We start from the raw sequence: 57,671 nt of genomic DNA, 5'->3' as shown, positions 1-57,671 counted from the left end.
ATTCGTCACGGCCGGTCGCAGACCGCCCCTGATCCTGCTCGTCCCAGCCTGCGTGGCCGCCTTGTTCGCCCTGCTGCCACTCGGCTACCTCGCCGTCCGCGCCCTGGAACGCGGCCCCGCGTTCGCCTGGGACGTCGTCGCCGACCAACGCACCGTGGACCTCCTCGGACGCAGCCTCGGCCTGACCGCCGTGGTGGTGACCGCCTGTCTGGTCCTGGGTGTCTCACTGGCCTGGCTCACCGTCCGCACGCGACTGCCCGGCGGCCGCGCATGGTCGGTGCTGGCCACGCTGCCGCTCGCCGTGCCCAGCTATGTCGCCGCCTTCGCCTGGCTGTCGGCCGAACCGGACCTGGCCGGTTTCGGCGGCGCCGCCCTCGCGCTCACGCTGGTCAGCTTCCCGTACGTGTATCTGCCGGCAGCCGCGGCCCTGCGAGGCATCGACCCGGCGCAGGAGGAGGCCGCGCGCTCCCTCGGCCACGGCCCGCTCGGCACGTTCCTCCGCGTCACCCTGCCGCAGCTGCGACCGGCCGCGGCGGGCGGAGCCCTCCTCGTCGCGCTGTACGTGCTCTCCGACTTCGGCGCGGTCTCCCTGATGCGGTACGACACCTTCACCCGCGCCATCCACACCTCCTACCGCGCCTCGTTCGACCGCACTCCGGCCGCCGCGCTCAGCGTCGTCCTCGTGGCGATGACGATCGCGCTGGTCGCTGCCGAAGCCCGCACGCGGGGCCGGGCCGGCCACGCCAGGACCGGAACGGGCACCGCCCGCCCGGCCGTTCCGGTCGCCCTCGGCCGGTGGCGGCCCTTCGCCCTGCTGTGGTGCGGCACGGTGACGGCCGTCGCCGTCGCCTTCCCGCTGGGCACCCTCGGGTACTGGCTGGCCGTCGGCAGCTCGGCCACCTGGGACCTGGGCGGGCTCGCTCAGACCGCGTGGGCCACGTTCGGGGTCGCGGCGGCGGGGGCGGGTCTCACCACGTTCCTCGCCCTGCCGGTCGGGGTGATCGCCGCCCGGCACCGGGGGCGCGGCGCAGGGCTGCTGGAACAGGCGGCCTACGCCGGCCACGCGCTGCCCGGCATCACGGTCGCCCTCGCGCTGGTCTTCTTCGCCGTGCGCTACGCCTACCCGCTCTACCAGCAACTCCCGCTGCTGGTCGGCGCGTACGCGGTCCTGTTCCTGCCGGTCGCGGTGGCCGCCACCCGGGCGGCCGTTCTCCAGGCGCCGCCCGTCCTGGAGGACGTGGCCCGCTCACTGGGACGACGGCCGTGGCAGGTGCTGCGCGAGGTCACCGTGCCACTGGCCGCACCCGGCGTGGCCGCCGGCGCCGCGCTCACCTTCGTGGTCTGCATGAAGGAACTCCCCGCGACCCTCCTGCTGCGCCCCACCGGCATGGACACCCTCGCCACCCGGCTGTGGACGGAGACCGGCGCGGGATCCTTCGCGGCCGCCGCCCCCTATGCTGCCGCGCTGATCCTGCTGGCCGCCGTCCCCTCGTACCTCCTAGGCAGGCACCGGACATGAACGAACTGCACGTCGAAGGGCTCACCAAGTCCTACGGAGCCGGGGAGCCGGTCCTGCGCGGGCTCGCACTCACCGTCCGCGCAGGCGCGTTGGCCGCCGTCCTGGGCCCCTCCGGCTGCGGCAAGACCACCCTGCTGCGGATCGTCGCCGGATTCCTGGACGCCGACGCGGGCACCGTCCGCCTCGGCGACCGCACCCTCGTCGGCCCGGGCGTCCACCTGCCGCCGGAGCGCCGCCGCATCGGCATCGTGCCCCAGGAGGGCGCCCTCTTCCCGCACCTGAACGTCGCCCGCAACGTCGCCTTCGGGCTGACCGGCACCGACCGGGCCGAACGACGACGCCGCACCGAGGAGATGCTGGACCTGGTCGGCCTCGCCGGACACGGCGACCGCATGCCGCACGAACTCTCCGGCGGCCAGCAACAACGCGTCGCCCTCGCCCGCGCGCTCGCCCCTCGCCCCCAACTCGTGCTCCTGGACGAGCCGTTCAACGCCCTGGACAGTGCGCTGCGGACGGGAGTGCGGTCGGACGTACGGGCCGCGTTGCGGGCGACCGGCGCCACGGCGGTCCTCGTCACCCACGACCAGCAGGAGGCCCTGTCCACCGCGGACCTCGTCGCCGTCGTACGGGACGGCCGGGTCGCCCAGTGCGACACCCCGCAGAATCTCTACGGCCGTCCCGCGGACCCCTGGATCGCCGACTTCGTCGGCGACGCCGTCCTGCTCCGCGGCGCCGTCGACGACGACGGCATGGCCGTGACGGCCCTGGGCGCCGTGCCACTCGCCGACCCTCCTGCCGGCCTGCGCGCCGGCACGGTCCTGCTCCGGCCGGAACAGCTCCTCCTGACCGACGTGGACTCCGAGGGCACGGTCAGGGGCACGGTGACCGACGTCTCGTACTACGGCCACGACGCCATGGTCACCGTGACCGTCGAAGGCCACGACACCCCCGTCGGCATCCGGGTCGCGGGCCCCCTGACCGTTCGCCCGGGGGAGAAGACGGGTATCCGCGTCGTGGGCGAAGGCGGCCTTCACCGTAACGACGGTTCACCGGAGCCCTCGCACCCGCGGGGCTGAAACCGGTCTGTGCTCGGGCCACACGCTCGTCCCGGGCTCGGGACCGCGAAGCTACGCGACCGCATTGCTGGTTAGAGTGGCAAGCAGGGACTGGCGCGGGGGCGCGGCAGCGCGGTGGCGGCGGGAGACATGGGACTGCGACACGAACCACCGCCGCGCAAGCCCGCGGTGCTGCCCCCGGCGCTGCGCGCGTCGCTCGGGATCGTCGCGGCCCTCGCCGCGCCGGTCGTCGTCGTGCTCGGGGTCCTGGTCGCCGGGCACAGCGAGCCCGGCAGGGTGGACAGGTGGGTCGTCCGGCCGACGGCGGACAGTGTGGGGCCGCCCTGGCGGTACGTCGCTCTGGGCACGGACTTCCTGGGGGAGCCCGTGGGAGCGGCGGCTGTGGTCCTGGCCGTCGTGGCGGGGTGCCTGCTGGTGCGGTGGCCTCGCGCGGCGGTGCTCGTCGTGGGCGGCGCCGGTATGAGCGTGGGGGCGGCCACGTCGCTCAAGCCTCTGGTGGGGCGCACCATCCACGGCGACGGCAACCTGTCCTACCCGAGCGGGCACACCGCCTTCCTCACCGCGTTCGCCGTCGTGGTGGCGCTGTTGGCGGCCGGTCGGTTTCGTCTCGGCAGGACGGCCGGCACGCTGCTCGTGCTCGCCGCGGCGCTGGTCGCCGGGGCCGCCATGGGCTGGGCGCAGGTCGCCCTGGGCGCGCACTACCCGACCGACGTCCTGGGCGGCTGGTGCACCGCGCTGGCGGTGGTACCGGCGACCGCATGGCTGGTCGATCAGGTGGCCGACACCCGTCGGCTGTGGCCTCGCTGACGTCACGTCACGTCACGTCATGCCAGGCGGCGGAATACCGGCTTCACCGGGCGTCCGCCCAGCCACGGAGTGGGGTCGGCGGCGTCCAGGGCCTTGCGGTACACCGCACACGCCTGCGCCACAACGTCGACGGTGTGGTCAATGTCGGCGTCGCTGAGCGCGCTGCTCACCACGAACGACGGGGCGAGCACCCCGCCCGCGAGGAGCCGGTGCAGGAACAGGGTGCGGTACCGCTGCGACGGCTGCCCGTTCTCGTCGAGGGTGGCGAAGACCAGGTTGCTGGCCCGGCCCCGGACCACTATGTGGTCGCCGACGCCCATGCCGGCCGCGGCGGCGCGGACCCCGGCGGCCAGCCGCTCGCCGAGGGTGTGCAGCCGCGCGGTGATGGCCTCCTCGGAGTAAGTGGCCTGCACGGCCATCGCGGCTGCCAGGGAGTGCGTTTCCGCGCCGTGCGTGGTGGACAGCAGGAACACCCGCTCGCCGGAGTGCCGCAGGCCGCCGAGTTCCATCAGGTCGCGGCGCCCGGCCAGCGCGGAGACGGCGAAGCCGTTGCCCAGCGCCTTGCCGAACGTGGACAGGTCGGGGACGACGCCGTACAGGCCCTGGGCGCCCGCCTCGGACCAGCGGAAGCCGGTGATCATCTCGTCGAAGATCAGCACGCAGCCGTGCCGGTCGGCCAGCTCGCGCAGGCCGGCGAGGTACCCGGGCGGCGGCTCGGAGTGGGTGGCGGGTTCGAGGATCAGGCAGGCGATCTCGTCCTGGTGGCGGGTGAGCAGTTCCTCCGTGGCGGCCAGGTCTCCGTAGGGGAACGACACGGTGAGGTCGGTGGTCGACGCCGGGATGCCGGCGGACATCGGCGTGGTGCCGATGAACCAGTCGTCGACGGAGAAGAACGGATGGTCGGCGCAGAGGGCCACTCGGGGGCGCCCGGTGGCGGCGCGGGCGAGGCGTACGGCAGCGGTGGTGGCGTCGGAGCCGTTCTTCGCGAACTTCACCATCTCGGCGGTCGGCACCGTGGCCAGGAAGCGTTCCGCGGCCTCGGCCTCGACGATGGACGGGCGGACGAAGTTGGAGCCGCGGTCGAGTTCCCGCCGCACCGCCTCGATCACGCGGGGGTGGGCGTGGCCGAGGCTGACCGAGCGCAGGCCGGAGCCGTACTCGATGTAGCGGTTGCCGTCGATGTCCCACACGTGGGCACCGTGGCCGTGGCTGATGACCGGGGCCAGGTGCTCGGGGTACTGGTCGTCGCCCTTGGCGTAGGTGTGGGCGCCCCCGGGGATCATGGCGTGCAGCCGCTCGTTCGCCCTGCGCGACCGGGGCAGGGCGAACTCCTCGGTCTCCGCGGTGTGTTCGGTGTCCACGTGGACCTCAGCTTTCCAGTTGCTTCAGGACCTCGGCGAGGCTCGGCGCCTGCCGGTCCCGCTGGGACATCGATGTGACCGGCAGCGGCCAGGGGATGGCGAGCTCCGGGTCGTCGTGGGCGATCGTCACGTCCTCGGCCGGATCGTGCGGGCGGTCGATCCGGTACGAGGTGTCGGCGGTTTCGGTCAGCGCCTGGAAGCCGTGCGCGCACCCCGCCGGGATGTAGAGGGTCGTCTGGGTGTCGCCGGACAGTTCGAAGAAGGCCCGGCCCAGGTAGGTCGGCGAGTCCGTCCGCAGGTCCACGACGACGTCGAAGACCTTGCCGTACGAGCACCGCACCAGCTTGGCCTCGCCGGCGCCGGAGCGCAGGTGCAGGCCGCGCAGCACGCCCCGGACCGAGCGGGACAGGCTGTCCTGGACGAAGGCGCCCGGGTCGAGGCCGACGGAGCGGACCACGTCGGCGTCGAAGGTGCGGCAGAAGAAGCCGCGCTCGTCGGCGTACGGCGTCGGCTCGAACAGGTACGCGCCGGCGATCTGCGGGACTTCGGTCGCCTTCATCGAGCCTCCCGATACATGGGGGTGTGGGTGTGGTCGGCCGCCGGGAACAGGGCCGTGGTCAGGGCGGTGAACTGGTCGGCGAGTTGCCGGGTGGCGACCTGGCTCCGCTCGGTGAGGGTTCGTCGCAGCTCGGCCGATCGCTTCTCCAGCGCCCGGAACTGGTCGAGCAGCCGGTCGGCGTCGACCTCGCGCGCCGGGTGGCAGAACGTGTCCAGCCCCATCCGGGCCATGAGCGCGTCGCTCTTCGCCGCGTAGCTGAGGGCGAGCGTCGGTGTGCCGGCCTTCAGGGCGCAGACCAGGTTGTGGTACCGGGTCGCCACCACGGCGTCGGCAGCCGCCGTCTCCGCCATCAGGTCGGCCAGCGAGGCCGCCTCGGCAGCGGTGACCAGCGGCGAGTCCACCGCGTCGAGGATCGCCGCGACCACCGGCGCGTCGCACACGTCACCGGTGAGCAGCCGGACCGGCCTGCCGTCCTCCACCAGTGCGCGGACGAAGCGCGTCACCCCGTCGAGGTAGCGCCGGTGGATCTCCTCGGCCCGGGCGCGATCGTCGTTGCCGCCGTGGAACGCCATGACGCCGACGCAGACCCGGCCCGGTGAGTCCGGGGGGTCGGAGGGCGCGTTCGTCCGCGGCGTCGGCAGGGCGAACGCGAGGTCCGGGTAGACCTCGTCGCGCGCGGTGTCCACGCCCATCGTCCGCATCGCGTCGCGGGACTGGTCGTCCCGGTACGAGCGGTACGCGGCCAGCCGCGCCGACCAGCGCACCAGGGCCCGGGTCGGCCGGTCGCCGATCGGGGCGGCGCCGACGCCGACCAGGGCGACCCGGGTGCGCAGCAGCCGGCCGGACGCGCAGAGCAGGAACAGCGAGTACGGAAAGCCCCACGGCCGCAGCGGCAGCGTGGCCTCCAGGACGCCCATGCCCGGCACGATCACCGCGTCGTGCCGGCGTACCCAGGCGGCGGTGCGGAAGGCGTCGACGAGTTTGCCCAGGCCCTTCGCCGCGATCGCGCCGGCACGCGAGGCGGTCCGGTACTCCCCGCGGTACCAGTGCAGCCGCGTCGCGGGGATGCCGTACCGGGCCGTGACGACCTCGGGGCCGCCGCAGAGGGCGTCCACGACCGCCTCCGGGTGCTCGGCGCGGAGGTGTCCGAGCACGGCTTCGAGCGACCCGTCGTTGCCGAGGTTGCCGGAGCCCAGCAGGCCGAACACCCCGATGCGGGCGGGGGTCACGCCTGCCTCCCCTCACGGCCGGCGACGAGGGCGTCGACGGAGACCGTGAGCCGGCCCGGGTCGACCGGGGCGCGGTCCTCGACCCGCTCCCCGGCTCCCGGCCGGACCCGGCTGGTCAGCCACGCGGCCAGGTGGCGGTAGCAGGCGCGCCGGTCCGCCGGGGACAACGGCGCCCGCCGGATCGCCGAGGCGAAGCCCAGGACGTACTCGGCGAGCAGCCGGGGCGTCGGGTGCAGCGGGCCGGCCCGGCGCGGGTCCAGGTTGACGCACCGGGAGCGCTTGGACGGGTTCGCCCGCTCGGCGCGGGTGGGGTGGTCGCGGCGGAAGTACAGCAGTTCCGGCACCTGGTGGAAGGGCCCGTGCAGGGTGATCTCGGCGACGAACGTGCGGTCCGCGTGGTGGTAGCTGTCGTGCGGTTTCACGCGGCGCAGCACGTCGGCCCGCATCACCCCGTAGAAGTCGTCGCCGCCGGGCTCGAACAGCAGGCTGCGGAAGCGCTCCGGCGCGTGCGGCGAGTCGGTGGCGAGCCCGTACTCGTAGGGGACCTTCACCTGGCCGTCGCCGTCGATGACCGCCTGGCCGGAGTGCGCCAGGATCACGTCCGGCCGCTCGTCCAGGGCCTCCACACAGCGCCGCAGCAGGTCCCGGGCGTACAGGTCGTCGTGCGAGGCCCACTTGAACAGCTCGCCGCGGCACTCGGTGAACACGTAGTTGTGGTTCGGCGCGGCGCCGATGTTCCGCGAGAGGCGGATGTACCGGATACGGGAGTCCTGCGCGGCGTACGTGCGGCAGGTGTCCTCAGTGCCGTCGGTCGAGGCGTTGTCGGAGATGACCAGTTCGAAGTCCTCGTAGGTCTGGCCGAGCAGGGCGTCGAGCGCCTCGGCGAGGTACTCCTCGCCGTTGTAGACGGGCAGGCCGATGCTCAGCCGGGGTCGGGCGGTCATGGCGTCCTCACTTCACGGGAAAGGTCTTGGTGGCGCTCGCGCAGGGCGGAGCGCAGGTGCAGCCACCACACGGCCGAGCTGCAGACGGTCGCGGCGGCGACGCCCCAGGCCGAGCCGACCGTGCCGGCCAGGGCCGCCCCGCCGAGCCCGCCGATGACGTAACAGGCGGAGGCGAACAGCTGGCTGCGCAGGCTGCGCCGGGCCGCGCCGAGCGCGCGCAGCCCGGCCGCCGCGCCGGTGCCGAGGCCGGCGCCCGCGACGCCGAGCGTGGCCGGCACGATGAGCTCCGCGGCAGAGCTCCAGACGTCGCCGAGCACGAGCTCGCCGAGCCGGTCCGGCATCAGCAGCAGTGCCGTGCCCCACAGCAGTGCGGCGGCGGCCTGCCCGCCGCCGAGCAGGAGGCAGAACCTGGCCAGCCGGTGCGGGGCCCGCCGCAGCACCCGTGCCGCCTCCGCGACGGTGACCAGCGAAAGCCCCATCAGCACGGCGAGGAACGGGCCGAGCAGCAGCTCCGCGCCCCGGACCGCACCCACCGCGCCGACGCCGACGATCGCGCCGAGCCCGTACGCCCGCAGCTGACTCGCGCCGCTGACGCCGACGTTCTCGACCAGGTACCGGTAGCTGAGATCGCGCTGCTCGCGAAGCCACGCGCGCGCTCCGGCCGGCCGCGGCCGGATGCCGGCCTGGAAGCAGCCGTACACCGCGGCCACCGCGGCGGAGGCGCCCCAGGCGAGCACGAAAGCGGCCACGCTGCCGACGCGGGCGGCCACCACCATGGCCGGGACGAGCGCGACGCCCCACACGACGTCGTTGACGAACGCCTTCCGCCCGGTGCCGGCGGCGAAGAACGCGTACCGCCAGGCGTCCTGCAGCAGGAGCCCCGGCAGCATGACGCCGAGGCAGGTGAACGCGGACCCCACGCTGCCGCCGAGAGCCGGCCCGGCCACCACACACGCCGCGCCGATGGCGGCACCGACACCGAGGGCGGTACCCGACGACCGGGCCACCGCCCCGCGCCAGGAGGCGTCCGGCACGCCGCTGAAGCGCACCACGAGCGGGTCGGTGGCCAGCCCGCGGGAGACGCTGAGCACCACGCCGTAGGTCACCCAGGCCAGGCTGAACACGCCGAACGCGGCCAGCCCGAGCGAGCGTGCCACGTAGACGCCCACCGCGAAGTTGGTCACGCTGGAGGCCGCCTGGTCGGCCAGTCCCCAGGACAGCCGGCCGACGAGGGCCCGCCGGGCGGACCCGGCCGGTGTCGTCGTCTCCCCGCCGGTGGTCATCGGCGTCATGCCTTGATCAGTCCGGCGCCGCGCAGGGCGTCGGCCGCGGCGGCGACGGTGTCGAACGGCAGCCCGGACCGCTCGGCGACGTCCAGCAGACTGTGCTCGCCGTCGGAGAGGTTGAGCACCCAGAGCATGGCCATCTGGGCCTGCTTGGTGTCGCTGCGGCCGCCGAGCGCGTCGTACAGCCCACGGCGGCCCAGCTGCGGTTCGCCGTAGGGGCTGAGGTTGAGGTACCTCCGGTTGCGGTCGAGGACGGCGAACGCCTCACGGCAGACGGCGAGGGTGTCCGCCATCGCCTCCGGGGAGACGAAGTCCAGGTTGTCCGCCGAGGTGTGGTACTCGGGGTAGCCGGCGTACGGGGTCCGGGTGAGCGAGCCCACGCCCAGATCGAATCCGGGTGAGCAGAACTGCCGCTCGTCGTAGCCGTACGGAGTGAACTCGGTGATGTGGTGCGGGCGTTCGGAGGCGGCCAGCACGTGCCGCAGCACACGGTCGATCTCGGCGTCGCCGCGCCTGCTCCGCTTGTACGTCAGCCGGCCCGGGTCGCCGGCGCAGGCCAGCACCAGCCCGTGCTTGACCCGTTCCACCCGCTCCGCGTTGCGGGCGAGCCAGGTGATCGCCCCGATGGTGCCGGGCGCGAAGAGGAACCGGTAGGTGTAGTACGGGGTCCGCTCCGCCAGCTCCCGGGCCAGGAACGTCGCCACCGCGATGCCGGCCAGGTTGTCGTTGGCCAGCGACGGGTGGCAGACGTGGCAGGAGACGATCACCTCGTCGGGGACCTGCCCCGGGACCACGTGCTCGGCGTAGGTGAGGTGGCCGTCGGCGAGGGTGGAGTCGATGCGCACCTCGTACGCGCCGTCGGGCATCGCGTCCAGGGTCTCCTGGGCCAGGCAGAACCCCCACTCCGGCTTGTAGTAGCTGGTGCGGTACGGCACCCAGCTCGGGTGCTCCGGCAGGGTGTGCAGGTGTTCCCGCAGCTCGGCCAGCGGCAGGGTCGCCGACACCGGCACGCTGTAGCCGAGGACGTGGAGGCTGGACGCGGCGAAGTCCACGACCCGGTGGCCGGCGGTGTCGGCGATGTACGCGTCGCGGATGTTCCACTCCTGCGGCACGGTCCAGTCGAGCACCTGGGTCCCGGTCGGCACCTCGTGGACTTGCAGCGGGATGTGCTCCCCGACGATGTCCAGGGTGGCGCGCACACCGTCGCCGGTGATGCTCCGGCACAGCGGGTACAGCCGCTCCACCAGCGCGTACATCTCCTCGCCGTTCTCGGTCACGGGCGCCACCGCAGGGTGTCGTCGACGGCGCCGGCGTCGGATGCGGCGCGCAGCACGGCGAGGCGGGTGAAGCGCCGGTCGAAGTCCTCGCGGGTCAGCCCGTGTGTCCGGTAGGTGTCGGCGAGTTCGAGCGCGCCCCGCTTCACCGTCCACTCGCAGTCGAAGCCGGGTATCGCCGCGCGGAACCGGGAGAAGTCCACCCGGTACGACCGCGGATCGGCCCCGGTCTCCCCGGTGATCACCACCTTCGAGCCGGGTACCGCCTCGGCGACCTGCCCGGCGATCTCGGCGACCGTGACGTTGTTGGCCTCGCTGCCGATGTTGAACGCCCGGTCGTGCACGGCTTCCCGCGGCGCCGTCAGCGCGGCCGTGAAGGCCCGGGCGATGTCGGCGGCGTGCACCAGCGGGCGCCACGGGGTGCCGTCGGAGAGCACCAGCACCTCGCCGGACAGGAGCGCGTGGCCCACCAGGTTGTTGAGCACGATGTCGGCGCGCAGCCGGGGCGAGTAGCCGAAGGCGGTGGCGTTGCGCATGAACACGGGGGTGAAGTCGCCGTCGGCCAGCGCGTGCAGGTCGTCCTCCACCCGCACCTTGGACTCCGCGTACGGCGTCACCGGGCGCAGCGGGGCGTCCTCGCCCACCAGGTCCTCGCCGCCGGCGGCGCCGTAGACCGAGCAGGTCGACGCGTACAGGAAGCGCCGCACTCCGGCGTCACGGGCCAGCCGGGCCAGCCGCACGGACGCGTGGTGGTTGATGTCGTAGGTGAGCTCCGGCGCCAGCGATCCCAGCGGGTCGTTGGAGAGGGCGGCCAGGTGGATCACGGCGTCGACGCCGGCCACGTGTTCCGCTGTGACGTCCCGCAGGTCGACCCGGTGCCCCCGCGGGTCGGCGGGCGTCGGGCCGAGGACGCAGTCGGCGAACAGGCCGGCGTCGAGGCCGACGACTTCGTGTCCGGCGGCCGTGAGGACCGGGGCCATCACGGTGCCCAGGTAGCCCTGGTGTCCGGTGAGCAGTACGCGCAAGGTTCAATCCCCCAGATCGAGAACGAGTTTGGTGACGGCGAACGCCTCGGCGTAGCGCTCGTGGCATTCGATGCCGCGGATCCGGGCGAGGCCCAGGAAGGCCTCCCGGTCGTACCAGGGCCGGTGGCGCTGCGAGGGGTAGTGCTCCTGCAGCAGCCGCACCTTCTGTTCGGCGATCTCCGGCGACAGCGGCTGGTAGGCCGCCGGACGGCCGAGATCGCCGTCCCACTTGACGATCTCGTAGCCGAGCACGAGGTGGTCGCGGAACGCGGTCGGGATCAGCCGCGCCAGGCCGCGGTGGTCCTGGTGCGCGTCGTCGGTGCGGGGGGCCAGCACGAGGTCCGGCTCCGTCTGCGCGCGCAGTTCCTCGACCGCTGCCTTGGCCTCCTCCCAGTGCGCCGGAAGCCGGCCGTCCGGCAGCTTGTGCACGGTCAGCCGCAGGTCGGCGCCCGGGCAGAAGGCGGCGAGCGCGGCCTGTTCCTCCTGCTCGCGTTCGCTGCCGCCGCCGGAGAGCACCAGCGCGTCGACGCGGACACCCGGCCGCGCCCGGCACAGCGTCAGCAGCGTGCCGCCGGCGCCGATGGCGATGTCGTCGCAGTGCGCGCCCACCGCGACGATCCGGTCCAGGGGTCCGGCCCCGAGCCGGATCACGCGCTCACCGCCGCGCTGTCCTTTTCCCACACGGCCCACGGGCGGTCGCCCCGGGCGTAGGCCTCGTCGAGCGCGGCCCGTTCCTTCACGGTGTCGGTCGGCTTCCAGAAGCCGCGGTGCTGGTGCGCCACCAGCCGGCCGCGCTTGGCCAGTTGGGCGCAGCCGTCGGCGACCAGGTCCCCGCCCTCCGGTATGTGGTCGAAGACCTCCTGGCGGAGCACGAAGTAGCCGCCGTTCTCCCACAGCGGCAGTTCGCTCACCGCGGTGATGCCCCCCACCAGGCCGTCCTCGCCCAGCTCCACGCAGTGGAACGACGACTGCGGCGGCACCACCATCATCGACGCACCCGCGTCGCGCCGGGCGAACCGGTCGATCATCTCCGGCAGCGGGGCGTCGGTGAGCACGTCGGCGTAGTTGGCGAGGAACATCTCGTCGCCGTCCAGGTGGTGCCGCACCCGGCGCAGCCGCTCCCCGATCGGCGACTCGATGCCGGTCTGCGCGAAGGTGATCGTCCAGTCCGAGATGTCGGTGGACAGCAGCTCGGTCCGCCCGCCGCGCAGTACGAAGTCGTTGGACGTCGTCTCCTCGTAGTTGAGGAAGAAGTCCTTGATGTGGTGCGCCCCGTACCCGAGGCACAGGATGAACTCGGTGTGCCCGAAGTGCGCGTAGTAGCGCATGACATGCCAGATCAGCGGCCTGGGGCCGACCATCGCCATCGGCTTGGGCACGTCGTCGGAGGCGCCATTGCGCATCCGCATCCCGTAACCGCCGCAGAACAGAACGACCTTCATGCCTTGACCTCGACAATGCTCAGTTCCGGTATGGGAAACACCAGCCGGCCGCCCCACTCGTGCACGAAGGACAGCTGCTCGACCAGTTCGGCCCGCAGGTTCCACGGCAGGACGAGGACGTAGTCCGGCCTGTCGGCGGCGATCTGATCGGGCGGCAGGACCGGGATGCGGGTTCCCGGGGTGAACCTGCCGTGCTTGTAGGGGTTGCGGTCGACCGTGTACGGGAGCAGGTCGGGCCTGATGCCGCAGTGGTTGAGCAGGGTGTTGCCCTTGCCCGGGGCGCCGTAGCCGACGACCGTCTCGCCGCGCTCGGCCGCCTCGATGAGGAACTTGAGCAGGTCGCGGCGCACCTTGGCCACCCGGGCGGAGAACTCGGTGTACCCGGACAGCTCCTGCAACCCGGCGGCCTTCTCCCGGGCCAGCACGTCGGCCACCCGCTGCGTAGGCTCGCCCGCCGCCTCGGCCGGCCGGGCCCACAGCCGGACGGAGCCGCCGTGCGTGGGCAGCAACTCGACGTCCACGAGCGCGAGTCCGCCGCTCGCCAGGGCCCGGGTCGCGGACGCGACGGTGTAGTACTGGAAGTGTTCGTGGTAGATCGTGTCGTACTGGTTCTCCTCGATCAGGGTCAGCAGGTGCTGCACCTCGATGGAGACCCAGCCGTCGTCGGCGACCATGGCGCGCAGTCCCTGGGTGAAGCCGACCACGTCGGGGATGTGCGCGTACACGTTGTTGGCCACGACCAGGTCCGCCGGGCCGTGCTCGGCGCGGACGGCGGAGCCGGTGTCCGGGCTCAGGAACTCCGTGAGCGTGGGCACGCCCGCCTCGCGCGCCGCGGCCCCGACGTTGACCGACGGCTCGATGCCGAGGCAGCGGATCCCCCGGTCCACCACGTGCTTCAGCAGATATCCGTCGTTGCTCGCGACCTCGACCACGAAGGCGTCGGAGCCGTCGGTGCCGAGTCCCACCCGCTGTACGGCGTCGGCGACGAACGTGCGCGCGTGCTCCACCCACGAGGTCGAGTACGAGGAGAAGTACGCGTACTCCTTGAACGTCTCCTCCGGCGTGATCAGCGGCGGGATCTGCGCCAGCCAGCAGTCGGTGCACACCCGCAGGTGCAGCGGGTACGCGGGCTCCGGCCGGTCCAGTTGGTCCGCGGCGAGAAAGCTCTCGCACGGTGGTGTCGCGCCCAGGTCGACGACGCTCGCCAGCGCCGCCGAGCCGCAGAGTCGGCATCGTGTCATCTACTGCCCCCCATTGATTCCGTCCCCCATTGATTCCGACCCGCGATCGCGGTGCGGTACTCCTCGATCAGGCGCTCCAGCCCGACGGACGGGCTGAAGTCCTGCTCGTAGCGGCGCCGGGCCGCCTCGCCCATCTCCCGGTTGCGGGCCGCCCCGGCCGTGATCCGGCCCATGCACGACGCGAGCGAGGCGGGCTCGCCCGGCCGGTGCAGCAGCCCGGTCACGCCGTCCTCGACGAGTTCGACGAAGGCGCCGTGACCGGCGGCGACGACCGGGACCCCGGCCGCCATCGCCTCCACGACCACCAGGCCGAACGCCTCCAGCCACGTCGAGGGGGCCACCACGGCGACCGACCGCGCGACGGCCTTCCGGCACTCCGCCGGGTCCAGCAGGCCGACGTAACGCACGTCGTCCCGGCCCGCCGCCCAGGTGGTCACCTCCCGCTCCAGCGGCCCCGTGCCGGCGATCACCAGCGGCACCCCCACACCCCCGCCCGCGGCGATCTCGTCCCACGCGGCCATGAGCAGCCGCACGCCCTTGGCCTCCGCGAGCCGGCCGAGGTAGAGCAGATGCTCACCGGCGTCCGCTCGACGGGTGTCCGGCTCGGGCACGAAGTTGTGCTTCACCGCCAGCCGCTCGGCCGGCATACCGGCCCGCACCAGAACGTCGCGCTGCGCCGCGGAGATGCAGAGGAACCGCTCCACGCCGGACCACCACCGCCGCCGGTTGACCGACAGGCTGACCGCGAGCGGCACCGTCGCCAGCCGCGAGTTCCGGTAGCAGCCGTGCCGGACGGCGGGCAGCGGCGTCGCCCCGACGCACTCGGTGCACGGCCGGCCCTCCCGCTGGAGCGTGCCGGGCGGGCAGACCTGGGTGTAGTTGTGCAGCGTGGCGACGGCGGGCACGCCGGCGTCGGCGCAGGCGGCCAGCACCGCGGGCGACAGGAGCGGGAAGACGTTGTGGACGTGCACCACGTCCGGCCGCTCGGAGCGCAGCCGGGCGGCGAGTTCCGCGCGGACCGCCGGGTTCCACGGCACCAGCAGCGGCAGCGCGGCCTTGCCCAGCAGGGACCGGGCGGCGATGTCGTCGCTGCGCCGCTCGAACACCTCGACCCGGTGGCCGGCTCCGCGGAGCAGCGCCACCTCCTGGTCGACGACCTTGTTCTCCCCGCTCGGCTGCGCCGAGGCGTAGCGGTTGTGCACCACGAGGACGTGCATGCTCAGGTCACCTCCGTTCTCCGGGATCGCAGCGGGACGCGTCGGCGAGGGACTTCGGGCGCCGACGGGGGAGGGGCCGCGGGTGCCGCCAGCAGTGAGGCGGCCACGGCCAGGTGCAGCAGATACGGCGAGGCGTCGCCGAGCCCGGCCTCGGTGTACGACGCGATCGCGCAGTAGCTGATCAGGAAGATCGCGCAGGCCCTCGACAGCGACGGCGGCCGCAGCAACGCCACGCCGCCCAGCACGACGACGACCGCCGCCACGAGCGCGACGCCGGTCATCCCCTGCTCCTGGTAGACGGCCAGCCAGCTGTTGTCGATCGGCAGCCCGCCGAACGACTTGTCGCCCAGGCCCGCGCCGAACAGGTGCTCCGAGGTCGTCCGGGGTGCTGCCAGCAGGGCGTCCCAGACCTTGGCCCGGCCGGTGAGGTTGGAGAAGTTCTCCTGGCTCTGCCCGCGCAGGAACCACGCCCGCAGCGCGGAGCTGAACGCCACCGCGGCGACCGTGGCGCACAGCACCGACCAGGCGAAGAACCGGCGGGCGGCGGCGCTGGTCAGGACGAGCGAGCCGATCGCCAGCGCCAGCCCGATGAGCAGGCCGAGCGTGGCCGTCCGGGTGTGGGTCAACGCCAGCAGGACGAGGGACGGCACGATGACCACGGCCGCGCTGCCCCGGTCGGTCCGGCGGCCCAGGACGAGCAGCACGGTGAGCCCGATGATCACCGCCGCGTACTGTCCGATCTGCGGCGGGGTGAGCGGCCACAACGCGCCGACCAGCCGCCCGCCGTAGAGATCGGGCAGGGCCGCGCCCGGTGAGATCACCAGGCCGGCGGCCACCGACCCGAGCACCGCGAAGTACATCCGGATGTGGTGCCGGACGAAGGTCAGGCCGCCGTCCCACCAGCGGCTGAGCAGCCACAGCGTGCCTACGAAGAGGGCCAGCCGGGCGCAGCGGAACAGCGCACCGAACCCGGACTCCAGGTCCGCGCTGGAGATCACGCTCGGCACCAGCAGCAGTGTGAGCAGCAGCAGGAAGGCGCTGGGCCGGATGCGCAGCCGGAGATTGAGCGCGAGCGCCAGCGCGAACGCGGCGACCAGCGCGCCCATGGTGACCATCTGGATGAGGGAGCGGGGCAGCGGGACGATGGTCTTCGCCCCGGCGGAGCCGAGCGTGTTGAGGACCAGCAGCCCCCAGACTGTCCCGACGATCTTCGGCGTGTGGTCCGCGGCCATCTCAACCACCGTCCTGTGCGCGGAAGGTGCTGCCCGCGTCCTGCCGGTACGGCATGCCCTGCCACTGCCCGGAGTCGAGCTCCCGGCTCGGGTCGTGGGCGACGAAGGTCCAGGGCCCGACGTAGACGTTGTCGTGCCAGCGGTTGTGCTGCTTGCGGGTGATCGCCTCGGCCACCCGCTCGCCCTGGTACGGCGACCAGTCCGGATAGGTGCCGTAGTTGGCCAGGACCGCCATACGGCCGCACTTCACCGCGCACTTGACGACGGACGGGTCCAGCACGAAGCGGTTGTGGTGGATGTCCACCCGCTGGGTCTTCCAGCGGCAGTCGGCGTAGAGCGGCGCGGTCGCGATCGCCGGCCGCGCACAGCGGTCGGTGTCCCGCACCAGCAACGTGCAGTCACCGGAGGAGGTGTTGGCCGGGCTGTTGCAGAACCGGTCGGCGTTCTCCCACAGCGTGATTCCTGACCAGTTGTCCTCCAGCACGTTCCGCGCGATCTCGATCCTGTCCGTGCGGGCCCGGACCCGTGGTTCGCCGCCGGACTCGGACAGGTAGACGGTCGCGAACGGGAAGCTGTCGCCGCGGTCGGCCGCCTTGCGGCCCTCGACCCAGTTGTTCCGCCGGATCGTGTTCTTCCGGATGACCGCGTTGTAGCTGGTCTCGTAGATCAGCGCGGCGCCGTCGTTGGCCTCCAGCACGTTGCTCTCGATGCGGAAGTCGTTGTTGTTGGTGTCCGCCCACAACCCGGCGCCGCGGTTGCCGTGCACCCAGTTGCCGCGTACGTCGGCACCGTCGACGGCCCAGAACTTGACGCCCCCGGTGCAGCCGCAGCCCGGCCGCCGCCGTTCCCAGTCGCCGGTGTTGTTGCCCGTGATCTCGTTGCCCTCGACCACCAGGCCGCTGAGCCGGCCCTTGCCCTTGTACGCGTTCATGCCGTACTGGCCGTTGCCGCGCAGGCAGCTGGCACGGACCCGCTGGCGGGCACCGGCCATCAGCCCGGCGCCGGAGTTGTGCTGGATCGTCGCGTGCTCGATCACCCATCCGTCGGCCGAGTCGTGGTTGACCACGCCCTCGTCATGAGGCGCGACGAAACGCTGCACGGTCAGGTGGCGGATGGCCACGTCGCGGGCGGTGCCGCCGAACGCGTACTGGTTCTTCTTCCCGCCGTCGAGCACCGCGCCCGGCGCACCGAGGTAGCGGTTGCCCTCCTTGGGGACGACCTGGGCGTAGCGGTCCGGGTCGAGCCGGTGCTTGCCCGGCCGGAGCCAGAACGTGGTGTGCGGGGGACTGCTCTTGGTCTTCGCGGCCAGGTCACCGGCCTTCGCGGGGTCGACCGTCACCGCGCCCGCCGGCGCCCTCACCGGCCCGGCCGCGGGCTTGGCGCACACCCGGGCCACGGCGACGGACCCGGACGCGGACGGCGCAACCGTCGGCTCCGCCCCGGCGCTCGGCGCGCTCGTACAGCCGGTCGCGGACAGCAGAGCCACCGCCAGCGGCCCCGCCGCCAACACCCTGTGCCGTCTCCTGATCCCCACGCGCCCGCCCCTAGGGGGCTTCTGACGGATCTCCGCGGCGTCGCGACGCCCGGCACGCACTCTCGCCGCACCGGGCAAAAGGCCTAGTAGCTCCGCTACGAGGCCTTCCGCCCGGCACGCCGAGAGCACGCACCGAACGCCGCTCCTTCTTCCACGGAGATCCATCAGAAGCCCCCTAGCCGCAGAACCTGAGCAGGGTGGTGAAGTCCTCCGCGCCGTCGGCGAAACCCGTGCCGACCAGCGTGGTGGTGGGTTCCTTGCGTCCGAAGCCGGCGGAGTACCAGCCCAGCGGCGGGCCGGTCTCGCCGCGATGCGCCCGCCAGGTCAGCTGCCCGGGCAGGTCGAGCACCGCGGAGCGGTCCTCGCCGTCCCGGGTCCAGGAGAGCTGTGCCCGGTTCCCCACCAGGTCCGCGGTGATCGCCGGGCCGAGGTGGAACGCCAGGCGCACCTCCCGGCGCGGGCCGTGTGGGCCGCGGACCTCGTCGACCACCCGCAACTCCCGGCTCGCGGCCGTCAGTTCCACCCGGCGGCGGTGCACGGAGGGCCGGTAACCGTCGTGCTCGGCGCACCAGCGGGCCACCCCCTCACCGGAGGTGTCCGCGACCAGGACGCGGGTCTTTGCATGCCGGGTCCACAGGAACGGGCCGCCGGAGACGGACTGGTCGCCGCCGTCCAGCTGCAGGGTGTTGTGGCCGAGGGTCGACCGGAAGTACTGCCGCCACTCGGGCTGCCCGTGGTAGCAGTACGTCCCCGGGTCGGCGAGCACGTCGACCCCGTCGTGCCGGACCTCCACGGACAGCGCGTCCGCGTGGGCGTGCGCGGCGATGGACAGGAACCCGTGAGGACCACCGTCGCAGCGGCACCAGATCTCACCCGGACCGCGCAGGATGGTCATGCCGGCGTCCGCGAAGTGGGCCGGCCGGCTCGCCGGGCGGGTCACGGACAGTTCGGTGGGCTTGACGAGCGCGGCCAGCAGCGGGGTGCGCACATCGGTGCCGGTCACCTCCGGCCACCAGGCGAGCCGGCCGAACACCGCGTCCCCGGTGGCCAGCAGCGAGGCCCAGCGGTCGGTGCCCGCGCCGTCCACGACCAGACCGTGACCGTCGTCCGCGTCCCCCTGGCGCGGCGGCCGCAGCCGGCTGTCCACGACGGCGGCGAGCGCGTCCGTCATCCGCAGCAGCACCAGCCGGACCGACGCGGGGACCGGCACGCCCCGGGCATCCGCCTCGGCCACCGCGGCCAGGCCGAGCTCCAGCACCAGTCCGTGGTACTCGGTGGCCAGCTCGCGGTTGAGTCCGGAGCCGAAGGTGTTGGCGCGCAGGTGCCGCTCCAGCGTCCGCAGCGCGTCGGCCCGCCAGCGCGCCGAGGCGGGGAACCACCCGAACGCGCAGGCCGCCGCGAACTGACCGGCGGCCTCGGCGATGACGTGGTTGTTCGCCGACGAGCCCCGGCTGGGGAAGGCGGCCAGCCAGCGCTGATGGTGCCAGATCTGGTTCAGCGCCACCGGGTTGTCCTCGAACAGCCCGGCCGCGCCCGGCCAGCCGTCGAGCAGCCGGCGGATCCACACCCACGACAGCAGCCGGATCCCCAGCTCGATGCCGCTGGTCCAGTGCACGCCGCGCAGCGGCGCGTTGGCCGCCCACCACGACCGCAGGTGCTCGGCCACGCGCTCGGCGTACCGCTCGTCGCCCGTGACCGCGTAGGCGGCGGCGAGCCGGGTGAGGTACTGGTGCCGGGACAGCTCCCAGATCTGCTTGATGTCCCCGACCGTGTCCTCGTCCCGGTACGGCACGTCGAAGGCGTAACCCCACGGAGGCCGGCGCCCGGTCTTCGGGTCGTACCACCAGTCCGGGTGGACCAGGTCGTCGCGGACCACCCCGAAGAACTCGGCGTGCCCGGCCATCAGCCGGTCCGCCTCGGCGACGAGCCGTTTCGCGGCGTCCGGGGGGATCGCGGCGATCGCCCCGGCGGGCAGGGCCGCGGTGAACCGGGCGCCGGTCACGCTCGGGCACGTCGGCCGCGCCGGCCGCCACCGCCGCCTGCGCACCGCGTCGCCCACCCGGCCGCCGACCTCCCGCGGCCCCATCCGGGACAGCCGCCGCAGGTACCAGCCCGCGCTCATGGTCATCGCGCGCTCTCCAGCGTCACCGGCGCGCCGCCGGCCAGGCCGGCCCGCACGGCGAGGGTGGCCGCCGTGGTGGCGACCAGTGACTGAAGCGGCACCGGCATCGGCCCGCCGGTCCGCACGGCCTTGACGAAAGCGGCCAGTTCGGCGTTCTGGCCCTTGTCCCGGGCCTTGGGAAGGCGTGAACTGACCCACTTCTTGCGGCCCCCGTAGACCGAGGCCCGGACGAAGTCGTCGAGCCGCAGCACCTTGCCGTCCGCGACCAGGTCCAGCGTCTCCTTGGGGAAGCCGGGCGAGCCGGTGGTGACGTAGCTGATGGTGGCGGTGGACCCGCCCGGGTAGCGCAGCACGACCTGCAGGTCCTCGTTGCCGGGCGTGCCGGTCGCGTACACGGAGACGGGGTCGGCATCGAGCAGCCAGCTCGCCGTGTCGATGAAGTGCCCGCCCTCACCGGCGAACCGCGAGCCCTCGGTGCCCTGCTGCAGGTACCAGCTGCCGTGGTCCAGCCGGCCCGCGTTGACCAGGTAGCGCAGGCTCGCCGGACCGGTCAGAGGGCCGAACCGCTTCCTGGCCTCCTGCAACAGCGGCGCGAACCGGCGGTTGAAGCCCACCTGCAGCCGGTCGTTGCCGGACTCCTCCACCGCCGCGAGCACACCGGCCAGCTCCTCCTCGGTGAGGGCCAGGGGCTTCTCCACGAACACCGCCTTGCCGGCCAGCAGCGCCTTCCGGGTCAGTTCGGCGTGCGAGCTGTGCCGGGTGACGACGAACACCGCGTCGACGGACGTGTCGCCGAGCACGGCGTCGAGGTCGGTGGTCGCCCCGGCGAAGCCGAACTTCCGCTGCGCGTTGGCCCCGGACAGCGCCGTCGTGGTGACGACGGTCGACAGCTCGACGCCGTCGCGCTGCGCCAGGTGCGGCAGCAGCATCGACGTCGCGTAGTTTCCCGCGCCGACGAACGCGAGGCGCACCGGCGTCTTGGGGGCCCGGGCCGGACTCGGCTTCCTGCCTCCAGTGGACACCGCGGGCACGGCCACCGCGGGGGCCGGCGCCTCCGGTGCCCGGTCGGGGTACCGGAACAGCACCGCGACGGCCTTCAGTTCGCCGTCCTTCAGGCTCCGGTACGTCTCGACGGCGTCGTCGAAGTCGGCGATGCGGGAGATCAGGGGCTCCACGTCGACGCGGCCGCGGGCGAGGAGATCGAGGAAGCAGGCAAGGTTGCGGCGCTCGGTCCAGCGCACGTAGCCGATCGGGTAGTCGCGCCCCTCCAGCTCGTACTCCGGGTCGTAGCGCCCGGGGCCGTAGCTGCGGGAGAACCGGACGTCGAGCTCCTTCTCGTAGTACGCGTTCCACGGCAGGTCCAGGCGGCACTTGCCGATGTCGACGACCCGGCCGCGGTCCCGGCTCAGCCGGGCGGCGAGTTCGACGGGCTGGTTGCTGCCGCCGCCGGCGGCCAGATACACCTGGTCCACGCCGTGGCCGCCGGTCAGTTCGGCGACCGCCGTCTCCACGGCTGCGGAGGCGGGATCGCCGCAGGCCGCCGCGCCGAGGCGTTCGGCGAGCTCGCAGCGCACCGGGTCGGGGTCGGCCCCGATGACGCGGACTCCCGAGGCGGCCAGCAGCTGCACCACCAGCTGCCCGATCAGCCCGAGGCCGATGACGAGAGCCACTTCGCCGAGCTGTGACTCGCCCTGGCGGACGCCCTGCAGCGCGATCGACCCGACGGTGCCGAAGGCCGCGTGCCGCGGCGCGAGGCCGTCCGGCACCGGGGCGTACAGGTTCTTCGGCACCCAGTTCAGTTCGGCGTGCAACGCGTGCTCGTTGCCGGCGCAGGCCACGAGGTCGCCGACCTTCACGTCGTCGATCCCGGCGCCGACCTGCTCGACCACCCCGCACAGCGAATAGCCCAGCGGCGTGTAGGAGTCCAGCTTGCCCATCACCTTGCGGTAGGTGGCGGGCACCCCGTTGGTGGCCACGCTCTGCACGACCTTGGCCACCTGGTCCGGCCGGGAGCGGGCCTTGCCCAGCATCGACATGCCGGCCTCGGACACCTTCATGAGCTCGGTCCCGGTGGAGATCAGCGAGTAGGCGCTGCGGACCAGCACGCCGTCCGGCTTGCACCCCGGCACCGGCACGTCGAGCAGCGCCAGTTCGCCGCTCTTGTAGTTCTGCACAACCTGTTTCACTCAAACTCCCCAGAAGTCGCGCCCCGGTACCAGTACTCGAGCGTCAGCACATGCCACAGATGCTTGGAGAAGTCCCGCTGTCCGGCCGCGTCCTCGGCGACCATCCGCGCCAGCGCGTCACGGCGCAGGAACCCGGAACGGACGAGCAGGCCGTCGTTCACCACCTCGCGCACCAGCGGCGCCAGATCCCGGCTCATCCAGGCGCGCAGCGGGGCACTGAACAGCCCCTTGGGCCGGTACACGATCTCCCGGGGCAGGACCGAGACGGCCGCCTCCTTGAGGACGGCCTTGCCCTGCCGTCCGACGATCTTGCGGTCACCGGGCACGGCGAACGCCGCCCTGACCACCTCGATGTCAACGTACGGCACCCGCACCTCGGTCGACGCGGCCATGCTGGAGCGGTCCGTGTAGGCGAGGTTCAGGCCCGGCAGGAACATCCGGGCGTCGGTCAGGCACATGCGGTTGACGAAGTCGTCGAGGTCGTTGTCCTCGTAGGTGTCCGCATGTTCGGTCAGCACGTCGTCGACCGTCCCGGCCAGGTCAGGGTCGAGCAGGGCGAGCAACTCGGCCTGGTCGTACATGGTGTAGCTGCGCCGGAACGCGGTCTCCTCCGGAAGACCGGCGAAGGACAGGAACCGCTTCGCGAAGCGCACCGAGCGGTACCCCCGGCGGGACGTGGCGACCGGCAGCCGGTCCACCGCCGCGGACACCCCGCGCCGCAGGGGCCGCGGCACACGCTGGTAGCGCAGCGCCAGCAGATTGGCCAGGTGCTTGCGGTACCCGGCGAACAGCTCGTCGGCGCCCATCCCCGAGAGCATCACCTTGACCCCGGCCTCCCGGGCGGCCGAGCAGATCAGGTACGTGTTGATCGCGGCGGGGTCACCGATCGGCTCGTCCAGGTGGTACGTCATCTGCGGCAGCAGGTCGAGCACGTTCGGAGCGATCTCGATCTCCCGCAGGTCCACGCCGAATTGCTCGGCCACCTGGCGGGCGTAGCGCAGGTCGTCCGGCATCGCCTCGAACCTGGCGTCCTCGGCGCGGAACCCGATCGTGTAGGCGGAGATCCCGGGCCGGTCGCGGGCCGCCAGCGCGGTCAGATAGCTGGAGTCGAGACCACCGGACAGGAAGGTCGCCACGGGGACGTCCGAGAGCAGGTGACGCCGGGTGGACTCCTCGACGACGGCCGCGATGTCCGGCAGCTCGCCGGCCAGCGCCCGCTCCCGGCCCTCGGCGGCGACGTCCTTCAGGTTCCAGTACCGGCCCCGCTCCACCCGGCCGTCGGGCCGGCACCGCAGCCAGCTGCCCGGCGGCAGCTTCTCCGCCTCGCGGAACGCGCAGCGCGAGTCGGGCACCCAGTAGTACAGCAGCGAGGCCACCAGCGCCGCATGGTCCACCTGGAGCGTCCCGCCGGTGACGGCGGCGAGCGCCTTGAGTTCCGAGGCGAACACCAGCCCCTCGCCGCGCCGGAGCAGGAACAGTGGCTTGATGCCCAACTGGTCCCGGGCCAGCACCAGTTCCCCGGTGCGCTCGTCGAAGATCCCGAACGCGAACATGCCCCGCAGCCGCGGCAGGCAGTCGGTGCCCCAGCGCCGCCAGGCCTCCAGCAGCACCTCGGTGTCGGAGCTACCGCGGAAGCGCACCCCGGCGGCGGCCAGCTCGGCCCGCAGCTCGGGCGCGTTGTACAGCTCGCCGTTGTACGTCAGGGCGAGGCCGTCCGAGACCATCGGCTGGGCGCCGGTCTCGGACAGGTCGATGATGGCCAGCCGGCGGTGCCCGAGCTGCACGTCGCCGTCACCGGCGGGGTGGCCGTAGCGGCCAGCCCCGTCGGGACCGCGGTGGGCGAGGGCATGGGTGAGCCGGTCGGTCACGGCCTTCCCGTCGGGCCATCGGTACGTGCCTGCGATGCCACACATGTGCTACCGCGCCTCCTGGTTGCTGTCCGGGACCCCCGCCGCCCACATCGGCAGCCGCTCCGTCCGCCGCCGGCCCTCCCCGACTGCCTGAACGGCGTGGGAGGTACCCCCACCGTTCCGCCGGGCCGGCCGCTCGCCGCGGCCGCGCAGCGCGGTGTGCAGCCCGTCCCACAGCGTGCCGTCGGTACGGTCCTGCGGATCGGGGTCGATCAGCACCACGCCGATCACCGCGATGCGCTGGTCCGCGAGCTGCCGCGCCACGGTGTGCAGCCAGGCGGCGCTGCCGTGCCCGGCACGCACGACGAGCACGGTCCGGGTGCCGAGGTACCGCAGGTCGGTCCACGCCGTGCCGGGCGCCACCGAGCCGACGCCGAGGCCCAGCTCCTGGTCCGGTACGGCCTCGGCACGCTCGCCCCCGACCACGGCGGGGTCTCCCGGCTTCGGGCGGCGGCGGGCTAGCTGCGGGTGGGGCAGGCCGTCGATGACGACCACCGGCCCCTCGGCCGCCAGTGCCCTGGCGAGGTCCACGGCGATGACGCTCGTGGTGCGCGCACAGCCCAGTTCCAGCAGGGACACCGGTTCCGCGGAGCCGCGCACGGTGCGGGCCAGGAAGGTGGTGAGGTGTTCGCGTGCCGCCCGGGTCCTCCGGCGCCGCCACAGCCTCGCCGGCAGGCGGGGGGCGCGGGGCAGCTCCGCGATGACCGAGGCGCCCAGGTTCGCCGCGATGTCCCGGCGCAGCACGGGGCGGTCCGCCACCACCGAGCCGACAGCGGCCACCGCGAGCCCGAGGACGAGCCCGAGGACGAGTCCGATCGCGGCGTCGGTGACAGCGGCCTTGGGCAGGGAGTGCCGGACCGCGCGCGGGGCGTCCACGATCTGCGTGCCGGTGACGAGTTGGGGCGTGCCGACGCGGGCCTCCTCGGCGCGCTGGTCGAAGTCGGCGATCCGCGAGGTGAGTTCGGCCCGGCGGGCGAAGAGCGACTCCATGCTCGCCGACGCCTCCGGGCTGCTCTCCGGCGGTCCGTCCCCGATCGCCTTGTTGACCCCGGCGAGTTCCTTCCGCATGCGGTCACGCTGGTCGAGAAGGGCCTTGGACTCGGCCTTCGCGGTCTCCCGCATCCGCCGCACATGGTCCGCGACGAACGCGTCGGCCAGCGCCCCGGCCCGGGCCACCGCTTCCGCGTCGCTGTCACCCGTCACATCGATCTGCAGCACGTTGTTGGAAAGGCCGGTGCCCCGGTAGTCCCGCATGAAGTCCTCCGGACTCTCCGGGGACTCGAGGGCCCGCAGGGCCTTGCCGGCGATCCGCGTGGTGTGCAGCAGCTCCACATCGGTGCGGATCAGCGTCCCGGTGTCGTTCGGCTGGTCCTCCTTGTGCGCGACCAGCACCTTGGCCACCGCGCTCGGCGGCGGCGGCAGCAGGACCGCCACGGCCGCGCCGATCAGCAGCCCCAGCAGCGCCAGGGAGCACCACAGGCGGCGGCGTCTGCGCACCGCCACCACCAGCGCCTGCAGATCCAGCAGCGGAGCGGCGGCCGCCGGTTCCGAAGTCTCGCTCGTGGTCACCGTGCACCTCCCGTCACGTGGCCGCGGACCGCGAGCTCCGGCGCGGCCTCGTCCGAAGCACGGCCGGCAGACCGCGTCGTGCGGTCCCGGGTCGTGCCGGCGACGACGACGCCGACGACCTCGTGCCCCGCGTCCGCACACGCCTCGGCGACGCCGGCGAGCTCCCCCGCGGTCCAGCTGCCCGCGCTGAGCACCACCAGGGCACCGGACTCGGTGCCGCGGTCCGGCACCAGCGGCCCGGGCACCGAAACCCCCACCACCCGCGGCACGGCGTATCCCCTGTCCGAGGAGCCGGGGGAAGGTTCGCTCCCGGCCTCGGCGACGAGCTGCCCGGCGGCCCGGACGGCGACCTCGTCGCCGTCCGGTACGACGACCAGCAGCCGCCGCGCGTCCGGCAGCTGGTCCCGGAGGCGGGCCCACACCCGCCGGTACCGGATCCGCCGGCCGGCCTCGCCGCCGGACGGCTGCGGGGGCGGTACGTCCCACCGGGTGTCGAGGCCCAGCAGCCGGCGGATCCGGGCCCGCGGGCCGCTGCCCTTGGGCCGGTGCGCGGGCTGTTCATCAGGTACGTCGACGGTGCCGAGCAGGGCGGAGTCCAGCGCCGCGGCGATCTCCGGTGCGGTGCGCAGCCGGCGGCTCATCCGTGCGGCCGTGAGATGGCCGACGACCGCGAGGAGGAAGAACAGCAGCGCCCCGGCGACGACGAGTTGCACCCTCGTCGGCGCCGCCTCGCCGGTCGGCCGGGCCGCCGGTCCCATGACGACCATGCCGGCCTTGCCGGTCGCCGGGTCGGCCTCGTCCAGCTTCTTCATGGCGTCCAGCAGCGCGGCACGCAGCTTCTCGAGCTCGGTGCGGGCCTGCACGCTCTCCACGGTCCGCCCCGGGTCGGCCGCCTCGGCCAGGTCGGTGATGCGGCGGTCGGTCCGCACCACCGTCTTGCGCAGTTCCTCGGGCGCGTCCGCCGCTTCGGGGTCGGGGTTGTCGCCGGCGAGGCGCGCGGCGAAGGTGACGAACTGCTCGGCCACCTGGTCGGAGAGCCGCTGCGCACGCTCCGGGGTGTCGGCCGTGCCCGAGATCTCGATGATGTTCCCGTCGGCGGTCTCGGCGCTCACCCGGTCCCGCAGCTCGCCGCCGCCGACCCCGGGCCAGCCGAGTGCGGCGGCCGCGCGGTCGACCACCACCGAACTGGTCGCGATCTCCGCCTGGGTGAGCAGCTCGCGCTCCTCCCACTGCCCCGGCAGCAGCACCGACGCCGACGTCGTGTACCGCGGCGGGAACACCACCGAGGCGCCGTAGCCGACGAGGGCGCCCACCACGGCGAGGACGGCGAGAAGCCGCCCGCGCCGGCGGAGAATCCGCCCGATCGTGACCAGGCGTATCGTGTCATCGCTCAACGGCGCTGCCTCTTCCCTGTGCGGACCGGGTGGCCCGCCGACGCCGCGGTGCGGTCACGGCAGGCGGCGGCGTAGGCGGCGAGCAGCGATTCCTGCGAGTTCCGCCAGGACAGCGGTCCGCTGATCCGCTCCTGGCCGATCTTGCCCATCCGGGCCCGCTTCTCCGGGTCGTCCAGCAGCATGGCGATGAGCCCGGCGAACTCCGCCTCGTCGTCGGCGGGTGCGTAGACGGCGGCGTCACCGGCGGAGACCCGCGCCTCCTTCAGGTCGAACGAGACGATCGGCCGGCCCATCGCCATGTACTCCAGGACCTTGTTCATGGTCGACACGTCGTTGAGCGGATTGCGCGGGTCGGGGGAGAGGCACACGTCCGCGGTGGACAGGTAACGCACCAGATCGGCGTCCGGAATGCGCCCCGTGAACTGCACCTGCTCGGCGAGCCCGAGCCGCCGGGACAGCTCCACCATCGCGTCGAAGGCGTCGCCGGAGCCGACGAACACGGCATGCCAGTCGGTCCGCCCGAGCTCGTCGCGCAGTTTCGCCAGGGCGCGCAGGGCGTAGTCGACACCGTCCTGCGGGCCCATCACGCCGAGGTAGCACAGCAGATGGGGCTTACCGCGCTTCAACTCCGGCTCGGGCGGCACCGGCTGGAACCGGTCGACAGCCGGTGCGCTGCGCACCACGAAGACGTCCTCGGGCCGCCGGCCGCCACGGCGCAGCGCGACGTCCCGGTAGCTCTCGTTCGTGGCGAGGACGATGTCCGCGGCCCGGTAGGTCCGCCGTTCCAGCGCGCACACGGCGCGGTAGAGCAGGTCCTCGCCGCGGCCGAACCGGGAGAGGTACAGCTCGGGTACCAGGTCGTGCTGGTCGAAGACGAACCGCGCCCCGCGCCGCTTCAGCCACAGCGCCGGAAGGAACAGCAGGTCGGGCGGGTTGCAGGCGTGGACCACGTCGACGGGGCCGACCTTGCGGGCCAGCCGGGCCGTGTGCCACAGCGCCGTTCCGTACTCCTTCAGGTAGCCGGCCGGCCCTCCGGTGGCCGCGCGCAACGGGTAGCGGTGGATCCGCACCCCGTCGATCACCGCCTCCGGCTCCGTGTCGCGCTTGCTCCCCTGCGGACAGATGACGTGCACCGTCCAGCCCGCGTCGCGCAGCGTCGTGCACTCCTGCCACACCCGCCGGTCGAACGGCACCGACAGGTTCTCCACCAGGATCAGCGCGCGCCGGCCGGGCCGGCCGCCCGCGGCCGTGTCGTCGAAAGATCTGTCACCAAGCAAGGCCCACATACCCCGGTTCGGCCCGGCGCGCATCGGCGTCGGGAAGGTGGACGAGATCGACGAGCACCGGGCCCTCGCTGTGGGGCAGTGCCGCCAGCACGGCCGGATCCCTGGTCCCGACCAGGCACACCTCGGCGTGGTCGAGCACCTCGTCCACGGACGCCGCGAGCAGCTGCGCGAGGTGCGGCAGCCGGTTCTCGATGTACTCGCGGTTCGCGCCGATCAGCCGGGAGAGGTTCACGTTGGCGTCGTAGATCCGCAGGTCGTACCCCTTGCCGAAGAGCCTCTCCGCCAGCTCGACGAGCGGGCTCTCGCGCAGGTCGTCGGTGCCGGGCTTGAAGGACAGCCCGAACATGCCGATGCGGCGCTTTCCGGTGCGCTCGACCAGGTCCACCGCGCGCTGCAGATGGTCGGAGTTGGAAGGCAGCACGTGGGCGAGGATGGGCACCGAGACGTCGGCCCGCTGCGCAGCGTGGACGAGGCTGCGCAGGTCCTTGGGCAGGCAGGAGCCGCCGAAGGCGAAGCCGGGCCGCAGATAGGCGGGGCTGATGTTCAGCTTGCGGTCGGCGAGGAACACGTCCATCACCTGGTGCGAGTCCACCCCGAGCGCCTGGCACACCGCGCCCAGCTCGTTCGCGAAGCCGATCTTGAGTCCGTGGAACGCGTTGTCCGCGTACTTGATCGCCTCGGCCGTCGGGACCGGCACCCGGAACACCTCGCCGGGCAAGCCCTCGTACAGCGCCGTCACCGCGTCGCCGCTGGCCGGGTCGAGCTCGCCGATGACCGTCTTGGGCGGGTCGAAGAAGTCCCGCACGCTCGTGCCCTCGCGCAGGAACTCCGGGTTGACCGCGACCCCGATGTCCACCCCGGCCGTGCCGCCGACGTACTTCTCCAGGATCGGCACCAGCAGGTTCAGGCAGGTGCCCGGGAGCATGGTGCTGCGGAACACCACCGTGTGCCGCCCGCCCCGCTCGGCCAGCGCGGCGCCGATCTGCTCGGTGACCCGCTCCAAGTACGTCGTGCACAGGCTGCCGTTGGGCTCCGACGGCGTGCCCACGCAGACCAGCGACACCTCGCTGCCCATGACCGCCTCACGGACGTCGCCGGTGGCGCGCAACGCTCCACTGCGCACGACCTCGGCGGTGAGCTCGCCGATCCGCTCCTCGACCACCGGGGCCTTGCCGTCGTTGACCAGGTCGACCTTCACCTGGTTGACGTCCACCCCGATGACCTCGTGACCCATGCTGGCCAGGCACGCGGCCGACACGCAGCCCACGTAGCCGAGCCCGAAAACGCTGACCCTCATGACCCGTCCCTCCCCCCAGGCAGGCCCTTGTGGCCTGCTGTCCCCCCGAGCAGGCCCTTTCGGCCTGCGGTCCGCGTCCCCTCCGGACACCGACCTCCCCACATCAGTAGGCGCCCTGCCCGTGGAGCACCGCACGCAGCGTCTTCCACAAGATCACCGTGTCCAGGGCGAGCGACCAGTCCTCCACGTAGCGCAGGTCCAGCCGGACCGCCTCCTCCCACGACAGGTCACTGCGTCCGCTGATCTGCCACAGACCGGTGAGTCCGGGCTTGACCAGCAGCCGCCGCCGGATGTCCGGGGCGTACGCGGCGCACTCCTCCGGCAGCGGAGGCCGCGGACCGACGAGCGACATCGATCCGGTGAGCACGTTGAAGAGCTGCGGGAGCTCGTCGAGCGAGTACCGGCGCAGCACCGCTCCCACCCGGGTCACCCGCGGATCCCGGCGGAGCTTGAACAGCAGGCCCGCGCCCTCGTTGCGGTCGGCCAGCTCGGCCCGTGACCGGTGAGCCCCGGCGACCATCGTGCGGAACTTGAGAATGGTGAACTCGCGGCCGTCCTTGCCGACCCTGCGCTGGCGGTAGAACGCCCCGCCCCGGCTGTCCACCATCACGAGCAGCGCGACGAACACCATCAGCGGCGCGAACAGCATCAGCAGAAACGTTGCGCCTACTCGGTCGACGACCCCTTTGACCGCCCGGCGGCCCCCGGTGAAGGTGGGCATGCTGACCCGCAGCAGCGGTATCCCGAGCACCGCGTCGACGTGCAGCCGCGGGCCGGCCACCTCCATCAGCACGGGAGCCACGACCATCTCGGCGTCGCTGCCTTCGAGATTCCACGCCAGCCGTTGCAGCCGGTCCGGTGACCAGTGCGGATCCGGTGTGACCGCGACGACGCGGTAGCCGTCGCGGCGGACGTGGCCCGCGACGTCCGCCAGCCGGCCGACGACCGGCACTCCGTCCAGGTGGTCACCGTCGAGCCCGAGACCGTCCGTCGTGCACACCGCGTCCACCCGCCAGCCGAGGTGCGGGAACTTGCGGGTCCGGGCGATCAGGTCGCGCACGGTGGCCGGGCTCCCGGCGGCGAGCACCGGTCTCAGACACCGGCCTTCCTTGCGCTGTTTGTGCAGCGAGAGGCGCAGCAAATACCGCGCGGTCATGGTGACCAGCGCGATCGCGGGGATCGCGACGAAGATCCAGAGCTTGATGTTGCGCGAGGTGAGGGCGATCCCGCCGAGCGCCAGGACGACGGTCGCCGTGAACAGCGAGCGTCCGAGCCGGCGGAACTCCTCGGCGCCCTGGCCGAGTACGGCCGGTGCCCAGGCCCGGCTCACCGCGAGCGCCCCCAGCACCAGCAACTCGGTGCCGAACGCGAGAATGCCCCACTTCTCATGCCAGTTGGCCGCGTCCCGGGCCCCGAAGAAGTTGCCGATCGCCGCCACCACGAAGGCGGTGGCCACGGTGTCGCTGATGATCACAGTACGGCGGTACCGCTGTTCCCAGTCGATCGCCTGCGGGCTGATCGCCCCGTTCGCCAGCTGCCCCCGTGCCGACGGAAAAGGGTCGACAAGTTCCCCCTGTTGCACAGAACCCCCCAAGTCGCCAGTAACTCGACGCGTTCGCCTCGCACTGTTCCTCGCCTCGGGAGGCCCCCGCCTCCCACATCGCGCGCTACTTGAGCACCCCGAACCCCGGGTGCTCCCCGCACCCAAGGCACCCTCCCGGGCTCCAAGAAATTGATCACCACCATGTCTGGTGGTGGGGACGCGACCGTCGGCTTTCCGCAGCTCCGGACCTATAGATCATTAACGGTCGCCTCGTGTTCGAACATCCGAAGCACGGTCAATCTAGACCATCGAGATCAGTATGTAGAGGGGATGTGTGCAAATTGTGCGCAAGCTTTGAGACTGATTTCGTCGGGGGTGGCCTGCGGCGGTCAGGTGAGGGGGGAGGAGGCCGGCAGGTTCTGGTCGGCGGCCCAGGAGGCGAGGATGCGCAGCCGTTCGTGGGTGGGGGAGCCGGGGGCGGCTGTCCAGACGGTGAGGTGCTGGTCGGGGTCGGTGTTGGCGGTGAGGGTGTCCCAGTCCAGGACGAGTTCGCCGACGACCGGATGGTTGAGGGTCTTCGTGCCCACGGTGCGGGCGGCGACGTGGTGATCGCCCCACCAGCGGGCGAACTGCTTGTCGCGCAGGGACAGTTCACCGACCAGCTCGATCAGGCGCGGGTCTTCCGGATACTTCGCGGCCTCCATGCGCAGTTGGGCGACGGCGATGTGCGCGGACGTCTCCCAGTCGGCGTACAGGGTGCGCATGGCCGGATCGGTGAAGATGATCCGCGGGTAGTTGCGGTGCTTTTCCGGGATGCGGGAGAAGTCGGTGACCAGGGCGGCGGCCAGCGCGTTCCAGGCCAGGATGTCCCCGCGCCGGCCCTGCACGATGGCGGGGGTGGCGGTGAGGTCGTCCAGGACCCGCTGAAGCTGCGGCTGGACCTTCTGCCGGCCGCGGCGCCGGGTGCGGGTGGTGGTCTTTCCGGCGAGCTGGAAGAGGTAGCCGCGCTCGTCGTCGTCCAGGTGGAGCACCCGGGCGAGGACGTCCAGCACGGGTGCCGACGCCTGCATGCGGCCCTGTTCCAGACGCGTGTAGTAGTCGGTGCTGATGCTGGCCAGCTGGGCGACCTCCTCCCGGCGCAGCCCCTCCACCCGGCGGGGTTTGCCGGTCTCGGGCAGTCCGACCGTGCGCGGGCTCAGCTCCGAGCGGCGCTTCTTGAGGAATTCTCCCAGCTCATTGAGGGGAACGTTGACGGTCATGCTTCCCAGCATGACACCGATTCCACCCGGGAAAGGGGGGAGAAATCCCTCCCAGGATGTTCCCTTCCCAGGATGAATTCCTCCGCTTTTCGCACCTGCTCCCGCGTGTGAGGCTCGATATCGATCCAGCCGATTCCGACCACGGCTGAGGCACACCCACCCTCGCACGAAGGAAGCACCCATGCGCGGAGCAGTCATCTACGCCCCCGGCGACGTGCGCTTCGAGAACCTCGACGACCCGAAGATCCTCCACCCGACCGACGCGGTGATCCGCACGGTCGCCACCTGCGTGTGCGGCTCGGACCTGTGGCCCTACCGCGGCGCGGAACCCATCGGCGACCCGCACCCGATGGGGCACGAGTACGTCGGCATCGTCGAGGAGGCGGGCAGCGAGGTCACCAACGTCAAGCCGGGCCAGTTCGTCGTCGGCTCCTTCGCCACCTCGGACAACACCTGCGCGAACTGCCTGAACGGCTGGCAATCCTCCTGCCTGCACCGCGAGTTCATGAGCACCTGCCAGGCCGACTACGTGCGCATCCCCAACACCCACGGCACCCTCGTCGCCACCGACGAGCACCCGGACGGCCGGTTCGTGCCGAGCCTGCTCGCCGTCTCCGACGTGATGGGCACCGGCTGGTACGCCGCCCTCGCCGCCGAGGTGAAGCCCGGCTCCACGGCCGTCGTGGTCGGCGACGGGGCGGTCGGCCTGTGCGGCGTCATCGCCGCGCGCGAACTCGGCGCCGAGAGGATCATCGCGATGAGCCGGCACGAGTCGCGCCAGAAGCTCGCCCTCGAGTTCGGCGCCACCGACATCGTCGGCGAACGCGGCGACGAAGGCATCGCCCGCGTCAAGGACCTCACCGGCGGCATCGGCGCGGACTCCGTGCTGGAGTGCGTCGGCACCGCCGAGTCCATGCGCCAGGCCCTGCACTCCGCCCGCCCCGGCGGCAACGTCGGCTTCGTCGGCGTCCCGCACGAGGTGGCCCTCGACGGCGAGGAGCTGTTCTTCTCCCACGTCGGCCTGCGCGGCGGCCCCGCCCCCGTCCGCCGCTACCTGCCCGACCTGATCGACCGCGTCCTGTCCGGCCGGATCGACCCGGGCAAGGTCTTCGACCTCACCCTGCCCCTCGACCAGGTCGCCGAGGGCTACAGGGCGATGGACGAACGCCGCGCGATCAAGGCGCTCCTCAAGCCCTGACCGAAAGGTGCCGACGCCCTGACCGCGGGCCCCGGGGCCCGCGGTCAGGCAGCGCGGCCCCGGGCCCTGACCCGGTTCCGGCCCCGGGCCCTGACCCTGCCCCTGACCCGGACCCGGACCCGGACCCTGCCCCTGACCCGGACCCTGCCCCTGACCCGGACCCGGACCCTGACCCTGACCCGGCCCCTGACCCGGCCCCGGGCCCTGACCCGGGTCCGGACCTTGCCCCGGACCCGGACCCTGACCCTGACCCGGCCCCTGACCCGGCCCCGCCCCCTGACCCGGCTCCGGATCCTGACCTCGCTCCGGCCCCTGACCCGGACCCGGACCCGGTTCCCGAACCACCCCCTCACGCAAGGACCCACCATGACGACCTTCGCCCTCGTCGGCGCCGGGCCCGGCCTCGGGCTGGCCACCGCCCGCCGCTTCGGAGCGGCCGGCCACGCCGTCGCCCTCATCGCCCGCAACACGCAGAAGCTGGACGAACTGACGGCCGACCTCGCCCGTGACGACATCCAGGCCCGCGGTTTCACCGCCGACGTCCTCGACACCGGGTCCCTGACCACGGCCCTGCACACGGCTGCGGCCGACCTGGGGCCCGTCGAGATCCTCCAGTACAGCCCGGTGCCGCACGCCGACTTCATGAAACCGGTCCTCGACACGAGCGCCGACGACCTCGACGCCCCGCTCGCCTTCTCCGTTAAGGGCCCCGTCACCTGCGTGAACGCCGTCCTGCCCGGCATGCGCGCCCTCGGCCGCGGCACGCTGCTGTTCGTCAACGGCTCCAGCGCCGTACGCCCCAACCCGAAGGTCGCCGGCACCTCGATCGCCTTCGCCGCCGAGAGCGCCTACGCCCGCACGCTGCACGACGTGCTCGCCGAAGAGAACATCCACGCCGCCCAGCTGATCATCCCCGGAGCCATCCGGCCCGACGCCGAGCACAGCAGCCCCGACGCGCTGGCGCAGCGGCTGTACGACATCCACCAGCGGCGGGACGGCTTCCGGCACTACTCCGAGCCCCTGCCCGACTAGGACGACCCCGTGAACCCCGCGCCCCTTCGCACTCTCGCCCGCGTGGCCCCGGCCACCGCTCTGCTGCTGGTCGCGACCGCCTGCACCAGCGGCTCCCCGTCCTCCTCTCCCTCCGAGCCCGCCCGGCCGCAGGCCTCGACAACCCCGGCCGCCACCACCTCACCCGGCAGGACAGCCGCCATGAACATCCGGCTCACCCTCAACGGCCACCGCATCGCCGCCACCCTGAACGACAGCGCCACCGCCCGCGACTTCGCCGCCCGGCTCCCCCTCACCCTGCCCCTGCGCGACTTCCACCAGGCCGAGAAGATCGCCGACCTGCCCCGGAAGCTGACCACGTCCGGCGCGCCGGAAGGCGCCGACCCCAAGGCCGGTGACCTGGCGTACTACGCGCCCTGGAACCAGCTCGCCACCTACTACCGCGACGCCCCCTACGCGACCGGCCTGGTCCCGCTCGGGCGCATGGCCGACGGCGGCATCGAGCAGCTCGCCACCGCCGACGAGATCACCATCGAAGCCGCGCCCTGACCCGCCCCCACACCGCCCGCCCCTCAGGGGGCGCCATCGCACGACGATGTCCACGCAAGGAGTCACCACACGTATGCCTTCCGCGTCCGGGACCACCCCCGGCAAGCTCCCCTTCGTCGTCTGGGTGCTCGCCGCCGGCACGTTCCTGATGGGGACCACCGAGTTCGTCGTCGCCGGTCTGCTGCCGGAGCTGGCCGGTGACCTCGGAGTCAGCGTCTCCCACGCCGGCCTGCTGATCACCGCCTTCGCCACCGGCATGATCGTCGGTTCGCCGGCCATGGCCCTGGCGACCCTGCGGCTGCCGCAGCGCCGGACGCTGATCCTGGCGCTGTCGGTGTTCTGCCTCGGACACCTGGTCGCCGCCCTCAGCACGTCCTTCACGGTCGTCCTCGCGGCCCGAGTCGTCACGGCCCTGGCCACCGGAGCGTTCTGGGCCGTCGGCTTCGTCGTCGCCACCACCGCCGCGGGCCCGCACAACGCCACCCGCGCCACCGGCGTCATGATCGGCGGCCTGACCCTGGCCAACGTCGTCGGGGTGCCGATCGGCTCCTTCGCCGGCCAGCTCACCGGCTGGCGCGGCCCCTTCTGGGCCCTGGCCGCCCTCTCCGGGCTCGCCGCCGTGTTCATCGGCCGCTTCATCCCGGACCGGGAGCGGCGCGTCGAGGTGTCCGTCCGGGCCGAGGTCCGGGCGCTGCGACACGGCCGCCTGTGGCTGGCGCTCGCCGCCGCGATGCTGATCATGGGCGGCGTCCTGGCGACGTACACCTACGTCACGCCGCTGCTGACCGACCGGGCGGGCGTTCCCGCAGGCGCCGTACCGCTCGTCCTCATCGCCTTCGGCGTCGGCGCCCTGGGCGGCACCACCACGGGCGGCCGCCTGGGCGACCGGCGTCCGATGGTCACCACCCTCACGGCCGCCGCGGCCACGGCCCTGGTCCTGTTCCTGATGATCCCGCTGTCCGGCAACCCGGTGACAGCGACCTTCCTGGTCTTCCTCATGGGCCTGACCGGCTTCACGGTCAACCCGGTCGTCACCGCCCTCGCCATGCGCTTCGCCGGTGACGCCCCCACCCTCACCTCCTCTCTGACCACCTCCGCCTTCAACACCGGCATCGCCGCCGGTTCGGTGATCGCGGGTCAGGCCCTGGACTCCTCCCTGGGCCTGACCGGCCCGCCCCTGGTCGGCACCGTCATCGCCGCCCTCACCCTGCTGCCCCTGATCGCCCTCGCCGTCCACGGCCCATCCGGCAAGGGCCGGATCGTGGCCCGGAGCCGCGCATCCACGCCACGGCACCGCGACGAGCCCACGCGGGCGCCCTCGCAGTACTGACCCGGGCCCACGCCCATCGCGGAGTCCGCACTCGAATGGAGACCACGAGATGAATCCCACATACGACTTCACCGGCCAGGTCGCCCTCGTCACCGGCGCCGGCGCCGGTATGGGCCTGGCGACCGCCCGCGCGTTCGCCGCGTCCGGAGCCGCCGTCGCCCTCACCGACATCGACGAAGCGGCCCTGAACGCCGCCGTGAAGGAACTCACCGACGCCGGCCACCGAGCCCTCGCCCTCACCTGCGACGTCAGCGACGAGGACCAGGTCGCCGCAGCCGTCGACCGCACGGTCGAGACCTTCGGCCGTCTCGACATGGCGTACAACAACGCGGGCATCCAGATCCCGCCCAGCGACGCCGCCGACGAACCCGCCGAACGCTTCGACCGGGTCAACGCCATCAACCTCCGCGGCGTATGGGCCTGTATGAAGCACGAGCTGCGGCACATGCGCGCCCAGGGCAGCGGCGCCATCGTCAACTGCTCCTCGCTCGGCGGTCTGGTCGGCCTCCCCGGCCGTGCCTCGTACCACGCCTCCAAGCACGGCGTCATCGGCCTGACCAGCAGCGCCGCCCTCGAATACGCCCCGCGCGGCATCCGCGTCAACGCCGTCTGCCCCGGCACCATCGACACCCCCATGGTCAGCGACATGATCGCCAAGGGAGAGCTCGACCGGGCGGAGGCCGAGGCCAACCAGCCGATCAACCGCCTCGGTACGGCCGAGGAAATCGCCCAGGCGGTCCTGTGGCTGTGCAGCCCCGGAGCGAGCTTCGTCCTCGGCGTCGCCCTCCCCGTCGACGGCGGCTACGTCGCCCGCTAGGCACAGCCCCCACGTAAAGGGGGAGAAAAGTCTCCCTGTCACCAGCGCTGCCGGTGGTGCCAGACTCCCCGCATGACCAGTCGCCGCCGCCGAGGCGCGCGGTTGCTCCCTCCCCTCTCGTGGTGACGACGATCCCGTCTCCCGTCCCGCTGTTGTGTACCGCCGATCCGTCCGCGATACGAAGGCGTACGTATGTCAACTGAACTCCCCGAGTCCGCCGTTCCACCCCCCACCGGAGCCGGCGAGTCCTCCCCGGCGCCCACCCGGCGCACCTTCATCGCCACCAGTGCCGCGGTCGGCGGTGCCGTCGTGGCCGGGGGGACGTTCCTCACGGGCCCGGAAGAGGCCACCGCCGCCGAGGCACCGCCGTCCAGCCGGGTTTCTCTGACCGTCAACGGCACCCGCCGCACCGTGACGGTCGACAACCGGACCTCGCTGCTGGACCTGCTGCGCGAGCACTTGGGCCTGACCGGCTCCAAGAAGGGCTGCAACGCCGGAGCCTGCGGCGCGTGCACGGTGCTGGTCGACGGCCACCGCGTCAACTCCTGCCTGACGCTGGCCGTCCGGCTGGAGGGCGCCGAGGTCACCACCATCGAGGGCCTGGCCGAGGGCGACCGGCTGCACCCGTTGCAGCAGGCGTTCATCGACGAGGACGCCTTCCAGTGCGGCTACTGCACGCCAGGGCAGATCGTCTCCGGCGTCGGCTGCATCCAGGAGGGCCACACCGGCTCGCCGGAGGAGATACGGGAGTGGATGAGCGGCAACATCTGCCGCTGCGGCTGCTACGTCAAGATCGTGCGCGCGGTGGAGCAGACCGCGGGCCGGAAGTGAGGAACGGCCGCCATGCATCCCTTCTCCTACACCCGCGTCTCCGACACCCGTGAGGCCCTCAACGCCGGTCGCCGCGGCGGACGTTACATCGCCGGGGGCACCACCCTGGTCGACCTCATGCGCGAGACCGTCGAACGCCCAGGAACCCTCGTCGACATCAGCGGTCTTCCGCTGCACGACATCACCGTCACCGAGCGCGGGGGCCTGCGCATCGGCGCCCTGGTGACCATGGCCGAGGCCGCGGCCCACAACAAGGTGCGCACCCTGTACCCCGTCGTCTCCGAGGCGCTGGAGCTGAGCGCGTCGGCGCAGCTGCGGAACATGGCGACCATCGGCGGCAACATCATGCAGCGCACCCGGTGCACGTACTTCCGCGACGTGACCGCCGCCTGCAACAAGCGTGAGCCCGGCTCCGGTTGCGCCGCCCTGCACGGCCACAACCGCACCCACGCCATCCTCGGGACCTCCGACGCCTGCGTGGCCACCCACCCCTCCGACGTCGCCGTGGCCTTCGCCGCCCTGGAGGCCCGGGTGCACCTGCTGGGCCCGGACGGGGCACGCCAGGTCCCCTTCGTCGACTTCCTGTTGCGTCCGGGCCGCACGCCGGATCGCGAACATGCCCTGAAAAACGGCGAGTTGATCGTCGGCGTGGAGATACCCGCCCTCCCGCGCCCGCTCAGGTCCGGCTATCTGAAGGTCCGCGACCGGCAGTCGTACGAGTTCGCCCTGACGGCGGCGGCCGTCGCGCTGCACATACGCGGCGGGGTGATCCGCGAGGCCAAGGTCGCCGCCGGGGGAGTGGGCACCGTGCCCTGGAAGCTGCCCGCCGTCGAGCACCACCTCGTCGGTGAACGCCCCTCCAGGGCCCTCTGGTCGGCCGCTGCCGCGAAAGCGGCGGACGGCGCCCGTCCTCTGCAGCACAACCGGTTCAAGGCCGAGCTGCTCAAGCGCACCGTCGAACGCCAGCTGCGTGTCGTAGGAGGTACCAAGTGAGCCCCCAGCCGCAGGCAGCCGTGGGCGCGCCGCTGTCCCGGGTGGACGGCCGGCTGAAGGTCACGGGCCAGGCCTTGTACGCCGCCGAGCACGACGTCCACGGAGCCGTGCACGCCGTGATCGTCGATGCGAGCGTCGGCCGTGGCCGCATCACCGGCATCGACACCCGCGCGGCCGAAGCCCAGCAGGGCGTGCTCAAGGTGATCCACCACGGCAACGCGCCGAAGCTGCCGTACCGCGACAACCCCGGGTCCAACAACCCTCCGGAGGGGCGGCGACTGCGCGTCTTCCAGGACGACCGCGTCCGCTTCCACGGCCAGCCGGTCGCCGTCGTGGTGGCCACCACCCTGGAGGCCGCCCAGCACGGTGCGAGCCTGGTCGAGGTCGGCTACGACGCCGAACAGCCCTCGACCGACCTCACCGAGGCCGAGCCGGACGAGCCGACCCGGTACGCGCGCGGCGACGCCGAAGCGGCCCTGCGCACGGCGGCCGTGCGGCTGGACCTCACGTACCGCACGGCTCGCAACCACCACAACCCGATGGAGCCGCACGCCACCATCGCCCGCTGGAACGGCGACAAGCTCACCGTGTGGGACAAGACCCAGTGGGTGGTGGGCACCCAGGCCGAACTCGCCGCGGTGTTCGGTCTGGAGACGGACTCGGTGCGCGTCATCTCACCGTTCGTCGGCGGAGGCTTCGGCACGGCACTGCGCTGCTGGCCGCACGTGGTCGTCGCCGCGCTGGCCGCCCGCGAGACCCGGCGTCCGGTCAAGCTGGTCCTCAGCCGCAAGCAGATGTACCTCGGCACCGGTTACCGGCCCTCCTACGACTACCGCCTCCGGCTGGGCAGCGACCTGCGCGGCCGGCTGACCGCCGCGGTCCACGACCTGCACGCCGAGACCTCGTCGTACGAGAAGTTCACCGAGGCGATCCTGGCGGCCGGGCAGATGCTCTACAGCATGCCCCACGTGAGCCAGGCGTACCGGACGGTGCCGCTGGACCTGCCCACGCCGCTGTACATGCGCGGCCCCGGCTTCCAGACGGCGTCCTTCGTCATCGAGTCGGCCATGGACGAACTCGCCCACAAGCTCGGCGTCGACCCGATCGAGCTGCGCCGGCGCAACGAGCCGGCGGAGGACGAGTCGTCGGGGCTGCCGTTCTCCACCCGCCGGCTGCGCGAGTGCTACAGCGTCGGCGCCCGCGAGTTCGGCTGGGACCGCCGCGACCCCAGGCCCCGCTCCACGCGCGACGGCGACTGGCTGATCGGCCTGGGCATGGCCGCCGGCGTCTACGACACCGCGCGCATGCCCGCCCAGGCCCGGGCCCGCCTGGACGCCGACGGCACCGCGCTGGTCGAGGCCGCCGCCACCGACATGGGCCCGGGGACGTACACCTCCCAGACCCAGGTCGCCGCCGACGCCCTCGGGCTGACCGTGCGCACGGTCACCTTCCGGCTGGGGGACTCCCTCTACCCGCCGACCCCGCCGCACGGCGGCTCGATGACCATGGCCAGCGTCGGCTCCGCCACCCTCGACGCCTGCAACAAGGTCCGCCGTCAGGCGATCGCACTGGCCGTCGGGGACCGCGAGTCGCCGCTGTACGGGGTGGCGGCCGACGACGTCGTGGTACGCAACGGCCGACTGCACGTGAAGAACGATCCCGCGCGCGGGGAGACCTACCGGCGGCTGTTGGCCCGCAACGACCGCACCCACCTGGAAGCGGACGGCTCCTTCGCCCCGCCGTCGGGTCCGGAGCGGCACTCCTTCTACGGCTACAACGCGACCTTCGCCGAAGTGGCCGTCGACGCGACCCTGGGCCTGGTGCGGGTGCGGCGGGTGCTCGGCGTGTACGACGCGGGCCGCATCATCAGCCCCAAGCTCGCCGACAGCCAGGCCCTCGGCGGCATGGTCGGCGGCATCGGCACGGCCCTGCTGGAGCACACCGTCACCGATCACCGCGACGGCCGGATCGTCAACGCCAACCTCGCCGACTACCTCGTGCCCGTCAACGCCGACGTCCCCGACCTCAAGGCGATCTACCTGGACGGCGAGGACCGCGAGGCCGACCCGCTCGGCGTCAAGGGCCTCGGAGAGCTCGTGATGATCGGGGTGGCGCCCGCCATCGCCAACGCGGTCTTCAACGCCACCGGCCGCCGCGTCCGCGAACTGCCCATCACGGCCGAGGCGTTGCTCTGACCCGGGCACCCCGGGCCGACCGGGACCGGGGCCTGCTCCGGTTCCGGTTCCGGTTCCGGGCCGCCGCCGCGTGACGTTTCCCCGGCGTCGTGGCGGCGGCCCGCTCACCTTCCGATCCTGGTCCCGCTGTGGAGGACCGCCATGCTGAACATCGCGGACACGCTGCACCGCTGGTGCCGCGAGGCCCGCCCCTTCGCCCTCGCCACCGTCGTCGGCGTGCACGGCAGCGCCCCGCTGCCGACCGGTACGTCGGTCGCGGTGGACGAGGACGGCAACGCCGTCGGCAGCATCTCCGGCGGCTGCGTCGAGGGCGCGGTCTACGAGCTGTGCCGACAGGTGCTCCGCGACCGGGGCGCCCCGCGGCGGGCCTGGTTCGGTTACTCCGACGACGACGCCTTCGCCGTCGGCCTGACCTGCGGCGGCGAACTCGACGTCGTCGTCCAGCGCATCGACCCCGCGGGCCGGCCGCACCTGCTCACCGCCCTCTCCGAGATCGCTCGAGGGCGGCCGGTCGCCGTGGCGCAGGTCGTGGACGGCCCGGAACACCTCCTCGGCTCCACTCTGAGCGTGCTCGGCGATGACCATGCCGCCCACGGACGGGTGGGCGACGGCCCGGTGAACCGGGCCGTCGCCGAACACGCCAGGGCCCTGCTGCGGACCGGCCGCACCGCCCGCGCCGACATCGGCGGGGAGGCGGACGGCTGCCCCGAACGGCTGTCCGTCCTCGTCCACGTCCATGCGTCCCCGCCCCGCCTGCTGGTCTTCGGCGCCGTCGACTTCGCCGCCGCCCTGAGCCGGGCCGGCCGCTTCCTCGGCTACCACGTCACCGTCTGCGACGCCCGCCCCGTCTTCGCCACGACCGCACGCTTCCCGCACGCGGACGAGGTGGTGGTCGACTGGCCGCACCGCTACCTGGAACACACCGAGGTGGACGAGCGCACCGCCGTCTGCGTCCTCACGCACGACGCCAAGTTCGACATCCCCCTGCTGCGCCTGGCACTCGGCCTGCCCGTCGCCTACGTGGGGGCCATGGGCTCCCGGCGCACCCACGCCGAGCGCCTGCGGCTGCTGCGCGAGGAGGGCGTCCCGGACGACCACGTGGCCCGCCTGCGCTCCCCGATCGGCCTCGACCTCGGAGCCCGCACGCCCGAGGAGACGGCCGTCTCCATCACCGCGGAGATCATCGCCCGGGCCAACCACGGCACGGGCCGGCCGCTGAGCGGCATCACCGGCCCGATCCACCGGGATCTTCATGACTACCGGACCGCGGGTGCATCGCTCCTATAGCATGTTCGGTCATGTGACGATCCACCTCCTTACAACTGGCAAATCGAATAAAACAATTGATATCTATAACAACGCGGATTTTCTCGCGAATAAGACGCGGAATCACGTTCACCGCCCGGCCTCGAACCCGGACGATGCTGTGGGCCACAGCAGGTGTGGTGGCCCTCGGTTTTCTCATGGCGCTGGAGATCGCCGCGCGCCGCCTCGGCGTGCCCGGGCCGATCACGTGCCAGGTGCAGGAGGTGATCGTCGCCCCCAAGTCGGGCTTCCTGCTGTACGCCGCCATGGCGCTGACCATGGTGGTCCTCACCCGGCGGCAGCGGTTCATCGCCTTCGGCTTCGCACTCGGCATCGACGCCGTCTTCCTGGTGGTGCGCTGGGCGGTCGGCGCCGAGCTGGGGGACGCCCATCCCTTCGGCAACGGCGCGTTGTGGGTGATTCTGGGATGCGGGGTCTTCGCGGTGACGCGCCGCACCGGCCCGGAACGCGTCCTGATGCTGAAGGGCGTCGGGCTGGGCCTGCTGCTGGTGGCCGGCCGTAAGGCCGGTGACACCTGGCTGATCATCACCTCGAAGACCCGCCCGATGGTGCTCGACCCGTACGTGGCGACCGCCGACCACGCACTGGGCAACCCGTCGTGGCTGGTGGGCCGGATCGTCAAGGCCACCGGCGAGGCCGGTGCCATCGCCCTCGAAACCGTCTACGGCCAACTGGCGGTGGCCGCCGTCGTCGTCGCGCTCTACCAACTGCGCAACGTGGCCGCCGAGCGCCGCTTCCCGCGCCACCACCTGGTGCGGACCTTCCTCGTCATCGGCCTCCTCGGGCCTGGCATCTACATGATCTTCCCGGTCGTCGGCCCGGTCTTCGCCTACGGCCCGGGCGCCTCCGGCACCGGCGGCCTGCAGTGGGCGGTGGCCAACCTGTGGCCGGACCTGCCGCCACCGACCGACGTCGTCCCGCACGAGGTGCTGTACGACGGGATCACCCCCCGCAACTGCATGCCCAGCCTGCACACGGCATGGGCCGTCGCGATCTTCATCCATTCCCGCAGGGGCCCACGCGTGCTGCGCCACGCGGGCACGTTCTGGCTGATCGCCACGCTGACCGCCACGCTGGGATTCGGCTACCACTACGGCGTGGACCTCGTCGCCGGCGTGGTGTTCACGATCACGATCGAGGCGGCCCTGCGCTCGCTCGAACGCGGCTGGGACCGCTCCGGAATCCAGCTGGTCACCTACGGAGTGGCCGTCTTCACGGCGATGCTGCTGTCCTATCGCTATCTGCCGATGGAGATGGCCGCGCGTCCGTGGCTGTTCGGGCCGCTGCTCCTCCTGGCGATGGCCTCGGTGATCTACGGCTACGTACGGACCACCGGCCAGTGGGAGACGAAGGCCGTCCCGGCGCGGCAGCCGGCACCGGAACACGAACTGGTCAGCGGGTGAGGAGGACCGCCAGGGCGCTCACTGTGCCCGCGCCGGCGAGGAGGGCGCAGGCACAGGCGGCGTGGCGGCGCAGCAGGGCGTGCCGGAGGTCCGCGTAGCGGCTCTCGTACTCCTGCCGCAGCTCCTCGGCCCGCCGGACCGTGGCGTGCAGCAGCTGACGGGTGACGTCCAGACGCCGGCGGACGTAGTGGCCGGTGAGCTCCTCGGCCTGGGCGGTGGTCAGCCACGGCATCCCCGCGCAGAGTTCTTCCGCCTCGCGCCGTGCCTGATCGAGATGGGCGTGCGCGAGGAGATAGCCCTCGGCCTCGTCGGCCAGCACGTGCCGCGGGGTGCCGTACTGCACCTCACGGCCGCCGCGTCTCACGTCCGCCGGCCGTGGTGCCCGCCCGGCTCGACGACATCGCGTCGGCCGGTGTTCTCCGCCTCGTCCAGCTGGGCCACGTCGGGATGGTGCAGGTCGAAGGCGGGGGACTCGGAGCGGATCCGCGGCAGGGTGACGAAGTTGTGCCGCGGGGGCGGACACGAGGTCGCCCACTCCAGGGAACGCCCGTAGCCCCAGGGGTCGTTGACCTCGACCCGCTTGCCCTGCTGGGAGGTCTTCCACACGTTGTACAGGAACGGCAGCGTGGACAGCCCCAGCAGGAACGCGCCGATCGACGAGACGGTGTTCAGCCAGGTGAAGCCGTCCGCGGCCAGGTAGTCGGCGTACCGGCGGGGCATGCCCTCGGCGCCCAGCCAGTGCTGCACCAGGAACGTCGTGTGGAAGCCGACGAACAGCGTCCAGAAGTGGACCTTCTCGACGCGGTTGTCCAGCATCGTGCCGGTCATCTTCGGCCACCAGAAGCTGAAGCCGCCGAACATCGCGAACACGATCGTGCCGAAGAGCACGTAGTGGAAGTGCGCGACCACGAAGTAGGAGTCGGTCACGTGCCAGTCCAGGGGCGGCGAGCCGAGGATGACCCCGGTCAGACCGCCGAAGAGGAACGTGACCAGGAACCCGGCCGCCCACAGCATCGGCGCCTCGAAGGACAGCGAGCCCTTCCACATGGTGCCGATCCAGTTGAAGAACTTCACCCCCGTCGGCACGGCGATCAGATACGTCATGAAGGAGAAGAACGGCAGCAGCACCGCGCCGGTGGCGAACATGTGGTGCGCCCACACCGTCACGGACAGCCCGGCGATGGCGATCGTGGCGCCGATCAGGCCCGTGTAACCGAAGATCGGCTTACGGGCGAAGACGGGGATGATCTCGCTGATCACGCCGAAGAACGGCAGGGCCAGGATGTACACCTCGGGGTGGCCGAAGAACCAGAACAGATGCTGCCAGAGGATCGCGCCGCCGTTCTCCGCGTTGAACACCTGCGCCCCGAAACGGCGGTCGGCCTCCAGCACCAGCAGCGCGGCGGCCAGCACCGGGAACGCCAGCAGCACCAGCACCGAGGTGAGCAGCACGTTCCAGGTGAAGATCGGCATGCGGAACATGGTCATGCCGGGGGCGCGCATGCAGATGATCGTGGTGATGAAGTTGACGGCGCCGAGGATGGTGCCGAACCCGGACAGGGCCAGGCCCATCAGCCACAGGTCCCCGCCGACCTGGGGGGTGCGTTCCCCGCCGCTCAGCGGGGTGTAGGCGGTCCAGCCGAAGTCCGCCGCGCCCTGCGGGGTGAGGAGACTGCCGAGCACGATCAGGCCGCCGAAGAGGAACAGCCAGTACGAGAACATGTTCAGCCGCGGGAACGCCACGTCCGGGGAGCCGATCTGCAGCGGCATCACCGCGTTGGCGAACCCGGCGAACGTCGGCGTCGCGAACAGCAGCAGCATGATCGTGCCGTGCATGGTGAACGCCTGGTTGTACTGCTCGTGGGACAGCCACTGGATCCCCGGCCGGGCCAGCTCCGTCCGGATGGCCATCGCCAGCGCCCCGGCGATCAGGAAGAAGGCGAACGATGTGATCAGGTACAGGTGCCCGATCTTCTTGTGGTCCGTCGTCGTCAGCCAGGAGACGATCACCTGGCCCGGACCGCGGCGCTCCGCCGCCGGTACCGGAGCGACCGGTTCGGTATGTGTCGCCATGAGTTCCTCGATCGGCAGTGCGTAACCCAACCCGGCGGAAACTAGTCCCGCTGATCCGCAACAGCCGTCCGACGTGGGCCTTCTTTGGGCCAAACGGCCGAGCGGTCCATGCGAACGAGTGGTGTCCCGTTTCTCGGGCACAGGCGCGAGAAGCGTCACAGGGGGCGGTGGAGTCCGTGTGTGAGCCGGGCGAGGCAGGCGTCCAGGGCGTGCACGCGACCCGGCAGGGCCTCGCGCAGGTCCCACCAGCAGATGGCCTCGATCTCCTCGTTCGGCTCGAACGCCGCGACCTCGGCGCAACGCCCGGAGAACAGCGCGCCGTATTCGACACGCTGGTCCGGCGCGAGCGCGAAGCGCGGGTATCCGACGAACCGGAGCGGCTCCGCGGGTGTCTGCCCCGCTTCCTCCAGCAGTTCACGCTCGGCCCCCTGGCGGGGTGACTCGCCCGGCTCGATCAGTCCGCCGGGCAGCTCCCAGCCCTGCCGGAAGCGGTCGAACACCATCAGGACGCGATCACCGCGCCAGAGGGCCACCAGGGCGAGCGGCAGGGGCGCGTCACCGGGCGGTCGTTCCTCCGCCCGGCGGACGAAGGCGGTCAGGGCGTTGCCGCGATGATCGACGGCGAGCGGTTGCTCCGTGGCATCAGACATCTCCGCATGATGCCCGTCTCCGGCCCGAACGGCCTTTGTGCCGAACGGCCTTTGTATCGAACGGCCTTTGCACCGAACGGCCTTTGTGCCGAACCGGCCCGCGTACTCTCGCCTGATGGATGGGATCATCACACGATTGACCATCGCGGCCACGGCATCGGCGCCTGCTCTCCTCCTGCGTCCCTGGAGGCCGGCCGACGCCGCGGTCCTCGTGGGCCTGTACCGGGACGAGGCCATGCGGCGCTGGGTGAGTGCGGGCGTCCACGACCGTGGCAGTGCGGCACGGTGGATCCAGGATCAGCAACGCGGCTGGGACGCAGGGGACCGGTTCGCGTTCGCCGTCTCGGAGATCCAGGGGGACGCCGGCGAAGACGCGCTGGTGGGGCACGCGGTGCTCAAGAACGTCATGCCCGGCGCCTCGTCGGCAGAGGTCGGCTACTGGACCGCGGCGCACGCACGCGGCCGGGGCGTGGCTCCCCGGGCCCTGGAGGCGCTGACGGAATGGGCCTTTGACGCCTTCGCCGGCGACGGTCTGACCCGGCTGGAGCTCCTGCACCAGGCGGACAACACCGCCTCGTGCCGCGTCGCGCGGAAGTGCGGCTATGAGCTGTCCTCGCTCGTGGCCGCCGCGCCACCGGAGTTCCCCCTGGAAGCGCACCTGCACGCGCGGGTCCGTGACCTCTGAGTACGTCCCTGCGAGACGCCCGGTGCGTCACGCGCTGTCCAGGCCGGTGGTGAGTTCCTCGTGCCAGTGGAGGGAGACGCGCTGGTCGAGGATCGTCGCCGCGGCCACCGGGAGGGGGAGGTGGAGGAACTCCCGCAGTGCGTGGGCCGCCGCGGCGCGTGCGTCCCACGCGGTGAGGTCCTTGGGGGAGACGGGGGCGCTGTCGCCGTCCGCCAGGAGCCGCCGGGTCGCACGGGCCTCTGCTGCAAGGGTGCGCATGCGCGAGTCCAGGGGACCGTCCGGGTCGCAGGCGACGGGCAGGCCGCGGTGGATCCGGTCGAGGGCCTCCACCACCTCCGGGTAGGTGTCGAGACGCGTCTCCGATGCCAGGCGCGACAGTTGGGCCGCGAGGGCGGCGCGCAGGCGCTGCGGCGGTGTGGGCTCCACGAGGCCGGCCAGATCCAACTGCCGTACCTGGGAGGGGAATCCGCAGTCCTCCGCCCCGGGGAGGTCGTCCAGCAGGGGGAGCAGCAGGGCACTGGTCAGCTCCGCCGGGCCCTCCTCCTCCGGGTCGTAGGCGATGCCGAAGTCCTGTCGCAGTACGGCCAGTAAGCGGGTGTACGCGGTGGTCGAGCCGGGCCAGAGGTCCACGCCGAGCCGCCGCGCATGCGGTCCGCCGGCGCTGTTGCCCTCGCGCGGCGACATGACGCGCCGGGTGTCCTCCTGAGGACACGGCACGCCGTCCTCGGCGAAGGTGAGCACGACCTCCGGGCCGTGCCGGGTCAGGACCGCCGCGCGGGTGCCGGCGGACAGGGCGCGCAGCACCTCCGGCCGGGCGAACTGCGCGGGGCCGCCCTCCAGCGTGGCGTACGCCCAGCCGCCTGCCTCGCCCGCCCGGATCAGGGGCCGGTGCGCGGCCCACGGGGACTGCGCCGCCCGCTGGGCCTGCCGGCGGTCGCGCGGCCGTACGGTGGCGGGGACCGCGCCGAGCCGGCGCAGCATCTCGGCCGGCGTCAGACCGGCGGCGAACGCGACGTCCGGCTGGTCCGGCAGCGGGGCGGGCCTCGGCCGGTGGGTGCGGACGAAGAAGAGCCGCTGCGCCCCTTCCTGCCGGGGTGACGGCGGGGGACCACCGGCGGCGTCCGGGAAGACCGGGCGCTGGAGGGCCGGCGGGTCCGACTCCGGCTCGGCGAGCGCGGCGGCCCACGCCAGTGCGGAGACCGCCTCGGCGGGCACGGTCCGCTCCTCCTCCCACCCCAGCTTTCCGGCCACGGCCACGGGGACGCGGTCGAGGAACGGGCGACCGCCCTCCAGGGCGTCCGCGAGGTCGGCCAGAACATGACGCAGCGAGGGCCAGTGTGCGAAGGAGCGCTTCTCGTCGTCGAAGCGGCGGCCCACCTGTCCGTAGTGGGGCCCGGGGCGGCAGACGAGGAACAGGCCGTCCGAGGCCCGCCGGCCGATGCCCAGGGTCAGGGGCAGCCCGGCCTCGGCCACCCCGAGACTCCGCAGGAAGGTCGTGTCCCGCACGATGTCCGCGACACCGCACAGCGGGCCGCAGGACGCCAACTGAACTGCGCCGTCGTCGGGTTCCACCCCGTTGTGGCACCGCAGCGAGGCCACCAGATCAGGGTGGAACGGCACGCCGAGCGTGCGCTCCGCGTCCTCGATGCCGGCCTGCGACGCGGGTGGGCGCAGCGCGGCGTGGGAGAGGGGAGCGTGCCGGGCCAGCCAGGCGTCGACCCGGGCCCAGGACTCCTCGACGGCGGGGATGCTCATGGCAGCGGACCCTATGCCGGGCCACTGACAGCGCCCCCGCCCTCCTGGTGCCGCAGCGTCGTAATCCCGCCGATTTTGCGGACGTGGCGTACGGCGAGGTGAGCGACGCCGCGAGCGGCGCGAGAATGGTGAGGGCCTGGCGGCGTCCGCGCGGCAGCTCCGGCGAAACGATCCGCCGGACCCGCACCGCGGACCCGCACCGCGGGGACGGAAGCGCACCGCAGACACACCCGCACCGCAGACAGACCCCGCTCCCGGCCGGGCACGCCCCGCACAGCGATCGCACCGTCTTCAGCACCGTCTTCAGACCGGCACGCACGCGCCGGAACGGAGGACTGACTCATGGCCACCCCGCTCACCGCCGCCCGGCTCGTCGCCGCGCTGAAGGCCGAGGGCTGCGCCGTTCACGAGGTCGGCGGATGGCGCACCAACAACCGCAACCACAAGGGCCCGTGGGGCCCCGTGCACGGTGTGATGATCCATCACACCGTCACCGGCCCCGGCACGGCCGTCGTCGACCTGATCTACCACGGCCACAGCGCCCTGCCCGGTCCGCTCGCCACCGGATGCATCACCAAGGACGGCGTCGTCCACCTGACCGGCAACGGCCGGGCCAACCACGCCGGCGGCGGCGACGGCGACGTGCTCAATGCCGTCATCGGCGAGTCGTACGGCACGTACCCGCCCGCGACGCACGAGCACGACGGCTCCGCCGGCGCGGTCGACGGCAACGCCCGTTTCTACGGCTGGGAATGCGAGAACAGGGGCGACGGCAAGGACCCGTGGCCGAGTGTGCAGTACCTCGCCATCGTCAAGGCCACCGCCGCGATCTGCCGCGCGCACGGCTGGGGCCCCAAGAGCGCGATCGGTCACCTGGAGTGGAGCGACTGGAAGGTCGACCCGCGCGGATTCGACATGGCCGGCTTCCGCCGTGACGTCGCCGACGCCCTGGCCCTCCCGGCGGGCCTGTGGGAAGGAGAGGACCCCATGCCCCAGTACGTCAACCTCGGTGTCTCCCAGGGCTATCGGCTCGCGCCCGGTGCCTGGGACTCGGTCGAGTTCGCCACGGAGTGGGCCGACGAGACCGGCGACCACGCCACCGGCGGGAGCGTCTTCGCCCGTGGCCCGGCCCGTTTCAGCGGCAGCGTCAGCCTGCACATCGACGGCCTGCCGGCGGGCGCGGTCGTCCAGGCGCGCATGTCGGAGTACCAGGGCGACCAGCACCGCGCCGACCACCCGATCCACGAGATCGTCGGGACCGGCGGCGGCACCTTCGCGGTCGTGCCCCTGACGAAGCGGCTCCCGTCCGGCCGGAGCATGCGAATACGGCTGCTGAACCAGGCGGCCGTCCCGGTCACCGTCGCGAGCGCTGTGCTGACCGTGCTGGTGTGGAAGGAGAGCTGAGACCGGCTCTACTCGGCCGTAGGCAGTCCGGGGCCCATGCAGCGGACGTTCGCCGACGGCACTTCTGCGCGCACCAGGTAGGCCGCCACGGTGTCGTCCACGCACGCGTTGCCGCGGCTGGCGAACACGCCGTGGGAGTAGTCGTCGTCCAAGGTGACCAGGCGTGAGCCGGGCAGCGGGGGCTGGAGGCGGTGGGCGCCCTCGATCGGCGTGACGGGGTCGTGCGCGGAGGCGACGAGGAGGACCGGCGGCGCGTCCGGGCTGCCGAGCGGCGTGCGGTGGCCGGGCCGGTGGTACCAGTAGGCGCAGGTGCTCGCCTCCATGCCCGTCAGCACCGGCTGCGGATCGAGGCGGCGGGTGCGGCGGATGTCCGCGACGATGTCCCGGGGGCTGGGCGCAGGGCCATCGGCGCACGTGACGACGCGGTTGGCCGCCTCGTAGTTGCGGGAGTCGGGGCTGTCGAAGGCGCCGTCCGGGCGCAGGCCGTCCGGGTCGCCGTCGGTCAGAAAACCGCGCAGCCCGTCCGCGAGGCTCGCCCAGCGTTCCGTGCGGCCCAGGGCCAGGTACACGGCACGGTCGAACTCCGCCGGGCCGAAGCCCGCCACCGGCCGCGCGGCGAGCTCCCGGCGTACGCGCAGATGCGAGTCCCGTACCGCGGCCGGTGTCCCGCCCAGGCCGAAGCGCCCGGCGTGGGCGGCCGTCCAGGTGAGGAAGGTGCCGCGCTGCCGCACCAGGGCGCGGCTCTGGAGCACCTCGAAGTCGTACCAGTCGCCGGAGCCGACCACGCTGTCGAGCACCATACGACCGACGCGGTACGGGAAGCGGGCCGTGTAGGCGGCGCCGAGGCAGCTGCCGTAGGAGACGCCGAGGAAGCTCGTCCGCGGTTCGCCGAGGACCGCGCGTATCGCGTCCATGTCGTACGCCGTCTGCTCGGTGGACAGGTACGGCAGCAGGCGGCCCGCGTGCCTGGCGCAGTCGTCGGCCAGGGCGCGCAGGGACGGACAGGTACGTGCGCTCCGCCCTGGCTCCCGCCGGCACCGGGTCGCCGCCCGGACTGTCGAAGAGGCCGCCCATCGGACCGCACGTGACGGGGGTGCTCCGCCCGACGCCGCGCGGGTCGAACCCGACGACGTCGTACGCACGCCGCACGCTCTCGGGGAGCTTCGCCCGCTTGGTGACCGCGTAGGGGAGCCCTGAGCCGCCCGGGCCGCCCGGGTTGACCAGCAGGATGCCGCGCCGTTCGGCGGGCGTGCCCGAGGCGCGGACCCGGGACACCGCCACCTCGATGCGCGGCCCCGAGGGGCGGTGCCGGTCGAGCGGCACGCTCAGCCGCCCGCACTCGACGCGCTCCGGTGCGGCCGGCCGGGGGACGGAGTCGGGGCAGGAGGTGAAGCGGAGTGGGGAGAGCGCTTCGGCGGCCTGGACCGGGGCGGCGGGGAGCAGCGCGGTGGCGGCCGCGAGGGCGCACAAGAACGCGGTGCGGCGTGCGGAACGGGTCAAGGGAGTCTCCAGAAGATCTTCGCCCAACCAGGTGACAATGAAAATGATTATCGATAACGTCTCTCGCGGGACCACCCGGCACCCTCCCCGGAGGGCTCGCCGGGCTGCCCGCGCGCCGTGAACTCACAGCCTTGAAAGGGGAGTTGTGGCTCATCTGTTGGTGGTCGAGAGCTGGGTCGGGTCCATGAGCAGACTGCTGCCGCGGGCGATCCGGGAGAACGGGCACGCGTTCACGTTCCTCACCCGCGACTTGCACCACTACCTGCGCTCGGCGCCCGAGGGGACGGCCCATCCGCTGCTCGGCGCCCGCAACGTCATCACCGCCGACACCAACGACATCGAGGCACTGCTGCCCGAGGTCGAGCGGCTGCACGGGGTCCTCGGCTTCGACGGGGTCGTGACCTCCTGCGACTACTACCTGCCGACGGTGGCCCGGATCGCGGGGCGCCTCGGTCTGCCCGGCCCAGGTCCCGAGGCCGTGGAGAACGCCTGCCGCAAGGACGCCACCCGCCGCGTCCTCGACGACGCCGGGGTGCCCGGACCGCGCTTCGCCGTGCGCGAGGAGTGGGCCGACATCGCGCGGGCCGCGCGGGAGATCGGCTACCCGCTCGTCGTCAAGCCCGTCGACCTGTGCGCGGGCATGTACGTGCGACGGGTGGACGACGAGACCCAACTCGCCGCCGCCTGCCGGGCCCTGGCCGACTTCCCGGTCAACGCGCGCGGACAGCGGCGGACGCCCGTGGTGCTGCTGGAGGAGCTGCTGGACGGCCCCGAGGTCAGCGTCGAGACGGTGTCGCACGCCGGCGCGGTCCACGTGGTGGGCGTGACCGACAAGAGCGTCGGCGGCGCACCCGCCTTCGTCGAGACCGGCCACATGTTCCCCGCCGCCCTGCCGCCCGGCGACACCGAGGCCGCCGAACACACCGCCCTGGCCGCACTCAAGGCCCTCGCCCTGACCGACGGGGTCGTGGCGCACACGGAGATCAAGCTCACCTCCGCCGGTCCGCGCGTGGTCGAGGTCAACCCCCGGCCCGCCGGGAACCGCATCACCGAACTCATACGCCACGTCACCGGAATCGACCTCGCCGCCGCCTTCGTGGACGTCGCCCTGGGCCGCGCCCCCGACCTGCGGCGCGTCGACACCGGTCTGCGCAGCGCCGCGATCGGCTTCCTGGTGCCGGAGGCCTCCGGCACCCTCGAAGCGCTGGACGGCAGCGGCGTACGGGACCTGCCCGGTGTGCTGGAGGCCCAACTCGCCGAGCCCGGCAGGGCCGTGAAGGCGGCGGGCAGCAACAACGAGTACCTCGGACACGTCATGGCCGGCGACGCCGACGGGCTCGGGGCCCGCGAGCGCGTCGAGAGCCTGCTGGACGGGCTGCGCGCCGGGCTGGTGATCCGATGACCACCGCGACCAGTGGCGTCTCGTACGACGACCTTGTGGCCCGGGTGCGCGCGGGCGCCCTCGGCCCCGACCCGGCCACCCAGCGCATCTCCGTCGCCTTCACCACCCGGCAGGCCGTACGGCACGACGGGCGCGGCACCGGCTACCGCAACGAGGTGCTCAGCCTGCGCCTGGCCGAGGCCGTCGGCTCCTGCGCGGTCGAGCCCGGGACGCTCCCGGACAGCGCCGTCGAGGACTGCGTGGGCGCGGACGTGGCGCGACTGCTGGAGCACCCGCTGCCGCCGGTGCGGGTGGCGGCCCTCGACGCCTACCTGATGCACGTCCTGCCGCACACTCCCGCCCAGGGGGCCAGGACCCTGCCACTGCTCGCCGGGTCGTCGCTGGAGAAGTCCCGGGCCCGCGCCCAGGCCGTCGTCGCCCTGCTCGACCTGCCTCCCGGCGCCACGGTGCTCGTGGTGGGCGTCGTCAACTCCCTCCTGGAGGCGCTGCGTTCACGCGGCCTGCGCTACGTCCCCTGCGATCTCAAGGGCGGTGAGACCGAGTGGGGCGAGCCGGTCGTCACCGACGCGCTCGCCGCGGCCGGCTCCTGTGACGCGCTGCTCGTCTCCGGCATGACCCTGGGCAACGGCACCTTCGAACCGCTGCGGCGGCACGCACTGGCGCACGGCAAGCAGCTGGTGATGTTCGCCCAGACGGGGAGCGCCGTGCTGCCCCGCTTCCTCGGGCACGGCGTCAGCGGGGTGTGCGCGGAGCCGTACCCGTTCTTCTGGCTCGACGGCGGCCCCGGTGTCCTGCACCGCTATGACGGCTGCTGCCCGGGAGGCGGGCGATGACCGTCACCGCGCACCGGCCCGCCGCGCGACGGGAACTGCTCTCCCTGGTCGGCCGTACCCCTCTGGCCCGCATCACCGCCGACCTGCCGGGCCCGCACCCCGGTTTCTGGGCCAAGCTCGAAGGGCTGGCGGCGGGCGGGATGAAGGCACGCGCCGCCGTGTCCATGCTGCTGGGCGCCCGCGACCGCGGCGAACTGCTGCCCGGTGCCCCGGTGGTGGAGTCCACCTCCGGCACGCTCGGCATCGGGCTCGCCTTCGCCGGGCAGGCCCTCGGCCACCCCGTCGTGCTGGTCGGCGACAGTGAACTGGAGCCGTCCATGCGACAGTTGCTGCGCGCCCATGGAGTGCGGCTGGAGGTCGTGGACCGGCCGGCGCCGCGGGGAGGCTGGCAGGCCGCGCGCCTGGTCCGGCTGCGGGAACTGCTCGCCGAACTGCCCGGCGCCTACTGGCCCGACCAGTACAACAACCCCGACAACACCGCCGGCTACGCCTCCCTGGCGGCCGAACTCGCCGTCCAACTCGATCACCTGGACATCCTGGTGTGCAGCGTCGGCACCGGCGGCCACAGCGCCGGCATCATCGGCCCGCTGCGGCGGCACTGGCCCGCCCTGCGGCTCATCGGCGTCGATGCCACCGGCTCCACCATCTTCGGCCAGCCCGCCCGGCCCCGGCTGATGCGCGGCCTGGGCAGCAGCATCCACCCGCGCAACGTCGCCTACGACGCCTTCGACGAGGTCCACTGGATCGGCCCCGCCGAGGCCGTCGACAGCTGCCGCAGGCTGGCGCGCGGCGCCTTCGTCAGCGGCGGCTGGAGCACCGGCGCCGCCGCCCGGGTCGCCGCCTGGGCCGCCCGCGTCCACCCCGGGGCGGTCGTCGCCACCGTCTTCCCCGACGGCCCGCACCGCTACCTCGGCACGGTCTACGACGACGACTTCACCACCGCCCACGGCCTCGACCCGGCCGCCGCGGCCACCCGGCCCGTCGAGATCCCGCACCCGCACGCGGCGGAGGCGGCCGGCTGGGCCCGCTGCACCCGCGTCAGCGACCCGCTCACCGCCCCTGCCCTCCAGGCCCCTGCCCTCCAGGAAGAGAGCCCGTGAAGTCCAGCCTGCGCACCGTACGCCTCGTACTCGCCGAGCCGCTGCGCATCTCCCGTTCCACCATGGCCGCGCGCGACGCCGTGTGGCTGACCGTCGAGCACGACGGACTGCACGGTCACGGCGAGGCCGTCACCAGCGTGTACTACGGACTCGGCACCGAGACGCTGCTGCGGCTCCTCACGGCCGTGGACCTGAGCCGTTTTTCCGATCCGGAGAGTGCCCTGGACGCCCTGCGGGCGGGGGAGTGGCTCGACGGTGACGTGCCGCCCGCCGTCACCGCCGCCGTCGAGTCGGCGCTGCTCGACCTGGCCGGCAAGCGCGCGGGCGTCCCCGTGCACCGCCTCCTCGGAGCCGCCCCACCGCCCGTCGCCGCCACCGCCCGCACCATCGGCATCACGTCCCCCGGCCATGCGGCCGCCCAGGCCCGGCGGCTCACCGCGAGCGGCTTCGAGGTCCTCAAGGTCAAGGCGGGCGCCCCCGACCCCGAGGACGACATCGAGCGCGTCCGCGTCATCCGTGATGCCGCGCCCCGGGCCCGGCTGCTCCTCGACCCCAACGGCGCCTGGTCCGTGGCGCAGGCGGACGCCCTGCTGACGCGCTTCGCCGACCTCGGCGTGGAGGCCGTCGAGCAGCCCGTCGCCCCCGGCGACCCGGACGCCCTGGCCGCCCTCGCGCAACGCGCACCGCTGCCCGTCATCGCCGACGAGGACGCCGTCGGCCTGGAGGACGTCCGCCGCCTCGCCGGACGGGTCCAGGGCGTCAACGTCAAGCTCCCCAAGTGCGGCGGCGTGCACGCGGCCCTGCGCATCGCCGAGGCCGTCGAGGGCAGCGGCACCGCCCTCATGCTGGGCTGCCTCACCGCCAGCAGCCTCGGCCTCGCCCCCGCCGTCCACCTGGCCGACCGGGCACGCTGGGCCGACCTCGACGGGCATCTGCTGCTCGCCCGCGACCCGTGGACCGGCATCGGCGGCGCCGACGGCGTCGTACGCGCTGCCGACCGTCCCGGCCTGGGCGTCGAGGAGGTGGCGGTCCGTGAAGACGTGGCATGAGATGAGGCGCTTCCCCCTCGCCGTGCGGCTCCTGCTGGTCAACCAGCTCGGCGTCAACACCGGCTTCTACCTGCTCATCCCCTACCTCGCCACCCACCTCACCGAGAACCTGGGCCTGTCGGCGGCGGTCGTCGGCATCGTCCTGGGCGTGCGCAACCTCAGCCAGCAAGGCTTGTTCATCATCGGCGGTTCCGCCTCGGACCGGCTCGGCGCGCGCGGCGTCATCATCGCCGGGTGCGCCCTGCGCACCCTCGGATTCGCGCTGTTCGCGCTCGGCGACGGACTGGCGGTGCTGCTCGCCGCCTCCGTGCTCAGCGGAGTCGCCGGGGCCCTGTTCAACCCGGCCGTGCGCGCCTATCTCGCCCAGGAGGCGGGGGAGAACAAGGCAGAGGCGTTCGCCCTGTTCAACGTCTTCGCCACCACCGGCGCCCTGATCGGCCCGCTGCTGGGCAGCGCCCTGCTGCTCGTCGACTTCCGCACCTCCGCGCTCACCGCCGCCGGCATCTTCGCCGTCCTCACCGTGGCGCAGGCCCTCGTCCTGCCCGCGCGGAAGACGGAGCCCAGCGGCGGCGGTGTCCTCGGGGACTGGCGCGAGGTGCTCGGCAACCGGGCGTTCCTGGCCTTCGCGCTCGCCATGGTCGGCATGTTCACCCTGGAGAACCAGCTGTACCTCCTGCTGCCGGACAGGGCCAGGGAAGCCACCGGCTGGGACGGCGCGGCGGGCATCGTCTTCCTCGTCGGCACGGTGGCCAACCTGGCGCTGCAACTGAGGATCACCAGGAGTCTCAAGACCCGTGGCAGCAGGGGGCGTTGGGTCGCCGTCGGGCTCGCCGTGACGGGGCTGTCCTTCCTGCCGCCGGCCCTCGTGCCGGGCGTTCTGCCCCTCCTGGCGGGCGCCCTGCTGCTCTCCATCGGCCTCATGGTCGCCCAGCCGTTCGTGATGGAGCTGATCCCCGGCTTCGGCCGCCCCGGACTCACCGGCACCTACTTCGGCATCTTCTACGTCGTCTCCGGCGTCGCCGCCGCCCTCGGCAACACCGCCGTCGGCTGGGCCATGGACACCGGCGAACAGGGCGCCGCGTGGCTGCCCTGGCTGTGCTGCGCCCTCCTCGGCCTGGCCTCCGCGCTCGGCGTGGCGTGGCTGCACCGGCTCGGCGCCCTGCCCGCGAGCCCGGCCCCGGGCGTCCCCGCCCCGGCGGGGGAGAGGAGCAAGGCGTGACCCCGGTGAACCAGGCCGTGACCAGCGGCAACCTCC

General features: G+C 72.8%; 48 protein-coding genes (1 of these 48 cut by a window edge). 21 read left to right on the top strand and 27 right to left on the bottom strand.

All coding sequences use genetic code 11. From position 1 onward, the window contains the following. Positions 1-52: 52 nt before the first annotated feature. From ACIBL4_RS24425 to ACIBL4_RS24415, 3 genes are all read left to right on the top strand, one after another. On the top strand, positions 53-1,519 hold the full coding sequence (locus tag ACIBL4_RS24425; RefSeq protein WP_399413431.1) for an ABC transporter permease: 1,467 nt from the start codon (positions 53-55) through the stop codon (positions 1,517-1,519). Then, entirely contained in the window at positions 1,516-2,595 is a 1,080-nt protein-coding gene (locus ACIBL4_RS24420; protein ID WP_399413429.1) for an ABC transporter ATP-binding protein, read from the top strand. The genes ACIBL4_RS24425 and ACIBL4_RS24420 overlap by 4 nt, the downstream gene beginning before the upstream one ends. Before the next feature lie 129 nt (positions 2,596-2,724). Beyond that, positions 2,725-3,402 (top strand): phosphatase PAP2 family protein, encoded by a 678-nt coding sequence (locus ACIBL4_RS24415; protein WP_399413427.1) that lies wholly within the window; start codon positions 2,725-2,727, stop codon positions 3,400-3,402. A 17-nt stretch (positions 3,403-3,419) separates the two neighbouring features. Here ACIBL4_RS24415 and ACIBL4_RS24410 read toward each other — a convergent pair whose 3' ends face one another. The 22 genes from ACIBL4_RS24410 to ACIBL4_RS24305 form a co-directional block, all read right to left on the bottom strand. Continuing rightward, a complete protein-coding gene (locus tag ACIBL4_RS24410) occupies positions 3,420-4,763 on the bottom strand; it encodes a glutamate-1-semialdehyde 2,1-aminomutase (protein WP_399413424.1) in 1,344 nt (447 codons plus the stop codon). Between the two features lie 7 nt (positions 4,764-4,770). Next, positions 4,771-5,322, bottom strand: a complete 552-nt coding sequence (locus ACIBL4_RS24405; RefSeq protein WP_399413422.1) for a dTDP-4-dehydrorhamnose 3,5-epimerase family protein — start codon at positions 5,320-5,322, stop codon at positions 4,771-4,773. Further along, positions 5,319-6,551: a polysaccharide pyruvyl transferase family protein gene (locus ACIBL4_RS24400; RefSeq protein WP_399413420.1), complete on the bottom strand. Its 1,233-nt coding sequence runs from the start codon at positions 6,549-6,551 to the stop codon at positions 5,319-5,321. Before ACIBL4_RS24400 ends, ACIBL4_RS24405 begins: the two co-directional genes overlap by 4 nt. Next, a complete protein-coding gene (locus ACIBL4_RS24395) occupies positions 6,548-7,495 on the bottom strand; it encodes a glycosyltransferase family 2 protein (protein WP_399413418.1) in 948 nt (315 codons plus the stop codon). Before ACIBL4_RS24395 ends, ACIBL4_RS24400 begins: the two co-directional genes overlap by 4 nt. Continuing rightward, entirely contained in the window at positions 7,492-8,787 is a 1,296-nt protein-coding gene (locus ACIBL4_RS24390; protein ID WP_399413416.1) for a hypothetical protein, read from the bottom strand. The genes ACIBL4_RS24395 and ACIBL4_RS24390 overlap by 4 nt, the downstream gene beginning before the upstream one ends. Continuing rightward, on the bottom strand, positions 8,784-10,067 hold the full coding sequence (locus ACIBL4_RS24385) for a DUF4910 domain-containing protein (RefSeq protein ID WP_399413414.1): 1,284 nt from the start codon (positions 10,065-10,067) through the stop codon (positions 8,784-8,786). The genes ACIBL4_RS24390 and ACIBL4_RS24385 overlap by 4 nt, the downstream gene beginning before the upstream one ends. Beyond that, positions 10,055-11,080, bottom strand: coding sequence for an NAD-dependent epimerase/dehydratase family protein (locus ACIBL4_RS24380; RefSeq protein ID WP_399413412.1), 1,026 nt, complete (start codon positions 11,078-11,080; stop codon positions 10,055-10,057). Before ACIBL4_RS24380 ends, ACIBL4_RS24385 begins: the two co-directional genes overlap by 13 nt. Positions 11,081-11,083: 3 nt before the next feature. Next, positions 11,084-11,731, bottom strand: a complete 648-nt coding sequence (locus ACIBL4_RS24375) for a PIG-L deacetylase family protein (protein ID WP_399413410.1) — start codon at positions 11,729-11,731, stop codon at positions 11,084-11,086. Then, complete coding sequence (locus ACIBL4_RS24370; protein WP_399413408.1) at positions 11,728-12,522, bottom strand: glucose-1-phosphate cytidylyltransferase; 795 nt, start codon at positions 12,520-12,522, stop codon at positions 11,728-11,730. The genes ACIBL4_RS24375 and ACIBL4_RS24370 overlap by 4 nt, the downstream gene beginning before the upstream one ends. Then, entirely contained in the window at positions 12,519-13,763 is a 1,245-nt protein-coding gene (locus ACIBL4_RS24365) for a class I SAM-dependent methyltransferase (RefSeq protein ID WP_399413406.1), read from the bottom strand. The genes ACIBL4_RS24370 and ACIBL4_RS24365 overlap by 4 nt, the downstream gene beginning before the upstream one ends. Next, complete coding sequence (locus ACIBL4_RS24360) at positions 13,760-14,980, bottom strand: glycosyltransferase (protein ID WP_399413404.1); 1,221 nt, start codon at positions 14,978-14,980, stop codon at positions 13,760-13,762. Before ACIBL4_RS24360 ends, ACIBL4_RS24365 begins: the two co-directional genes overlap by 4 nt. 2 nt (positions 14,981-14,982) lie before the next feature. After that, complete coding sequence (locus ACIBL4_RS24355; protein WP_399413402.1) at positions 14,983-16,212, bottom strand: O-antigen ligase domain-containing protein; 1,230 nt, start codon at positions 16,210-16,212, stop codon at positions 14,983-14,985. Between the two features lies 1 nt (position 16,213). Further along, positions 16,214-17,746 carry a right-handed parallel beta-helix repeat-containing protein gene (locus ACIBL4_RS24350; RefSeq protein ID WP_399413400.1) on the bottom strand — a complete coding sequence of 511 codons (1,533 nt, stop codon included), beginning with the start codon at positions 17,744-17,746 and terminating at the stop codon, positions 16,214-16,216. Between the two features lie 175 nt (positions 17,747-17,921). After that, the gene (locus ACIBL4_RS24345; protein WP_399413398.1) at positions 17,922-19,874 is read right to left on the bottom strand and encodes an alginate lyase family protein; all 1,953 of its coding nucleotides are present in this window, start codon (positions 19,872-19,874) and stop codon (positions 17,922-17,924) included. Further along, positions 19,871-22,054, bottom strand: a complete 2,184-nt coding sequence (locus ACIBL4_RS24340; RefSeq protein WP_399413396.1) for a bi-domain-containing oxidoreductase — start codon at positions 22,052-22,054, stop codon at positions 19,871-19,873. The genes ACIBL4_RS24345 and ACIBL4_RS24340 overlap by 4 nt, the downstream gene beginning before the upstream one ends. Continuing rightward, positions 22,051-23,967, bottom strand: coding sequence for an asparagine synthase (glutamine-hydrolyzing) (gene asnB, locus ACIBL4_RS24335; RefSeq protein WP_399413394.1), 1,917 nt, complete (start codon positions 23,965-23,967; stop codon positions 22,051-22,053). Before asnB ends, ACIBL4_RS24340 begins: the two co-directional genes overlap by 4 nt. A 3-nt stretch (positions 23,968-23,970) precedes the next feature. Next, entirely contained in the window at positions 23,971-25,533 is a 1,563-nt protein-coding gene (locus tag ACIBL4_RS24330; protein WP_399413392.1) for a Wzz/FepE/Etk N-terminal domain-containing protein, read from the bottom strand. Continuing rightward, positions 25,530-26,927, bottom strand: a complete 1,398-nt coding sequence (locus ACIBL4_RS24325) for a polysaccharide biosynthesis protein (RefSeq protein ID WP_399413390.1) — start codon at positions 26,925-26,927, stop codon at positions 25,530-25,532. The genes ACIBL4_RS24330 and ACIBL4_RS24325 overlap by 4 nt, the downstream gene beginning before the upstream one ends. Further along, positions 26,924-28,204, bottom strand: a complete 1,281-nt coding sequence (locus ACIBL4_RS24320; RefSeq protein WP_399413388.1) for a glycosyltransferase family 4 protein — start codon at positions 28,202-28,204, stop codon at positions 26,924-26,926. Before ACIBL4_RS24320 ends, ACIBL4_RS24325 begins: the two co-directional genes overlap by 4 nt. Then, positions 28,194-29,510, bottom strand: a complete 1,317-nt coding sequence (locus tag ACIBL4_RS24315) for a nucleotide sugar dehydrogenase (protein ID WP_399413386.1) — start codon at positions 29,508-29,510, stop codon at positions 28,194-28,196. The genes ACIBL4_RS24320 and ACIBL4_RS24315 overlap by 11 nt, the downstream gene beginning before the upstream one ends. Positions 29,511-29,613: 103 nt before the next feature. Beyond that, positions 29,614-31,092, bottom strand: a complete 1,479-nt coding sequence (locus ACIBL4_RS24310) for a sugar transferase (RefSeq protein WP_399413384.1) — start codon at positions 31,090-31,092, stop codon at positions 29,614-29,616. 350 nt (positions 31,093-31,442) lie between these two features. Next, positions 31,443-32,324: a helix-turn-helix domain-containing protein gene (locus ACIBL4_RS24305; protein WP_399413382.1), complete on the bottom strand. Its 882-nt coding sequence runs from the start codon at positions 32,322-32,324 to the stop codon at positions 31,443-31,445. Positions 32,325-32,493: 169 nt separating this feature from the next. Between ACIBL4_RS24305 and ACIBL4_RS24300 the strand changes: the two genes are divergently transcribed. The 10 genes from ACIBL4_RS24300 (at position 32,494) to ACIBL4_RS24255 (ending at position 43,965) form a co-directional block, all read left to right on the top strand. Then, on the top strand, positions 32,494-33,510 hold the full coding sequence (locus ACIBL4_RS24300; protein ID WP_399413380.1) for a zinc-dependent alcohol dehydrogenase family protein: 1,017 nt from the start codon (positions 32,494-32,496) through the stop codon (positions 33,508-33,510). Positions 33,511-33,876: 366 nt separating this feature from the next. Beyond that, a complete protein-coding gene (locus tag ACIBL4_RS24295; protein ID WP_399413378.1) occupies positions 33,877-34,542 on the top strand; it encodes an SDR family NAD(P)-dependent oxidoreductase in 666 nt (221 codons plus the stop codon). Positions 34,543-34,584: 42 nt separating this feature from the next. Then, on the top strand, positions 34,585-35,070 hold the full coding sequence (locus tag ACIBL4_RS24290; protein ID WP_399413376.1) for a cyclophilin-like fold protein: 486 nt from the start codon (positions 34,585-34,587) through the stop codon (positions 35,068-35,070). Positions 35,071-35,143: 73 nt separating this feature from the next. Next, positions 35,144-36,400, top strand: a complete 1,257-nt coding sequence (locus tag ACIBL4_RS24285) for an MFS transporter (protein WP_399413374.1) — start codon at positions 35,144-35,146, stop codon at positions 36,398-36,400. 49 nt (positions 36,401-36,449) lie between these two features. Then, positions 36,450-37,217, top strand: coding sequence for a glucose 1-dehydrogenase (locus ACIBL4_RS24280; RefSeq protein ID WP_399413372.1), 768 nt, complete (start codon positions 36,450-36,452; stop codon positions 37,215-37,217). Positions 37,218-37,409: 192 nt separating this feature from the next. Beyond that, positions 37,410-38,048, top strand: a complete 639-nt coding sequence (locus tag ACIBL4_RS24275) for a (2Fe-2S)-binding protein (RefSeq protein WP_399413370.1) — start codon at positions 37,410-37,412, stop codon at positions 38,046-38,048. A 12-nt stretch (positions 38,049-38,060) separates the two neighbouring features. After that, positions 38,061-39,041, top strand: coding sequence for an FAD binding domain-containing protein (locus ACIBL4_RS24270; RefSeq protein ID WP_399413368.1), 981 nt, complete (start codon positions 38,061-38,063; stop codon positions 39,039-39,041). After that, the gene (locus ACIBL4_RS24265) at positions 39,038-41,236 is read left to right on the top strand and encodes a xanthine dehydrogenase family protein molybdopterin-binding subunit (protein ID WP_399413366.1); all 2,199 of its coding nucleotides are present in this window, start codon (positions 39,038-39,040) and stop codon (positions 41,234-41,236) included. The genes ACIBL4_RS24270 and ACIBL4_RS24265 overlap by 4 nt, the downstream gene beginning before the upstream one ends. Before the next feature lie 141 nt (positions 41,237-41,377). Beyond that, positions 41,378-42,523, top strand: a complete 1,146-nt coding sequence (locus ACIBL4_RS24260; RefSeq protein WP_399413364.1) for an XdhC family protein — start codon at positions 41,378-41,380, stop codon at positions 42,521-42,523. A gap of 134 nt (positions 42,524-42,657) precedes the next feature. Further along, on the top strand, positions 42,658-43,965 hold the full coding sequence (locus ACIBL4_RS24255) for a phosphatase PAP2 family protein (RefSeq protein WP_399413362.1): 1,308 nt from the start codon (positions 42,658-42,660) through the stop codon (positions 43,963-43,965). Here the strand turns inward: ACIBL4_RS24255 and ACIBL4_RS24250 are convergent. The 3 genes from ACIBL4_RS24250 to ACIBL4_RS24240 all read right to left on the bottom strand — a co-directional run bounded on the left by ACIBL4_RS24250 (position 43,955) and on the right by ACIBL4_RS24240 (position 46,688). Beyond that, complete coding sequence (locus ACIBL4_RS24250; RefSeq protein ID WP_399413360.1) at positions 43,955-44,329, bottom strand: hypothetical protein; 375 nt, start codon at positions 44,327-44,329, stop codon at positions 43,955-43,957. The two genes, ACIBL4_RS24255 and ACIBL4_RS24250, sit on opposite strands and share 11 nt — an antisense overlap. After that, complete coding sequence (ctaD, locus tag ACIBL4_RS24245; protein WP_399413358.1) at positions 44,326-46,038, bottom strand: cytochrome c oxidase subunit I; 1,713 nt, start codon at positions 46,036-46,038, stop codon at positions 44,326-44,328. Before ctaD ends, ACIBL4_RS24250 begins: the two co-directional genes overlap by 4 nt. A gap of 155 nt (positions 46,039-46,193) precedes the next feature. Beyond that, on the bottom strand, positions 46,194-46,688 hold the full coding sequence (locus ACIBL4_RS24240; RefSeq protein WP_399413356.1) for an NUDIX domain-containing protein: 495 nt from the start codon (positions 46,686-46,688) through the stop codon (positions 46,194-46,196). A 115-nt stretch (positions 46,689-46,803) separates the two neighbouring features. Between ACIBL4_RS24240 and ACIBL4_RS24235 the strand changes: the two genes are divergently transcribed. Further along, the gene (locus tag ACIBL4_RS24235; protein ID WP_399413354.1) at positions 46,804-47,373 is read left to right on the top strand and encodes a GNAT family N-acetyltransferase; all 570 of its coding nucleotides are present in this window, start codon (positions 46,804-46,806) and stop codon (positions 47,371-47,373) included. Between the two features lie 27 nt (positions 47,374-47,400). Here the strand turns inward: ACIBL4_RS24235 and ACIBL4_RS24230 are convergent, their stop codons facing one another. After that, on the bottom strand, positions 47,401-49,128 hold the full coding sequence (locus ACIBL4_RS24230) for a hypothetical protein (protein WP_399413351.1): 1,728 nt from the start codon (positions 49,126-49,128) through the stop codon (positions 47,401-47,403). A gap of 342 nt (positions 49,129-49,470) precedes the next feature. Between ACIBL4_RS24230 and ACIBL4_RS24225 the strand changes: the two genes are divergently transcribed. After that, entirely contained in the window at positions 49,471-50,532 is a 1,062-nt protein-coding gene (locus ACIBL4_RS24225; protein WP_399413348.1) for an N-acetylmuramoyl-L-alanine amidase, read from the top strand. Positions 50,533-50,540: 8 nt separating this feature from the next. Here ACIBL4_RS24225 and ACIBL4_RS24220 read toward each other — a convergent pair whose 3' ends face one another. Next, positions 50,541-51,446: an alpha/beta fold hydrolase gene (locus ACIBL4_RS24220; RefSeq protein ID WP_399413346.1), complete on the bottom strand. Its 906-nt coding sequence runs from the start codon at positions 51,444-51,446 to the stop codon at positions 50,541-50,543. 731 nt (positions 51,447-52,177) lie between these two features. On the opposite strand from ACIBL4_RS24220, the gene ACIBL4_RS24215 reads away from it, so the two are divergent. The 6 genes in view from ACIBL4_RS24215 to ACIBL4_RS24190 are tightly spaced (at most 17 nt apart) and all read left to right on the top strand, a layout consistent with a single transcriptional unit that may run on beyond the window. Further along, the gene (locus ACIBL4_RS24215; protein ID WP_399413344.1) at positions 52,178-53,434 is read left to right on the top strand and encodes an ATP-grasp domain-containing protein; all 1,257 of its coding nucleotides are present in this window, start codon (positions 52,178-52,180) and stop codon (positions 53,432-53,434) included. After that, on the top strand, positions 53,431-54,267 hold the full coding sequence (locus ACIBL4_RS24210) for a Rossmann-like domain-containing protein (RefSeq protein ID WP_399413342.1): 837 nt from the start codon (positions 53,431-53,433) through the stop codon (positions 54,265-54,267). Before ACIBL4_RS24215 ends, ACIBL4_RS24210 begins: the two co-directional genes overlap by 4 nt. Further along, entirely contained in the window at positions 54,264-55,367 is a 1,104-nt protein-coding gene (locus tag ACIBL4_RS24205; RefSeq protein ID WP_399413340.1) for a PLP-dependent cysteine synthase family protein, read from the top strand. Before ACIBL4_RS24210 ends, ACIBL4_RS24205 begins: the two co-directional genes overlap by 4 nt. After that, positions 55,364-56,416, top strand: a complete 1,053-nt coding sequence (locus ACIBL4_RS24200) for a mandelate racemase/muconate lactonizing enzyme family protein (RefSeq protein WP_399413338.1) — start codon at positions 55,364-55,366, stop codon at positions 56,414-56,416. Before ACIBL4_RS24205 ends, ACIBL4_RS24200 begins: the two co-directional genes overlap by 4 nt. Continuing rightward, positions 56,400-57,635 carry an MFS transporter gene (locus ACIBL4_RS24195; RefSeq protein WP_399413334.1) on the top strand — a complete coding sequence of 412 codons (1,236 nt, stop codon included), beginning with the start codon at positions 56,400-56,402 and terminating at the stop codon, positions 57,633-57,635. Before ACIBL4_RS24200 ends, ACIBL4_RS24195 begins: the two co-directional genes overlap by 17 nt. Before the next feature lie 17 nt (positions 57,636-57,652). Next, on the top strand, positions 57,653-57,671 hold the 5' portion of the coding sequence (locus ACIBL4_RS24190) for a class I SAM-dependent DNA methyltransferase (protein ID WP_399413520.1). It continues 764 nt past the right edge of the window; the window shows 19 of its 783 coding nt (coding positions 1-19); the start codon lies at positions 57,653-57,655; the stop codon falls past the right edge of the window.

Origin of the sequence: Streptomyces sp. NPDC050416 (assembly GCF_044458845.1) — a bacterium.
Classification (GTDB): Bacteria; Actinomycetota; Actinomycetes; order Streptomycetales; family Streptomycetaceae; genus Streptomyces.
Note: the sequence above shows the minus strand (reverse complement) of the source record. Positions and strands in the feature narration are given on the sequence as shown.

Coding starts and splice junctions, on each gene's coding strand:
- ACIBL4_RS24420 (WP_399413429.1), top strand. CDS start 1,516: ATGAACGAACTGCACGTCGAAGGGCTCACCAAGTCCTACGGAGCCGGG.
- ACIBL4_RS24415 (WP_399413427.1), top strand. CDS start 2,725: ATGGGACTGCGACACGAACCACCGCCGCGCAAGCCCGCGGTGCTGCCC.
- ACIBL4_RS24405 (WP_399413422.1), bottom strand. CDS start 5,322: ATGAAGGCGACCGAAGTCCCGCAGATCGCCGGCGCGTACCTGTTCGAG.
- ACIBL4_RS24395 (WP_399413418.1), bottom strand. CDS start 7,495: ATGACCGCCCGACCCCGGCTGAGCATCGGCCTGCCCGTCTACAACGGC.
- ACIBL4_RS24390 (WP_399413416.1), bottom strand. CDS start 8,787: ATGACGCCGATGACCACCGGCGGGGAGACGACGACACCGGCCGGGTCC.
- ACIBL4_RS24370 (WP_399413408.1), bottom strand. CDS start 12,522: ATGAAGGTCGTTCTGTTCTGCGGCGGTTACGGGATGCGGATGCGCAAT.
- ACIBL4_RS24365 (WP_399413406.1), bottom strand. CDS start 13,763: ATGACACGATGCCGACTCTGCGGCTCGGCGGCGCTGGCGAGCGTCGTC.
- ACIBL4_RS24360 (WP_399413404.1), bottom strand. CDS start 14,980: ATGCACGTCCTCGTGGTGCACAACCGCTACGCCTCGGCGCAGCCGAGC.
- ACIBL4_RS24355 (WP_399413402.1), bottom strand. CDS start 16,212: ATGGCCGCGGACCACACGCCGAAGATCGTCGGGACAGTCTGGGGGCTG.
- ACIBL4_RS24345 (WP_399413398.1), bottom strand. CDS start 19,874: ATGACCATGAGCGCGGGCTGGTACCTGCGGCGGCTGTCCCGGATGGGG.
- asnB (WP_399413394.1), bottom strand. CDS start 23,967: ATGTGTGGCATCGCAGGCACGTACCGATGGCCCGACGGGAAGGCCGTG.
- ACIBL4_RS24315 (WP_399413386.1), bottom strand. CDS start 29,510: ATGAGGGTCAGCGTTTTCGGGCTCGGCTACGTGGGCTGCGTGTCGGCC.
- ACIBL4_RS24305 (WP_399413382.1), bottom strand. CDS start 32,324: ATGCTGGGAAGCATGACCGTCAACGTTCCCCTCAATGAGCTGGGAGAA.
- ACIBL4_RS24300 (WP_399413380.1), top strand. CDS start 32,494: ATGCGCGGAGCAGTCATCTACGCCCCCGGCGACGTGCGCTTCGAGAAC.
- ACIBL4_RS24295 (WP_399413378.1), top strand. CDS start 33,877: ATGACGACCTTCGCCCTCGTCGGCGCCGGGCCCGGCCTCGGGCTGGCC.
- ACIBL4_RS24285 (WP_399413374.1), top strand. CDS start 35,144: ATGCCTTCCGCGTCCGGGACCACCCCCGGCAAGCTCCCCTTCGTCGTC.
- ACIBL4_RS24280 (WP_399413372.1), top strand. CDS start 36,450: ATGAATCCCACATACGACTTCACCGGCCAGGTCGCCCTCGTCACCGGC.
- ACIBL4_RS24275 (WP_399413370.1), top strand. CDS start 37,410: ATGTCAACTGAACTCCCCGAGTCCGCCGTTCCACCCCCCACCGGAGCC.
- ACIBL4_RS24270 (WP_399413368.1), top strand. CDS start 38,061: ATGCATCCCTTCTCCTACACCCGCGTCTCCGACACCCGTGAGGCCCTC.
- ACIBL4_RS24260 (WP_399413364.1), top strand. CDS start 41,378: ATGCTGAACATCGCGGACACGCTGCACCGCTGGTGCCGCGAGGCCCGC.
- ACIBL4_RS24255 (WP_399413362.1), top strand. CDS start 42,658: ATGCTGTGGGCCACAGCAGGTGTGGTGGCCCTCGGTTTTCTCATGGCG.
- ctaD (WP_399413358.1), bottom strand. CDS start 46,038: ATGGCGACACATACCGAACCGGTCGCTCCGGTACCGGCGGCGGAGCGC.
- ACIBL4_RS24240 (WP_399413356.1), bottom strand. CDS start 46,688: ATGTCTGATGCCACGGAGCAACCGCTCGCCGTCGATCATCGCGGCAAC.
- ACIBL4_RS24235 (WP_399413354.1), top strand. CDS start 46,804: ATGGATGGGATCATCACACGATTGACCATCGCGGCCACGGCATCGGCG.
- ACIBL4_RS24230 (WP_399413351.1), bottom strand. CDS start 49,128: ATGAGCATCCCCGCCGTCGAGGAGTCCTGGGCCCGGGTCGACGCCTGG.
- ACIBL4_RS24225 (WP_399413348.1), top strand. CDS start 49,471: ATGGCCACCCCGCTCACCGCCGCCCGGCTCGTCGCCGCGCTGAAGGCC.
- ACIBL4_RS24220 (WP_399413346.1), bottom strand. CDS start 51,446: ATGGACGCGATACGCGCGGTCCTCGGCGAACCGCGGACGAGCTTCCTC.
- ACIBL4_RS24210 (WP_399413342.1), top strand. CDS start 53,431: ATGACCACCGCGACCAGTGGCGTCTCGTACGACGACCTTGTGGCCCGG.
- ACIBL4_RS24205 (WP_399413340.1), top strand. CDS start 54,264: ATGACCGTCACCGCGCACCGGCCCGCCGCGCGACGGGAACTGCTCTCC.